Here is a 51,131-nt window from a genome sequence, read left to right on the forward strand (position 1 = left end):
TAAAAATCTCATTTACATTAAAATCGATAAAAAAATAATTAATGAAGACAAATTGCGAAAACGAATTAGACAGGGTAATCTAGACGCAGATTAGTTCCGAACTCTTCGTTACCAACCGCGCCTAGACTACGAATGCACGACACACCAAGAAAATGACGAAGTATGTGTAGGATAAGAAATTAGGAGATTGTAATGGTTAGAGGTGTTAACAAAGTCATTTTGATTGGAAATTTAGGCCAAGATCCAGAAGTACGTTTTACTCCGAATGGAAATGCCGTTGCTAACGTTACATTAGCCACTAGTGCAAGTTGGCGAGACAAACAAACTGGGGAGTCTCAAGAGCGCACAGAATGGCATCGCATCGCCTTCTTCAATCGACTAGCAGAAATTGTAGGTGAGTATTTACGCAAAGGTTCTAAGGTTTATATTGAAGGCAGCCTGCGTACGCGTAAATGGCAAGATAAAAGTGGTATTGATCGTTATACAACAGAAATTATTGCCAATGAAATGCATATGCTCGACAACCGTGGTACCAATAGCGGAAACCATAGTAATCAGCCAAATGAAGCAGACTCGAATAAGCAAAGTGGACTTTCTGCAAATACACCGCAAGCCCTTATGTCCAGCAGAGATGATTCACCACTTTCTGATTTCGATGACGATATTCCATTCTAATAATGAAGATCACTGCCCAACTTCGTCAACGTTTACAATCTAGAACACTAGAAAAATAGCCTTTAGCGTCTGTATAATGTGATAGCTGGTCAATTCCGGCACTTAGTTACTTTTTTAAAGATCGAAAAGCAATTATCGACACTGTGTTTGATTAGCTTAATTTATCGAAGGGATATTGATATCAATATCAACTTCTTTTTTATAATTGACATTGTCCAAATCAAATCCAAATAGCTGATAAAATTCTCTCCGATAACCTGCAATATCAGAAATGGTTTCAATATTGTCGTTTCCAATTGAATGCCATAATCGTTCTACCTCCTGCTGTACGTCGTATCTCATTTCCAAATCATCAATACGAATACGTCCTTCGACATCAGTTGGAATTTCATGATTATTATATAAATATTGACTAAACAATCTCCACATTTGTTCAATACAACCTTCGTGAATATTTTTTGTTTTCATTATCTTATAAAGTAATGAAATATAGAGCGGCACTACCGGAATAGCTGTGCTAGCGTGTGTAACTAATGCCTTATTTACCGAAATTAATGCTCGCCCATCCAATTTTAATTTTAACTGTATATCTAATTCCTTCACTGCTTTCTCTAAATGAAGTTTCGCTCTTCCGATTGTGCCATTACGGTAGATGGCATGCGTTAATTCTGGACCAATGTAAGTAAATGTAACTGCTTTGATGCCCTTTGCTAGACAATTATTTTTTAATAAAGCATCTATCCACAATATCCAATCTTCACCCCCCATCACAGCTTCAGTATCTTTAATTTCTTTTTCATTCGCTGGTTCGATAAAAATCTCACTCACTTTGCCCGTCATCACATTAACGGTTTTGTTACGATACTGTTGGCCAATCGGCTTTAAAACGGAATTAAACACTTCGCCGCTTTTAGGATGTATGCGGCGTGGAGAAGCGATGCTATAAATTACAAGATCAACATCACCTTGCCAATCATTTTGAATTAAATCAATTGTTTTTTGCTTAATTTCCTCTGAAAAAGCATCACCATTAATACTTTTAGCATATAACTCTTCATCACGAGCTACTTTTTCAAATGCAGCCGCATTATACCAACCCGCAGAAGCGGTTCGTTTTCCATTCGCAGGTTTCTCAAAAAACACGCCGACCGTTTTAGCGCCCATACCAAAGGCTGCCACAATCCGACTACCTAAACCAAAACCTGTCGAAGCTCCAATAACCAGTACCTTTTTAGGACCCTCGTTTAAACACGATTGCTTTTTGACATACTCAATCCATTGCATCACATACTTTGTACAACCTTCCGGATGCGCTGTTGTACAAATAAATCCCCGAATTTTCGGTTGGATAATCACGGAATCCTCTCCACAATGAACGAAGGATTTTTACAATACAATGGGCATAAAATAAATATAAAATCACACCACTCAATCGAACGGAAGCTTTCTCTACTTCGTCTTAGCAAAGCAACCAATTAGGATTCTCGCGTCTAAACTGAAATCCTACACAAGAATAAAATTCCATTCATATACCGTTAAATGGAGCTTCTGGGTCTTAACATGAGGAAAATGGTACTTTTTTTATGCCCCTTTAGCTGCTTTCGATTCTTTACGATCAACTAATTCAACTATAGCCGTCGGTGCGTTATCCCCTACACGAAAACCACATTTGAGTACACGACAATAACCACCAAGCCGGTCCCTATGACGGTGTCTAATTTCTTTGAAAAGTTTCACAACAGCAACATTATCACGCAAACGATTAAAAGCAAGACGACGATTGGCAACACTGTCTTCTTTCGCTAATGTAATTAATGGCTCAGTCAGTCGACATAATTCTTTAGCTTTAGGCAATGTCGTTTTAATGAGTTCGTGCTTAATTAACGACGCAGCCATATTCCGCAACATCGCTTTGCGATGCTGGCTCGTACGATTTAAATGTCTGCCACTTTTACGATGGTGCACTACCTATTTCTCCTCTGCTAAACTAGTCGGCGGCCACCCTTTGATATTCATACCTAAACTTAAACCGTTTTGTGCAAGAACGCTCTTAATTTCGATCAATGATTTTCTTCCTAAATTAGGGGTTTTCAGCAGATCATTTTCCGAACGCTCCACTAAGTCTCCGATGTAATAAATACTTTCTGCTTTTAAGCAATTAGCCGCCCGCACCGTTAATTCCAGATCATCAACAGGGCGTAACAATAACGGATCAATTTTATCTTCTTGCCCGCTACTGCTATGATATTCTTCATGTTTTAAATCCACAAAGGCAACTAACTGATGTTGTAGAATAGTCGCTGCACAGCGGATAGCCTCTTCTGGATTTAGAGTACCATTCGTTTCAAGATCAATAAGCAATTTATCTAAATCGGTTCGTTTTTCCACCCGCGCATTTTCCACCGCATAGGTTACACGGCGGACTGGACTATAAGAGGCATCCAACAGCAGAATACCAACAGGACGAGTTTTTTCCCCATCCATACGGGCACTTGCAGGATCATAACCACGACCCATAGCGACTTTGAGGGCTATATTAACTTCGCCTTCTTTTGTCAGGTGAGCAATAACGTGATTAGGATTCATAATCCTGACGTCGTGATCAGCTCTAATATCGGCAGCAGTAACGGTTCCTGCTCCTTTCATATTCAATGTTAATTTAGCTTCATCACGGCCATCGAGCCTAATCGCGACTCCTTTCAAATTCAATAAAATATCAACAACATCTTCACGAATTCCTTCAATGGAACTGTACTCATGCAACACTCCCTCAATCTCTGCTTCAACAATTGCTGCCCCCGGCATTGAAGATAACAAAATTCGGCGCAGTGCGTTTCCCAAAGTATGCCCAAAGCCCCGTTCCAGTGGCTCTAGAACGATACGAAAATGGTTGGGTGAAACAGTTTGAACTTGAATATTTTTCGGTGTCAAAAAAGATTTATAAATAGCTTGCATATCTATTAGCCTCTTATTTAGCTCCTTATTTCGAATAGAGTTCGACAACGAGATTGACTTTAAATTCAGCAGGTAATTCAGTCACATCTGGCTGATCTTTAAAGGTACCAACCATTTTTTTCGCATCGACTTCAATCCACGAGAGCAAAGCGCGTTGTTGTGCTAATTCCAATGCGCCTTTAATGCGAAGTTGATTCTTAGCTCTGTCATGAACTTCAATAACATTTCCCGGTTTTACTTGACACGAAGAAATATTAACAATTGCCCCATTCACCAAAATAGCTTTATGGCTCACTAACTGTCTTGCTTCTGCCCGAGTCGCCGCAAAACCCATACGATAGACTACATTATCGAGGCGACATTCTAATAATCTCAATAAGTTGTCACCGGTAGAACCTTTTAATAGATCAGCTCGTTTATAATAATTGCGGAATTGTTTTTCCAACACATCATAATAGCGTTTGATCATTTGTTTCATTCGTAATTGGACACCGTAATCGGTAGTTCGACCACGTCGTTGCCAATGAATACCTGGAATACGCTCAATATTGCATTTTGAGTCGATTGCACGAATACCGCTTTTTAACTGCAAATCCGTTTTTTCGCGACGTGATAACCGACACTTTGGACCTAAATATCTCGACATTATTGAATACCTCCTACACTCGTCGTTTCTTGCGTGGTCGACAACCGTTATGAGGTAAGCTTGTGCAATCTTGCAAGTTAATAACTTCCAAACCTGCGGAACGTAATCCTCGAATAGCTGAATCACGACCTGCACCAGGACCTTTAACACGCACTGCAATCCGCCGCATATCGAAATTTTCGCGTGCCACTCGACCCACTTCTTCTGAAGCTAACTGTGCTCCATAGGGAGTTCCTTTCCGTGACCCTTTAAAACCAGAGCCGCCTGCAGAACGAAAACACAGGACATTGCCTTGTGGATCAGATACGCTAACCATGGTGTTATTAAATGTCGCTCTAATATGAGCAATGCCTTCAGTGACTTTGCGATAACGTTTCTTTACCATGATGGAACAACCTTAATTATCAAGTTCTTATTATAGGTTTGCGCTTACCTTTACGAATGCGCGCATTGGTACGTGTTCGTTGGCCGCGCACAGGCAATCCGCGGCGGTGGCGAATGCCCTGATATGTGCCTAAATCCATCTTTCTTTTAATATTCATCGAGCGTTCACGACGTAGATCACCTTCGACTGAGAATTTACCCACCTCATTACGCAAAGCTTCCAATTCAGTATCTAAGAATTCATTGATTTTTTTCTTGGATCAACGTTAATAGTCTCACAAATTTTTAAGGCTCTAGAATCACCGATACCGTATATGGCTTGTAACGCTATCCGCGCGTGCTTTTGTACCGGAATATTAACACCTGCGATACGAGCTACCATTCTATTCTTTACTCCAACTTACTAATTTTCATCAAAAAAGCGCCTAAGCATACCCTTTATCACTTGACAAATCAAGTAATAAGAGAAACTATTTCCCACCTTTCTGTCGCTGTTTATGTCTAGCGTTAGTGCAAATCACTCGCACGACACGAACTCGTCGAATCACTTTACAATTTCGACACATTCTTTTTACTGATGCTCTAACTTTCATTCCGCTGCCTCCGTTATCTAATAAGCCCAAATTTTGATCCTTTTGTGCCTGATTTTTTCATTAGGGATTCATATTGATAGCTCATTAAGTGTGCCTGCACTTGAGCCATGAAGTCCATAATGACCACCACAACAATTAACAAAGAAGTTCCGCCGAAATAGAAAGGAAGATTCCATGCCAAGATCAAAAATTGTGGTAAAAGAGAGACTACGATCAGATAGATAGAACCAGAAAAAGTCAGTCTAGTCATTACTTTATTAATGTAATTCACGGTTTGTTCACCTGGACGAATACTAGGAATAAAAGCACCTGATTTTTTCAAATTTTCGGCAGTTTCTTTCGGATTAAATACTAAAGCCGTATAGAAAAAGCTGAAAAACATTACAGTAATAGCAAAAATTATGATATAAGCTGGCTGGCCACTAGAAAGTGCCAAAGAAACATCATTTAACCAGCCCAATCCTTTTACTGAAGACATAAATTTAGCAACTGCGCCAGGAAATAAAATGATACTTTGTGCAAAAATGACAGGAATTACTCCTGCCATATTGATTTTTAGTGGCAAATGACTGCTTTGTGCAGCATATAATTTTCTGCCTTGCTGACGCTTCGCATAGTTAATCGTAATACGCCGTTGAGCACGTTCAAAAAATACTACAACAAAGGTAATTATGATTACTACCATTATTAAAAGTAATAATGTTAATAACGACATTTGGCCTTGCCGAACCTGGATAAATACTTGTCCCACTGATGCCGGAAAACGCGAAGCAATACTTGCAAAAATAATTAAAGAAATACCACTCCCTACACCGTGCTCTGTCATTTGCTCGCCAAGCCACATTAAAAACAGCGTACCAGTAACCAGTGTGACAACCGCGATAAAATAAAAACCTAAGCTCGGATTAATCACTGTGCCACTGCGTACCAGCCACTTGGCCATAAAAATGGACTGTAGTAAGGATAAAATAACGGTCCCATAGCGTGTATATTGGTTAATCTTACGACGCCCAGCGTCCCCTCCTTCCTTTCGGAGTATTTGCATAGTCGGAGAAATTTGGCTGTATATTTGAATGACAATAGAAGAGGAAACATATGGCATTACCCCTAATGCAAAAATTGTCATCCGGCTCAAGGAGCCACCGGAAAACATATTAAACATTCCGAGAAAGCCCATTTCGTGTCGCTGAAAGAGTTGTGCCAGTCGGGCAGGATCAAGGCCAGGAACTGGAATGTAAGCACCAAGTCGATACACTATGATGCTAATCAAAACGAATAACAAGCGACGTTTCAACTCGCTCAGGCCACCTTGCGACAAAGATGCACCGAGTTTTTTAGCCATTTATCTTACCCAGTCCTTAATTAGAGGAGAATCGTGTTTATTATTCGACCTTACCGTCCACTGCTTTAATGGCAGTCTTAACACCTTTTGTGACACACAGACCACGAATGGTCATAGGTTTTTCTAATTTACCAGAAGCGAATATTTTAACGTACTTAATTCGACTACTGATGATATTAGCAGCTCTTAATACCTTCATATCTACCACATCACCCATAATTTTATTTAATTCATGCAACCGCACCTCAGCTGAAAATAAACGTTTTCGCGAAGTAAAACCAAATTTCGGTACCCGACGCTGCAGAGACATCTGCCCGCCTTCGAAACCGACTTTATGATAACCGCCTGAACGCGAATGCTGACCTTTGCAACCGCGGCCGCACGTCTTGCCTTTGCCACTACCGATACCACGGCCTACCCGCATTTTGCATTTTCTAGAACCTTCATCAGGTTTTAAATTATTTAATTGCATCTCAAGCTTCCACAACCTGTAATAAGTAAGCAGCTTTCTTGATTAGACCGCGGTTAGCAGGAGTATCAATGACCTCTACTGATTGCCGAATATGACGTAATCCTAAAGCTTCAACACACTTTCGATGACCTGGCTTCCGACCAAATTTACTTTTTATTAAAGTAACACGTAACCTTTTTTCTACCATGATTATTTACTCCGTAATCTCTTTAATAGTTTTGCCACGTTTTGCAGCCACGAATTCTGGCGTTTCCATTTTGTTTAATCCCTTAAATGTTGCGCGAACTACGTTAATCGGATTTGAGGAACCAATACATTTTGATAATGCATTTTGCACACCCATCACTTCAAAAACAGCGCGCATCACATTACCAGCGATCACCCCTGTACCTTCTGAAGCAGGCAGCATCAATACGGTTGACGATGCGTGCGAAGCTTCGATAGGGTGATGCAAAGTATTGCCTCGCAAATGTACGAAAATCATATTGCGACGTGCGTTTTCTGTCGCTTTTTGGATTGCAACCGGCACTTCTCTAGCTTTACCCAAACCAAAACCGACTTTACCTTCACCATCACCTGCTACGACCAACGCGGAAAAACCAAAAACGCGTCCGCCTTTAACTACTTTCGCTGTTCGTCGCACTTCAATCAGTTTTTCCTGAATCCCGTCTGTTGTTGTATCAGTACCTGCTTCTCGCATATAAATATACCTTTAATTAAAATTCAAGACCACCTTCGCGTGCTGCCTCTGCGAGCGCACGCACACGACCATGGTATTTATAACCACTGCGATCAAAGGCCACTTTTGTAACACCTGCTTTCTTTGCACGCTCCGCAATGAGCTTTCCTATCACAGAAGCTGCCTGAACATTACCACCATATTTCAATTGATTTCTTACTTTTTCTCTACAGTAGATGCAGCAGCTAATACGTTAGCGTCAGTGCCTGAAATCAGTTGCGTATATACGTGATTAAGTGACCGATGAACGCATAAACGCACCATACCCAATTCTCTGATTTTTGCTCGTGTTCGACGTGCACGGCGTAGTTGTTTTTGTCGTTTATCCATTACTTCTTTTTTGCCTCTTTACGAACCACACGTTCATCGTCATATCGTATGCCTTTACCCTTATAAGGTTCTGGCGGTCTTACTGCACGAATATCAGCAGCCATCTGGCAAACCGCATGTCTATCAGTACCTTTGATAATTATTTCAGTTGCACTCGGGGTTTCTACGGAAAGACCCGTCATCATTTCTATCTTAACGGGATGGGAGAAACCAACAGTCAAATGAAGTACCTTATCTTCTGCTTTAGCTCGATAACCCACGCCTACTAAAACCAATTTACGTTTAAATCCTTCGTGCACACCATGCACCATATTGTTCAATATCGCGCGGCTTGTTCCTGCTAGTGCATTGGATTCCGGTAAATCATTTATCGGCATTAATTGAAGTTCGCCTTCTCCTCTTGCAACCTTGACTGCTCCGTGAACGATTTTCCTAAGTTCGCCCAATTTCCCTCTCACGGTCACTTGTTGCCCTTCCACATTCACATCAACACCAGTTGGGATTTTGATCGGATTTTTAGCAATACGACTCACCATATACTTCCCCTAACTGATGTAACAGAGGACTTCACCGCCTTCGCTCTGACGACGTGCTTGACGATCAGACATTATACCTTTTGAAGTCGAAATAATTGAAATCCCCAAACCATTTTTAACTGTCGGCAGTTCGTTTTTACCCTTATAAACGCGTAACGCAGGGCAACTAACTCGCTCAATACACGCAATCACTGGTTCTCCTTCGTGATATTTCAGTTCAATAACCAATAGAGGCTTCTTCGTCAAATCGTCTTCTTTGCGATAGTCGACGATATACCCTTCCTCTTTGAGCACTTTTGCGATGCTTAATTTCAACGTCGACAAAGGTATTGTCACTTCTTTTTTCGCTACTGCTTGCGCATTACGCATACGCGTTAGCATATCTGAAATAGGATCTTGTATCATATTACCAACTCGCCTTTTTTAAACCAGGCACATCACCCCGCATTGCCGCTTCACGTAAATGAATACGACACAATCCAAATTTCCTCAATATGCCGCGAGAACGACCACAATCACGGCACCGGATTCTCACACGAACGGCGCTTTCGTCTCTGTGGCTTTTTTGTAATTTTAACATTGCAATTTCTTGTTCTTCTAGTTTTCCTTTCAAAACGATCCTTCTAAGCTCCAGCCGTTTTTTGCGCGCCGATCGTGATCTTAGGATACGTTTCTTATTTCGTTCAATAACACTTAATTTCGCCATCAATTAATCTACCCTAATCTTTTAACGGAAAACCAAATGCCTTTAACAAGGCATGCGCCTCCATATTGGTTCGCGCTGTTGTAGTAATGGTAATATCCATTCCCCGAATAACATCAATTTTGTCATACTGAATTTCTGGAAAAGCGATTTGCTCACGAATCCCAAAACTATAATTTCCACGTCCATCAAATGATTTTGAGCCAAAGCCACGAAAATCTCGAATACGTGGGATGGTAACTGAAATCAATCGTTTCAAAAACTCATACATACGTTCGCGACGCAAGGTTACTTTACAACCGATCGGCCATCCTGCACGAATCTTAAATCCTGCTTCTGACTTGCGCGCATAGGTCACTATCGGCTTTTGTCCCGAAACTCTCATCATATCCATCACAGCGCACTCAATAATTTTCCTATCCGAGATTGCTTCACCAAGACCCATATTAAGCGTAATTTTCTTAATGCGAGGAACGGCCATCTCTGACTCAAATCCGAACTCCTTTTTGAGAGCTGGCACAATGGTTTTACTGTAAAGCTCTTGTAATTCAACCATAATTCTGTCCTATGCTAATCCTATCTCTGGGGGGGATGATAGGATTACACATCAATCATCTCATTATTCGATCTAAAAGTACGCACCTTCGATCCATCCTCCAAGATTTTTATTTTTACCCGATCCGCTTTTTTGGTCGCCAGATTATATATAGCTACGTTGGAAACATGAATACTTAATGCGCGTTCAAGTATTCCACCTTGTTCATTCTGATTCGGATTGGGTCTCACATGTTTTTTAGCCAGATTGACACCCTCAACTAAGATGCGATTATTAGAACAAACCTTCAACACCTTACCTTGCCGTCCTTTATCTTTCCCTGCAATTAGAATTACAGTGTCATCCTTTTTAATTTTTTTCATCACCACCCCGACTCATACCTATAAAACTTCTAAGGACAGTGAAATTATTTTCATAAATTTTGCCCGTAGCTCACGGGTTACAGGGCCAAAAATACGCGTCCCGATCGGTTGTAACTGGTTATTCAGCAACACAACTGCATTGTTATCAAACCGAATTAAAGAACCATCATCGCGACGAATACCTTTGCGTGTTCGTACTACTACTGCAGTCATCACTTCTCCTTTTTTCACTTTCCCTCGTGGAATTGCTTCTTTAATGCTAACTTTAATTAAATCACCAATACGTGCATAACGGCGTTTAGAACCACCCAATACTTTGATACACATTACACGCCGGGCTCCACTATTATCTGCTACACCAATAACGGATTGTGTCTGAATCATCGCTGTTCCCTCACTTCACTATTTCCGCTCTTTCCTTAATTTTAACTAATACCCAACTTTTCGTTTTTGAGATCGGCCGACATTCACGAATAGTAACTATATCATACTCCTGACATTTATTACCCGGGTCATGTGCGTGTATTTTCATGGAACGTCTAATAAATTTTCCATATTTAGGATGTTGTACGCGACGTTCAATTAACACGACAATGGTGTCCTTCATTTTATTCCTTATCACTACCCCAGTTAGGGTACGTACCATTTTTTCATTCTTACTCACGCTTACATTCCTTTTCTTTCAAAATGGTCTTAACGCGGGCGATATTGCGGCGCACCTGTTTATAAAGATGAGGTCGCGGCACCTCACTCATGCCTTTTTGCATACGCAAGTTAAACCACTCTCTCATTAAATCCAGCAATTCTTTTCTTAGCCCATCCATTGATTTATTACGTAAATCACTAATGTTCATTTACATCACCATTCGCTTCATAAATAAACACTTCAACGGCAATTTCGCTGCTGCGCGGGTAAATGCTTCACGTGCAAGAACTTCATCAATCCCTTCAATTTCAAAAATCATTCGACCTGGTTGTACTAATGCTACCCAATATTCAACACTACCTTTACCTTTGCCTTGTCGCACTTCTAAAGGTTTTTTCGTAATTGGTTTATCCGGAAAAATACGAATAATAATTTTTCCACCACGTTTAACATGGCGTGCCACTGCACGACGTGCCGCTTCCAATTGACGTGACGTAATTCGCGCACACTCTGTCGCTTTAAGACCAAATTCTCCGAAGCTAACCCGATTACCCTGCGAGGCAATCCCTCGATTGCGGCCCTTAAAATCTTTGCGATATTTCCTATTACTCGGTTGTAGCATTTAACAACTCCCGTTATTTCCATACTGCTTCTTCAATCGCCTGCGAAGGAGCTGCTTCTTCAGCGGGCACTCTTGGCATATGCAACTCACCTTTAAAAATCCATACCTTCACTCCAATTACACCATATGTGGTTTTCGCAATAGCCGTACTATAATCAATATCTGCCCGGAAAGTATGCAATGGAACACGTCCTTCTCGATACCATTCTGTTCTTGCAATTTCAGCACCACCTAAACGGCCACTAACACTGATTTTAATACCAAGCGCTCCTTGACGCATTGTATTTTGTACAGCGCGCTTCATGGCACGACGAAACATTACTCGACGTTCCAACTGCTGAGCAATATTTTCTGCTACTAATTTAGCGTCCAATTCCGGTTTTCTAATTTCTTCAATAGTGATATGCACAGGAACTTTCATTACTCTCGACATTTCAGCGCGTAATTCTTCAATTTCGCCGCCCTTTTTACCAATAATGACACCGGGGCGCGCTGAATAAATTGCGATTTTTGCATTTCTCGCAGGCCTCTCAATCTGAATGCGACTAACGAAAGCATTCTTCAAGCGTTCTTCTAACAATTGCCTCACTTTCAGATCGTCATTTAAGAGATCTGCATAATCTTTTTTATCCGCATACCACTTTGACGTCCAGCTTGTTGTGATACCCAGTCGGATCCCTTTTGGATTGACTTTTTGACCCATTAGTTATTCTCCCCGTCCGCGCGTATTCGCTACCTTAACAGTAATGTAGCAGGTACGCTTTAGAATTCGATTTACACGGCCACGGGCACGTGGACAAAACCTTCTTTGCATTGGACCTTTATCAACCATTACTGAGGACACCTTTAACTCATCAATATCTATCCCTGCATTGTGTTCCGCATTGGCGATCGCTGAGTCTAACACTTTTTTCATGATAGCTGCTGATTTTTTATTGCTAAAACGCAATAAATCAACGGCCTGTTCGGCAGATAACCCTCGAATTTGAGCGCCCACCAGCCTCGCTTTCTGGTCAGAAATACGTACGTATTTTGCTATCGCGCTTATTTCCATATCATCATTCACCCTCTTTCTTCGCCTTACGATTACCAGAATGGGCACGGAATGTGCGTGTAATCGCAAATTCACCTAATTTATGACCCACCATATTTTCTGAAACATAAATTGGCATATGTTGACGACCGTTGTGTATTGCGATCGTTAAGCCGACCATTTCAGGGGTTACCATCGAACGCCGCGACCAGGTTTTGATAGGGCGCTTACTACCTTCTTTTTGTGCTTGTTTCACCTTTTTCATCAGGTGATGGTCCACAAATGGCCCTTTTTTAGTCGATCTTGGCACGTTTTATTCCTCTTTATTTCTTACGTCGATCACGAATAATCATATTGCTGGTACGCTTATTGCGACGTGTTTTATAGCCTTTAGTTGGCTTACCCGTTGGTGATACTGGATGGCGGCCACCCGAAGTTTTACCTTCACCACCGCCATGAGGATGATCCACTGGGTTCATTGCAACACCACGAACAGTCGGCCGTCGGCCGCGCCATCGTTTAGCACCTGCTTTTCCGAGTGAGCGCAAACTATGTTCTGAATTCGATACTTCACCGACACAAGCTCGACAGGTCGCCAGTATCTTACGCATTTCTCCTGAACGCATACGAACGATTACATAAATACCCTCTTTAGCGGTCAATTGAGCCGAAGCTCCTGCACTACGAATTAACTGAGCACCCTTACCAGGTTTCAACTCTACATTGTGAATTGTGGCTCCCAAAGAAATATTCTGCAATGGCAAGCAGTTCCCCGGCTTAATTGGCGCCTCCTTCCCGGACATAACTTTAGAGCCTTTATACACACCTTTTGGTGCGATAATGTAACGACGCTCTCCATCAGGATATAAAATTAATGCAATATGAGCACTACGGTTGGGATCATACTCCAATCGCTCCACGGTACCTTCAATGCCTTCTTTATCACGCTTAAAATCAATAATACGATAATGACGCTTATGGCCACCGCCGCGTCGTCTCACCGTAATACGACCTTGATTGTTACGGCAATTAATCCGATTTTTACTTTCGATCAACGGTGCATACGGATCACCTTTATGCAATTCCCGATGTACAACTTTAACAACAAAGCGCCTCCCTGGTGATGTTGGTTTTGTTTTTACTAACACCATTTTTACTCCAACTTTCTCATTTACTTGACGCAATATCAATTTCACTTCCTGGCATTAACATAACGTAAGCTTTTTTCCAATTTTTACGCCGACCGCGTATTTTCCGAAATCTCATGGTTTTCCCTTTCACATTACAAACACGGATAGATTTTACGATAACACCAAATTGGCTCTCTACAGCCCATTTAATTTCCGGTTTTATTGCATCATGCGCTACCTCAAACACATACTGATTTTCTATTAATGTACCTTTTTCCGAAATACGAGGAGAAAGAAGGATTTTCAACAATCTTTCTTCACCCATGACAATCTCTCCTCTAGCTTTTTCATACCATCAACAGTAATAAACACATTTTTTGCAGCTACTAAGCTTACTGGATTTACGCGAAGTACATCGTAAACAGAAACACCTACCATATTTCGCGAAGCCAAATTAACGTTACGATTATCTCCATTAATAATAATTAACGTGTTTTTAACGTCGAACCGCTTCAGCAATTCTTTTAATTCACGTGTTTTAGGTTCATTTAACTTTAAGGCATCTATCACTGTTAGCCGTTTTTGCCGAACTAGTTCCGACAAGATACATACCATTGCTGAGCGATACATCTTCCGATTCACTTTTTGTGAAAAGTCACGCGGTTTAGCAGCAAAAGTAACGCCACCTGTTCGCCACAAGGGACTGCGAATACTGCCCACGCGAGCACGACCGGTTCCCTTTTGTCGCCATGGCTTAACACCACCACCGTTGACTTCGCGACGCGTTTTTTGCGCTTTAGTGCCTGCTCGCCCACCAGCTAAATAGGCAGTAATCACCTGATGCACTAAACCCTCTTTAAATTGAGCACCAAAGGTACTGTCAGAAACATCGACCTTGCTTCTTACCTTTGTATCAACTGAATGTACTGGCAGCTCCATTAGGTACCTCTTTTACGTTTCTTCTTATTGGATTCCGTAACGACAACCACCCCATCCGGGGCGCCAGGTATAGCGCCTTTAATTAATAATAAATGACGATCCATATCGATTTTAACGATTTCCTGATTTTGAGCGGTGCGATATACATCACCCATGTGTCCCGACATTCGCTTCCCTTTCCAAACGCGGCCTGGCATTTGGCATTGACCGATCGACCCTGGTGCCCGATGAGATAAGGAATTACCGTGTGTGGCATCTTGAGTTTGGAAATTATGGCGCTTTACTGTTCCTGCAAATCCCTTACCCCGTGTTAAACCTCTCACGTTTACTTTTTGTCCTTCTTTAAAGAGATCTACCTTCAACTCATCTCCAACTTTTGCATTGGCAAGTTCTTCATTTTCAAGACGAATTTCACAAAGACTTTCACCTGCCTCAACACCTGATTTAGCATAATGGCCAGCTATCGCCTTATTAATGGAGGCGTTTTTTTTGTGCCTCTCGTAATCTGAAGGGCCCGATAACCATCGCTACTCAACGTTTTAAGTTGAACAATCCGATTGGGTATCATTTCAAGTACGGTGATAGGAATAGAGATTCCTGACTCCGTAAACAAACGTGTCATACCACACTTTCGACCAATTAACCCAATAGGCATATCTACCCTCCAGTTTTGTGTAATTTCCATGTCTACCAAAGCAGGGCCTCAGAGCGTACCAGCAAAACGTGCCAAGATCGACTAAAAGTGATTTGCCCGAAATCTACTTTTCGGGGGACAAAATAATTTATTCAACACTTATCTGTACATCAACCCCAGCTGATAAATCTAACTTCATAAGTGCATCCACCGTCTTATCTGTGGGCTGAAGAATATCTACTAATCGCTTATGCGTACGGATCTCATACTGATCTCGCGCGTCCTTATCAACATGCGGTGAGACTAGCACGGTGTAATGCTCAATTTTAGTAGGCATTGGAATAGGCCCACGAATAATTGCCCCTGTCCGTCGAGCTGTCTCGACGATCTCTCTCGTAGAACGATCGATGAGACGATGATCAAACGCCTTCAATCGGATCCGTATACGCTGATTATTGTTAACGACTGCCATAAATTTGTTCCAGATTACCCAATAATTTTCGTTACAACCCCAGCCCCGACGGTTCTACCTCCTTCACGCACTGCAAATCGTAATCCTTCGTCCATCGCTACTGGCGCAATCAACTCCACTGTTACTTTCACATTATCACCCGGCATCACCATCTCGACTGATGACAACGTCAACTCTCCTGTCACGTCCGTCGTGCGGAAGTAAAACTGAGGTCGATATCCCGATAAAAATGGTGTGTGACGGCCTCCTTCTTCTTTCGATAACGCATATATTTCCGCTTCAAACTTTTTATGCGGTGTGATCGTTCCCGGTTTTGCTAATACTTGGCCTCGTTCCACTTCTTCTCGCTTCGTCCCTCTTAACAATATCCCTACGTTATCTCCAGCTTCTCCATGACTCAATAGCTTGCGGAACATCTCTACACCCGTACACGTCGTCTTCGTCGTTGTCTTGATACCTACAACTTCCATGTCATCCCCTACTTTAATCACTCCTCGTTCAATACGACCAGTCACCACCGTGCCCCGTCCAGAAATCGAGAACACATCTTCTATCGGCATCAAAAACGGTTTCTCTATATCTCGTTTCGGCTCTACAAAATATTCATCCATCATATCCACTAACTTCAATACCGACGGTACCCCAAGCTCACTTCTATCCCCCTCTAAGGCCTTTAACGATGAACCCACCACAATTGGAATATCATCTCCTGCAAAGTCATAACTGTTCAAAAGCTCTCGTACTTCCAACTCTACCAACTCTAACAACTCTTTATCATCTACCATATCTGCTTTATTCAAAAACACCACCATGTTTGGCACACCAACTTGTTTCGCCAATAAAATGTGTTCCCGTGTTTGCGGCATTGGACCGTCTGCAGCACTTACTACCAATATCGCTCCATCCATTTGTGCCGCTCCCGTGATCATGTTCTTCACATAATCCGCATGCCCCGGGCAGTCTACATGCGCGTAATGGCGTTTTCCACTTTGATATTCTACATGCGATGTCGCTATTGTTATTCCTCGCGCTCGTTCTTCTGGTGCGCTATCTATCTGGTCAAAAGCTTTTGATTCTCCTCCAAACTTTTCCGCCAGCACCTTCGTCAACGCCGCTGTTAGCGTCGTCTTCCCATGATCTACGTGCCCTATCGTACCTACATTTAAATGCGGCTTCTCTCTTACAAATTTTTCCTTCGACATGAAGATAACCTCTCTTTGAGTTAATTCTATTGATTAATAAGCGCTTCGGCGATGTTAGTCGGTACCTCAGCGTATTTTAAGAACTCCATCGTGTAGGTTGCACGCCCCTGACTTAGTGAACGTAAATTAGTTGCGTAACCAAACATTTCTACCAATGGCACTTCAGCGTCAACAATTTTACCAGTTGAATTCTCATCCATACCTTGAATAATTCCTCGACGACGATGCAGATCACCAACGACATCACCCATGTAATCTTCAGGAGTCACTACTGCTACCTTCATAATAGGCTCAAGTAAGACAGGATTGGCTTTTGTAGCACCTTCTTTAAAGCACATCGAACCCGCGATTTTGAACGCCATTTCACTTGAGTCAACATCATGGTAGGAACCATCAAATATAGCTACCTTAACATCAACAACTGGGTAACCAGCAATGACACCGTTTTTCATCTGATCTCGAACGCCTTTTTCAACCGCTGGAATATACTCTTTTGGAACAACACCACCTGCAATTTCGTTTGAAAATTCAAATCCTGAGCCTAGTTCCTTCGGCTCAATTCGTAACCAAACGTGACCATATTGTCCACGCCCACCGGTTTGTCGAATGTATTTTCCCTCTTGTTCTACTGTTCGACGAATAGTTTCTCGGTAAGCTACGCGTGGCTTACCTACACTAGCTTCGATACCAAATTCGCGCTTCATACGGTCTACAATAATTTCGAGATGTAACTCACCCATTCCTTCAATAATGGTTTGTCCTGATTCCTCATCGGTATGTACCCGAAAAGAAGGATCTTCTTGCGCCAGCTTACCTAAGCCAATACCCATTTTTTCCTGGTCTGCTTTAGTCTTAGGTTCAATGGCTACAGAAATAACGGGTTCTGGAAATTCCATTTTTTCCAGTGTAATCACGTGCTGTTGGTCACACAATGTATCGCCTGTTATCACGTTCTTAAGCCCTACAGCTGCGGCAATATCACCTGCACGCACTTCTTTAATTTCTTCTCGCGAATTAGCATGCATTCGTAATAATCGGCCAATACGTTCTTTTCTACTTTTAATGGGATTATAAACAGAATCACCTGATTTCAACACCCCAGAGTAAACGCGAAAAAAGGTTAATGTACCGACGAATGGATCAGAAGCAATTTTGAAAGCCAACGATGCAAAAGGAGCATCGTCTGAGGCTGGACGATAACCTTCAGAACCATCATCTTCCTCACCTCTAATGGCGGGAACTTCTGTTGGCGAAGGCAGATATTCGATAACAGCATCAAGCAGCGCTTGCACACCTTTATTTTTGAATACGCTACCACATAACATAGGTACAATTTCATTAGCTAAGGTACGTTGACGCAAACCTTTTCGAATTTCATTAGGAGACAATTCACTGTTTCCCAAATATTTTTCCATTAATTCTTCGGAAGCCTCAGCAGCAGCTTCCACCATTTTTTCATGCCATTTTTGGACCCCAACCTTACACTCTATAGGAATATCTGCCAACTCATAGGTACGTCCTTTATCAGCTTCATTCCAATAAATAGCCTTCATTCTAATCAAATCAACGACTCCCTTGAAATTTTCTTCAGCGCCAATGGGAAATTGGATCGGCACTGGAATGGCTTTCAATCTTTCTTTGACTTGGTCAACAACCCACAAGAAATTAGCACCCGCACGATCCATTTTATTGACAAAGCCTAAGCGAGGAACATGATAGCGATTAGCCTGTCGCCATACCGTTTCACTCTGAGGCTCTACACCACCGACAGAACAAAAAATAGCAACAGCACCGTCTAATATACGCAATGAACGTTCCACCTCAATGGTAAAATCAACATGTCCAGGCGTATCAATAATATTGATGCGATGTTTCGGATATTGTTGATCCATTCCCATCCAATAGCATGTCGTTGCTGCAGAGGTGATGGTAATGCCACGTTCCTGTTCTTGTTCCATCCAATCCATCACAGCACTGCCTTCATGTACCTCACCCATTTTGTGGGACACGCCTGTATAATATAAAATCCGTTCAGTTGTGGTCGTCTTGCCTGCGTCGATATGCGCCATAATGCCTATATTACGCATACGATCTAACGGAATCTCTCGATCTGTCATTGTTTCTCTCTTATTTCTCTTACCATCGGTAATGTGCAAATGCCTGGTTGGCTTTCGCCATACGGTGTACGTCTTCTCGCTTCTTCACTGCACCTCCTCGATTTTCTACTGCGTCGAGAATTTCATTTGCCAGACGTAAAGTCATTCTTTTTTCATTGCGTTGATTTGCATATTCCGCCAGCCACCGCATTGCCAATGTCTGACGCCGTACGGCGCGAATTTCCACCGGTATCTGATAGGTAGAACCACCTACACGTCGCGATTTTACTTCGACACTCGGCATAATATTACCTAAAGCCGTCTTAAATGTTTCCAGCGCTACCGTATGTGCTGTTTCATTAACTCGAATATCTGAAGAAAAAAATGTTTTTTCGAACCACCTTCTGCGCATTCTCCGCTTTCCCGGTCATCGTCAAATTTGTGCCGCACCTGCTTCACAACTACATCGAGTGCTCTATAAACAATTTTCTCAGCGATTGATTTTTTCCCATTACGCATAACTATGTTGATAAATTTGGCTAAAAGCTCGCTATGGAAAATTGGATCAGGCAAAATTTCTCGTTTGGGCGCCGCTTTTCTTCGTGTCATTTAAAATTCTCCATACTTAATTCTTATGGTTTCTTTTCCCCGTATTTCGAACGACCACGACGTCGTCCTGAAACACCGGCAGTATCGAGACTGCCACGCACTATATGATAGCGCACACCAGGCAAGTCCTTTACACGTCCACCCCGAATTAATACGACAGAATGTTCTTGTAAATTGTGACCCTCACCACCAATATAAGCGGTCACTTCAGCACCACTAGTAATGCGCACGCGGGCTACTTTTCGTAAAGCGGAGTTAGGCTTCTTAGGGGTAGTGGTATATACACGCGTACATACACCGCGCTTTTGCGGACAACCTTCTAGTGCTGGCACATCACTCTTTTTAGGTTTTGCACGACGTGGCTTCTTCACTAACTGATTTATTCTCGGCATTAAAACTCTCTTAAAACAAAAAACATTCGTTACACAACTTACCGACAAACTCAAGGCAGAGCGGGGATTCTAAATAAAGGTACTTCTTCCTGTCAAGCTAAATCACATAGAAGATTTTAAGACAAACTTCCACATCTACTTTGACACCTCTACACGCAGTCTACGCCCCATATCCCTGCTGGTTTGTGGCGTAATTCCCCTTTCCCCTGTGTTATGGCAACCTCATTGTCGGTTAAGAGCTGTGAGATTCCGGTTTGCACTCATTTATCATCATTACTCTACCCTAATTTACTGCTGTAAAGAATTAAAATTAATCCGCTTAAGTCTTTTTTCTATTTCACTAGTTCTATTTCACTAGCATTTCACCTTCGCTTCTTAGCCCTGTTTCAACCGTCTCCCCACTTTGACGACGTTGTTGATGATAGCTGAAACCTGTTCCCGCCGGTATCAAACGCCCAACGATGACATTTTCTTTTAAGCCCCGTAAATCATCACGTTTTCCACCTATTGAAGCCGCAGTCAAAACGCGAGTAGTCTCCTGGAAGGAAGCTGCCGAAATAAATGATTCGGTCGCTAAAGAAGCTTTGGTAATACCCAGCAATATAGGCTCAAACTCGGCCTTTTTTCCACCTTTCTTAAAAACCTTCTCATTTTCTTTTCGTACCCGAGGCCGTTCGATCTGCTCATTTTGCAAAAATTCGGTGTCACCAGGATAAGTAATTTTCACTTTACGTAACATCTGACGAACAATAACCTCGATATGCTTATCGTTAATTTTCACCCCTTGCAAGCGGTAAACCTCCTGCACTTCATTAACGATATAATTCGACAATGCATTGACACCCAAGAGACGTAGAATATCATGTGGATCCATCGGGCCGTCCGCAATAACCTCCCCTTTCTCTATTATTTCCCCTTCGAAAACACTCACGTGACGCCACTTCGGAATTAACTCTTCGTGAGTCGCCTTCCCATCAGGAGCTGTAATAATAAGACGGCCTTTATGTTTAGTATCTTTTCCAAAGCTCACTACCCCAGAAATCTCAGCCAAAATAGCTGCATCCTTTGGTCGGCGAGCTTCAAACAAGTCGGCTACCCTAGGTAAACCACCGGTAATATCGCGTGTTTTTGACGTTTCTTGTGGGATACGTGCTAAGACATCACCAATGCCGACCATCGTACCATCTTCTTTTGTCAGGATAGTGCCTTCTGGCAGAAAATAATGCGCAGGAACCTTGCCACCTGATAAGAAAAGGTCGTTATCATTTTCGTCAACCAGTTTTACCATCGGACGCAGCTCTTTGCCACTGACGTTCCGTTGTTTGGTTGAAGTCACAACAATACTACTCAAACCAGTCAATTCATCTGTTTGACGATTCATCGTGATACCACCCACTAAATCCATAAAACGTAAAATACCTGCTACCTCAGTAATAATAGGATGGGTATGTGGGTCCCATTGAGCCACCACTTGGCCAGCTCTTACAGCAGCATTATCGCGAATAGTAATCGTGGCACCATAAGGCACCTTATAATGTTCGCGCTCACCCCTTGCGTATCTTGAACCACAAGTTCACCTGAACGTGAAACCGCAACTAAATTACCGTTAGCTTGTTCGACAGTCTTTAAGTTGCGTAATTTTACTTTACCACCCAATTTAACTGCAATGCTATTAGCCGCAGTTGCTCGCGACGCCGCACCACCAATGTGGAAGGTACGCATCGTTAACTGAGTGCCAGGTTCCCCGATGGATTGTGCAGCTACTACACCAATTGCTTCACCTACATTAACCATATGGCCGCGAGCAAGATCACGACCATAACACATTGAACAAATACCATAAGGAGTCTCACAAGTAATGGCGGATCTTACCATCACACGATCAATACTGTGCTCTTCGAGGATGTCAATGAGTTGTTCACCCATTAGTGTGCCTTTGGCAATAAGCTCTTTTTTAGATTTCGAATCAACCACAGAGTCTGCTAGCACACGCCCTAATACGCGCTCACGTAGCGGCTCTACGACATCGCCTCCTTCAATATGAGGCATCATTTCAATGCTGGAATCGGTACCGCAATCATATTCTGTCACCACTAAATCTTGTGCAACATCGACTAAACGTCGCGTTAAATAGCCTGAGTTAGCAGTTTTCAGTGCTGTATCCGCTAAACCTTTTCGTGCACCGTGGGTAGAAATGAAGTATTGCAAGACATTCAGTCCTTCCCGAAAATTAGCAGTAATGGGTGTTTCAATAATAGTGCCATCAGGTCTGGCCATCAAACCTCTCATTCCTGCTAATTGACGTATTTGGGCTGCCGAACCTCTGGCGCCGGAATCAGACATCATATAGATAGAATTAAAGGAACTTTGGGTAACTTCTTTGCCATGAGCATCTTTAACTTTCTCGATCGCAATTTTTTCCATCATTGCTTTAGCTACTTGATCGTTGGTATGTGACCAAATATCGATAACCTTATTGCGACGTTCGCCATAGGTAACTAAACCAGAAGCATATTGCTTTTCGATTTCATGAACTTCTTCTTCTGCCCTCGAAATAATGGTTTCTTTTTGTTCTGGCACGACAAGATCGTTAACCCCAATAGATACTCCAGAATGTGTAGCGTAATGGAAACCCATATACATTAATTTGTCCGCAAAAATAACGGTTTCCTTAAGGCCCAGATTGCGATAACAAATATCAAGTAACCTTGTTACCGCTTTTTTCGTCATAGGTTGATTAATTAACACAAATGGCAATCCTTTGGGAACAATCTGCCAGAGTAAGACACGACCTACAGTGGTATTAATTAACAGCTCACTTTCTTCTACTCGGCCAGTTTCATCTAACATATTCTCTCTAATACGAACGGCGATACGTGCGTGCAAATCTACTTTTTCATTTTCATAAGCACGAACTACCTCATCCACATCCGCAAATTTCATGTCTTCACCTTTTGCATTTACGCGATCACGAGTGATGTAATAAAGTCCCAATACCACATCATGAGTGGGTACAATAATAGGTTCACCGTTGGCAGGATGTAGGACGTTATTAGTGGACATCATTAACGAACGTGCTTCTAGTTGTGCTTCCAGTGTTAACGGTACGTGCACTGCCATTTGGTCTCCATCGAAGTCGGCGTTATAAGCCGTACAAACAAGTGGATGTAATTGAATGGCTTTCCCCTCAACTAAAACGGGTTCAAATGCTTGAATCCCTAAACGGTGCAATGTTGGTGCGCGGTTTAATAATATAGGATGCTCTCGAATCACTTCTTCGAGAATATCCCATACTTCTGGAACTTCGCTTTCCACCATTTTCTTGGCAGCCTTAATTGTGGTCGCTAAACCGCGGTGCTGTAACTTACTAAAAATAAATGGCTTAAATAATTCTAGCGCCATTTTCTTCGGCAGGCCTGCTTGATGTAATTTTAAGGTAGGACCAACCACAATCACTGAACGGCCAGAATAATCTACACGCTTACCCAACAAATTTTGACGGAAACGACCGGATTTCCCTTTGATCATGTCCGAAAGTGATTTCAGTGGGCGGCGATTAGAACCTAAAATCGTTCGTCCTCGACGACCGTTATCCAACAGTGCATCTACTGCTTCTTGCAACATTCGTTTTTCGTTACGCACAATAATGTCTGGGGCCTTTAGATCCAATAAGCGTTTTAATCTATTATTCCGATTAATCACGCGACGATATAAATCGTTTAGATCCGAGGTAGCAAAACGTCCGCCGTCGAGCGGTACTAGCGGTCGAAGATCGGGAGGTAATACAGGCAAGACAGTCAATATCATCCATTCCGGTTTATTTCCTGATTCTAAAAAGGCAATCAGAACCTTAAGTCGCTTGGTGAGTTTCTTCATTTTAGTTTCTGAAGTTGCATCTGGCAATTCCATACGCAGTGCCTCTACTTCTCCTTCAATGTCAATGTCACGCAATAATCGTTGAATCGCTTCGGCGCCAATTGACGCAGTGAATTCGTCACCGTACTCTTCCAATGCATCGAGATAAGCTTCTTCAGAAAGTAATTGCTGCGGTTCTAAATCAGTCATACCAGGATCTACGACCACATAGGCCTCAAAGTAAAGAATACGTTCAATGTCACGCAAGGTCATGTCGAGTAACAATCCGATACGTGAAGGCAATGACTTAAGATACCAGATATGCGCCACTGGTGAAGCCAATTCGATATGGCCCATTCGATCGCGACGTACCTTGGACAACGTCACTTCCACACCGCATTTTTCGCAAACAACACCACGGTGCTTCAAACGTTTATATTTTCCACATAAGCATTCGTAATCCTTAATGGGACCGAAAATTTTTGCGCAAAATAAACCGTCCCGTTCAGGTTTAAATGTACGATAATTAATCGTCTCCGGTTTTTTCACTTCGCCGTACGACCACGAGCGCACTTCCTCAGGAGACGCGAGCTTAATGCGTAATGCATCGAACTCAGCTGCGTACTTATCGTTTTTTAGCTGTTTTAATAAATCTCTCAAGGTAATTCCCCCGAATTATTCATGCTCTAAACTGATATCGATCGCTAAGGAACGAATTTCTTTGATCAGAACGTTAAATGATTCCGGCATACCCGCATCCATTCTGTGATCTCCATCCACAATATTTTTATACATACGCGTACGACCCGTTACATCATCTGATTTGACTGTTAACATTTCTTGTAATGTATATGCAGCACCATAAGCTTCCAACGCCCACACTTCCATTTCACCAAATCGTTGTCCACCGAATTGTGCTTTACCACCCAATGGTTGTTGCGTTACTAAACTATATGAACCTGTTGAGCGCGCATGCATCTTATCATCCACGAGGTGGTTTAGCTTCAGCATATACATATATCCAACCGTCACTGGTCGGTCGAATTTTTTTCCAGTTCGACCATCATGCAATACAGCTTGGCCAGACGTCGGAAGATCCGCCATTTCTAATAGACGTTTGATTTCTTCTTCCGTTGCACCATCAAATACCGGTGATGAAATCGGTACCCCTTTGCGCAAATTCTTCGCTAAGGTAATAACTTCGTTATCATTTAGCATATCTAAGTCAAATTTCTGCGTAGTCGCAAAATCATAAATTAGCTTAAGAGATTTGCGTAACTGTTTAATATCAACACCTTTTTCGAGAAGATCACCGATTTTATTACCCAAACCTTTTGCTGCCCAGCCCAAGTGGGTTTCCAATACTTGCCCAATGTTCATTCGTGAAGGAACCCCCAATGGGTTCAGAACAATATCCACTGGAGTCCCGTCTCCTAAATACGGCATGTCTTCTACCGGCACAATCGTGGAAATAACCCCTTTATTACCGTGACGGCCTGCCATTTTGTCACCTGGTTGAATACGACGTTTCACAGCAAGATATACTTTAACGATCTTAATGACGCCTGGTGATAAATCACCACCTTGCATCAATTTTTCGCGGAAATCTTTTAGTTTTGACTCACGTGCTTTGTGCAGCTCCTTATAATGTTCATATGCTGATTTTAGACGCTTAGTAATGCCGTCATCCGTCAAGCGAATTTCAAAACATTTTTGACGCGATATTTCTGATAAATAATCCTTCGTTATTTTAGTACCCTTCGTCAGTTTAAGCGGTCCACCAACGGCGGCAACACTTCCAACCAATAATTTTTCCACATTTTCAAATAATGCATTTTCACGAACACGAAATTCATCATTAAGATCTTTTTGTACCTTCGCCAATTCAGCTTTTTCAATTTTTAAATCGCGCTGATCTTTCTTAACCCCCTCGCGTGTAAAAATACGAACATCAATGACGGTACCACTGATGCCAGGTGTCACTCTCAATGAAGTATCCTTTACATCTGATGCTTTTTCACTGAAAATAGCGCGTAATAGTTTTTCTTCTGGGGTAAGCTGCGTTTCTCCTTTCGGTGTTACCTTACCGACTAAAATATCGCCAGAATTCACTTGAGCCCCAATATGAACAATACCGGATTCATCCAGTTTTGCTAAGGCGCTTTCACCGACGTTAGGAATATCAGCCGTAATTTCTTCTGGTCCTAGGCGGGTATCACGTGCAATACAGGTAAATTCTTGGATATGAATCGTGGTAAAACGTTCTTCTTCCACTAATCGTTCAGAAATTAAAATCGAATCTTCGAAGTTATAGCCATTCCACGGCATAAAGGCTACTAATAAATTTTGTCCGAGTGCAAGTTCACCAATATCAGTAGATGGACCATCAGCTAACACATCCCCCTTTTTCACCTTATCACCCACTTCTACAATAGGATGTTGATTAATACACGTATTTTGATTAGAACGAGTAAATTTCATTAAATTGTAAATGTCAACACCAATATCATCGTCTTCCGTTTCTTTTAAATCCACGCGAATAACAATCCGTGAAGCATCGACAGAATCTACGATACCACCACGTTTGGCAATAACAGCCACACCAGAATCTACTGCTACAGTACGCTCCATTCCGGTTCCTACTAGCGGTGTTTCTGGACGAATCGTTGGTACGGCCTGCCGTTGCATATTCGATCCCATTAATGCACGGTTGGCATCGTCGTGTTCCAAAAACGGAATTAACGCGGCGGCAACTGATACAATTTGTCGCGGTGATACATCCATATAATTGACTTTATCCGGTGTCGTTAATGTAAATTCACCTTTGTGTCGACAAGAAATTAACTCATTCACAATAAAACCTTTTTCATTAATATTCGTATTGGCTTGCGCGATGTAAAAATCACCTTCCTCAATAGCTGATAAATATTCGGTTTCGTTTGTGACTACACCGTTAATGACTTTTCGGTAAGGTGTTTCCAAGAATCCATATTCATTAGTTCGTGCAAAAACGGCTAATGAATTAATCAAGCCGATATTAGGACCTTCCGGAGTTTCAATTGGACAAACGCGACCGTAATGAGTGGGATGTACATCACGCACCTCAAAGCCAGCACGTTCACGAGTTAACCCACCCGGCCCCAAGGCTGACACCCGACGTTTATGAGTGACTTCTGAAAGCGGATTATTTTGATCCATAAATTGTGATAGCTGACTTGAGCCAAAAAATTCTTTAATAGCTGCTGAAACGGGTTTTGCATTGACTAAATCTTGAGGCATTAAGTTTTCAATATCAGCAAGGCTTAATCGATCTTTTACCGCACGTTCCACGCGAACTAGCCCGACACGGAATTGATTTTCTGCCATTTCACCCACACTTCGGATGCGTCGATTACCCAAGTGATCGATATCGTCAACATCACCTTTCCCATCACGAATATTCACTAACACGCGTAAAACATCGACGATATCTTCTTTAGACAGAACGCTTGGACCGGTTAACTCTTTCCGTCCGACACGATGATTAAATTTCATGCGACCTACTTCCGATAAATCGTAACGTTCAACTGAGAAAAATAAATTTTCAAATAGGGTTTCGGCAGCTTCTTTGGTAGGTGGTTCGCCGGGTCGCATAATACGGTAAATTTCAACTAATGCTTCGAGTTGATTGTTCGTCGTATCAAGACGCAACGTTTCTGAAATATACGGACCGCATTCAATTTCATTAATGTACAACGTATGTAATAAACTAACATTGTTAGCCCGCAATCTTTTTAACAAATCAGCCGTAATCTCCTCATTAGTATGCGCAATGACTTCACCTGTTTCTTTATTGACTAAATTCTTTGCAATAACCTTACCATACAAATATTCATCCGGTAATTCTAATTTATGCAATCCTGCTTTTTCGATAAGATCGACGTGCCGCGCTGAAATCCGCCGATTAGCTTCAACAATCACTTTGCCTTTATCATCTTTGATTTCAATCGCCGCTAATTCTCTGCGTAATCGTTGAGGCACTAACTCCAGTGTGACATTTTCATTATTAATATGAAAAAGATTGATTTGATAAAACATATTGAGCATTTGCTCAGCATCATAACCAAGCGCTCTCAGAATCACCGTCGCGGGTAATTTACGGCGCCGGTCAATACGAACAAACAAGCAATCTTTCGGGTCAAACTCAAAATCAAGCCATGAACCACGATAAGGAATGAGGCGCGCAGAATACAACAATTTTCCAGAAGAGTGCGTTTTTCCTTTATCATGCTCAAAAAATACACCAGGCGAACGATGCAGTTGAGAAACCACCACTCGCTCCGTACCGTTAATTACTAAGCTTCCGGTTTCTGTCATGAGCGGAATTTCACCCATATAAACTTCCTGTTCTTTAATGTCTCTAATGACTTTTTTCCAGCAGACGTGTCTTTATCGTAAACGACCAATCGCATACTGACTTTCAATGGCGCTGCATAAGTCGAGCCGCGTAATTTGCACTCTTCAATACCAAAAATTAATTTTTCATCCAAACTGTAACCGACGTATTCCAAGTGAGCATGTCCAGAATAGCTCGTAATTGGAAAAACTGACTTAAATGCGGCCTGGAGGCCGGTATCTTTACGTTTTTCAGGCGCAATATCTTTCTGTAAGAATTTTCGATAAGATTCTATTTGTGTTTCTAATAAATAAGGTGTTTTTAATACTTCGACTTCGCGTTTTCCTAAATTGACACGCGCACGCTTCTTCTCAGGGTAAGAAATCGCGGCTGGATTCTTGCTTCTAATATTCGCTGCTTGTGCCATGAACACACCTCATTTAAAATGAATAAACAATGCTACACCTTTTAATCTCCACCCTCTCTGCAATGGGGGGCGGAGATAGGGGATGGGGAAGTAATCTATTCAACGAACACTCATACTAGATGAGTCTCTCATTTCCATATCCCAATTTTATTCGAGCTCAACTTTAGCGCCTGCTGCCTCAAGCTCTTTCTTAATTTTTTCAGCGTCTTCTTTGTTAACGCCTTCCTTTACCACACCTGGAATGGATTCTACTAAATCTTTAGCTTCCTTCAATCCGAGACCGGTGATAGTACGAATTGCCTTGATCACTCCTATCTTATTTTCACCGAAGCTGGTCATTTTCACGTTAAACTCAATTTTTTCTTCAGTAGCTGTAGGCTCATTGCTCATTGCGACGGAACTTGTAACGGCAACAGCTGACCGAGCAGAAACACCGAACTTTTCTTCCATCGCTTTAGTCAAGTCGACTACATCCATCACACTCATCTTGGCCACTGCTTCTAAAATGTCATCTTTTGTTATTTGAACCATTTCATTTACTCCAAAGTTTAAAGTTATGACGCTGCTTTTTGATCTCGTATTGCTGCCATAACATGAGTTACTTGCACGACCAACTCATTAAGCACACTAACAAACTTAGTCATCGGTGCTAACATAACAGTAGCTAATTGACTCAGTGTCTCATGATAAGAGCGAAGACGTGCAACAATTTTTAATTCATATGCCGGCAGTAATTTACCGCCTAATGCCAATGCTCTCACTTCAAGATGTTCGTGATCCTTAACAAACTTTTCGATCAAACGAGCAGCAGCTCCCAGTTCTTCTTGTGAGAAAAACAATACAATGGGACCCGTTAGCACTCTTTCGAGACATGCATAGGGCGTCCCCTTAAATGCCCGGCGCGCAAGGGTATTACGGTACACACGCATCGTCACACATTGATCACGCGCTATTTTTCGCAACTCGGACATTTCAGAGACAGTTAAGCCACAATAATCAGCAGCCACTGCAGAAACCGCCTGATTTGCAATACCTGTCAATTCTGCGACAATTGCCTTTTTTCGTTCGAGATTTAAAGCCACCGTCTCTTCTCCCATTTTCTGAAAATAGCTTGCTTGCACTACCTCGGCAAAACCTCAGGCGACCATTTGTCTGAACGAGCTACCCATAAATAGCCTTCTAAACCGAGACACTCACAGCCCCCCATGGTCATTACGGGACATTAATAAATTGCCGTCTCCTGAGAGAATTTACTATGTTCTACCACTCTATCACCCTCAGCCTAGGTGATAGAGTGTATTTATTCTATCGTTGATCGATCCACAATAACTCCAGGACCCATCGTACTCGATAAAGTTAATTTCTTTAAATAAGTTCCCTTAGTAGCATTCGGTTTTAACTTTTTAACATCTGCAAACAAAGCTAACAGATTTTCTTCTAAGGCTTTTTCTTCAAAGCTTACTTTTCCAATCGCGCAGTGGATAATACCATTTTTATCAGTACGATATCGAACTTGACCTTGTTTTGCGTTTTTAACAGCAGCTGCAACATCGCTGGTGACTGTACCTACTTTAGAATTTGGCATCAAACCACGCGGCCCCAATATCTGACCCAGCTTACCCACCACCTGCATAGTGTCTGATGTCGCTATCACCACATCAAAATTAACTTTACCGCTTTGAATCTGTCCCGCCAGATCATCTAATCCAACCACATCAGCACCAGCTTCTTTGGCTTTTTCCACATTATCACCTTGAGCAAAGACTGCTACTCTCACGGTACGGCCCGTGCCATGAGGAAGCATAGTAGTTCCACGAATCATCTGTTCTGATTTATGGGGATCAATACCGAGATTAATAGCCACATCAATGCTTTCATTAAATTTTGCTCTTGCGCAATATTTTATAAGATGAATAGCTTCTGAAAGAGAATATGCTCTACCTTGCTCGATTTTCTCTGAGATCGTTTTTTGTCCTTTTATCATTATATTAACCCTCTAATCCCTCAACGCTAATTCCCATACTACGTGCTGTTCCCGCGATCGTGCGCACAGCAGCTTCTAAGTTAGCAGCCGTGAGATCAGGAGCTTTTATTTTAGCTACTTCCTCTAGTTGTTGTCGGGTCACTTTGCCTACTTTGTCGATATTAGGGCGTGCACTACCGCTTTTACCCTGTAACACCATTTTCTTAAGCAGTACTGAAGCAGGTGGTGTTTTGATCAAAAATGAAAAACTACGATCTGTATAAACAGTAATCACAACAGGAGTAGGCAACCCTTTTTCAATATTTTTGGTCTGTGCATTAAATGCTTTACAAAATTCCATGATATTTACACCATGTTGTCCTAGCGCAGGACCAACGGGCGGACTTGGATTGGCCTCACCTGCTTTAATCTGTAAACGGATATAGCGGTTAATCTTTTTAGCCATTATTTCTTCTCACTAGTGGTAGCGCTTTTCAGCTTCCCATTTCATCTTCTTTAATTTTTTTCAACCTGATCAAATTCTAGTTCTACTGGCGTTGAACGGCCCAAAATAAGTACTAACACACGCAAACGGTTTTTTTCATAATTCACATCTTCTACAACTCCACTAAAGTCAGTAAAAGGCCCCTCAACAACCCGAACCAGTTCTCCCGGTTCAAAAAGTACTTTCGGTTTCGGTTTATTTTCCCCTTCTTCCACCCGTTGCAAGATTTGGGCAGCCTCTTGATCAGTAATAGGAGCCGGTTTTTCTGGTGTACCGCCAATAAAGCGCAACACTTGTGGCATGCTTCGGACTAGATGTGAAGTTTCATCATTTAAAATCATTTGAAGTAGCACATAACCAGGGAAAAATTTCCGCTGACTCTTGCGTTTCTTACCCGAACGCATCTCAATCACTTCTTCAGTAGGAATAATGATGTCACCGAAGCAGTCTTCTAACCCTTTCAATCGGATATGTTCTTTTAACACTTTGACTACATAATTTTCATCGCCGGAATAAGTATGCACGACATACCATCGTTTTTCTCGCTCTGCCATCAATTACCCTCTTTGCCCAGTGATCCAAGCGATAGTCCACATAAAAAAGCTATCAATCCCCCACAAAATAAGTGCTGTAACCAAAACCATAACAACCACAAGTAAAGTAGTTTGGATAGCTTCAGTACGCGTTGGCCAAACGACTTTACGCAACTCCATTCGTGCCCCTTTTATAAATCCCCAGGCTTTCTGCCCCTTCTCAGTTTGCGAAGCAATGACTAATAGTACTGCAATCACACCAACATCAACGGCTGCTCGAATTGGCCAAACGATCAGACTATAAAAGTCTGCAATAACCGTTCCAACAAGAGAGACAACGACTAGTAGCCACTTTAAGCCGTCAAATCGTGTCTTTTTTCCTGATGCCCCCTTTGCTGGGCCATATTCGTCTCGCCATTTTGCCATTTAAACCATTATTCACCTATTTCTTCCTAAGCAGGCCAGGAGGGAATCGAACCCCCAACTTACGGTTTTGGAGACCGCCGCTCTGCCAATTGAGCTACTGGCCTTCATAATTAACCTTTTTCCTTATCAACATGCGGTGAGACTAGCACGGTGTAATGCTCAATTTTAGTAGGCATTGGAATAGGCCCACGAATAATTGCCCCTGTCCGTCGAGCTGTCTCGACGATCTCTCTCGTAGAACGATCGATGAGACGATGATCAAACGCCTTCAATCGGATCCGTATACGCTGATTATTGTTAACGACTGCCATAAATTTGTTCCAGATTACCCAATAATTTTCGTTACAACCCCAGCCCCGACGGTTCTACCTCCTTCACGCACTGCAAATCGTAATCCTTCGTCCATCGCTACTGGCGCAATCAACTCCACTGTTACTTTCACATTATCACCCGGCATCACCATCTCGACTGATGACAACGTCAACTCTCCTGTCACGTCCGTCGTGCGGAAGTAAAACTGAGGTCGATATCCCGATAAAAATGGTGTGTGACGGCCTCCTTCTTCTTTCGATAACGCATATATTTCCGCTTCAAACTTTTTATGCGGTGTGATCGTTCCCGGTTTTGCTAATACTTGGCCTCGTTCCACTTCTTCTCGCTTCGTCCCTCTTAACAATATCCCTACGTTATCTCCAGCTTCTCCATGACTCAATAGCTTGCGGAACATCTCTACACCCGTACACGTCGTCTTCGTCGTTGTCTTGATACCTACAACTTCCATGTCATCCCCTACTTTAATCACTCCTCGTTCAATACGACCAGTCACCACCGTGCCCCGTCCAGAAATCGAGAACACATCTTCTATCGGCATCAAAAACGGTTTCTCTATATCTCGTTTCGGCTCTACAAAATATTCATCCATCATATCCACTAACTTCAATACCGACGGTACCCCAAGCTCACTTCTATCCCCCTCTAAGGCCTTTAACGATGAACCCACCACAATTGGAATATCATCTCCTGCAAAGTCATAACTGTTCAAAAGCTCTCGTACTTCCAACTCTACCAACTCTAACAACTCTTTATCATCTACCATATCTGCTTTATTCAAAAACACCACCATGTTTGGCACACCAACTTGTTTCGCCAATAAAATGTGTTCCCGTGTTTGCGGCATTGGACCGTCTGCAGCACTTACTACCAATATCGCTCCATCCATTTGTGCCGCTCCCGTGATCATGTTCTTCACATAATCCGCATGCCCCGGGCAGTCTACATGCGCGTAATGGCGTTTTCCACTTTGATATTCTACATGCGATGTCGCTATTGTTATTCCTCGCGCTCGTTCTTCTGGTGCGCTATCTATCTGGTCAAAAGCTTTTGATTCTCCTCCAAACTTTTCCGCCAGCACCTTCGTCAACGCCGCTGTTAGCGTCGTCTTCCCATGATCTACGTGCCCTATCGTACCTACATTTAAATGCGGCTTCTCTCTTACAAATTTTTCCTTCGACATGAAGATAACCTCTCTTTTTTAAACCCCAAGCTCTAGGTCTAATCTCTAGGTCTAATCTGGAGCCCACAACCGGACTTGAACCAGTGACCTCTTCCTTACCAAGGAAGTGCTCTACCGACTGAGCTATGTGGGCCGAGCGGGTGATGGGAATCGAACCCACGTTATCAGCTTGGAAGGCTGAAGTTCTGCCATTGAACTACACCCGCTTTCAGAAGACAGGAGACGGCGAGTTATCACTAAAACCCTTCTCCTCTGTTCTCTACCTGGCATGGAGGGGGTAGGATTCGAACCTACGAAGGCATAGCCGTCAGATTTACAGTCTGATCCCTTTAACCACTCGGGAACCCCTCCGTTCTAGAAACAAAATACTAAGTGAAAAGCTACCTCCCAGCTTGCCATACAATCTCTAGAACACAAATCGTGTCAAAAATCAAGCGTGGTATTGTGCGTAACAATATGGCAGATGTCAACCCAGAATAAGAAGAAAAATTTAATTCACAGTAGCGAAGCAGTCCAGTCAAAGTAATGCACTATTTTAAGAGGCCTTTCCACTGCTAGAGCAGCCTTATAATCTTCATAATTTTCCCCAACCAGAACAGGGCATAAGGCCCAGCTTGTGGCCTGTTCACAATTGCCGTCCACGCTGATTAGCCCATCCATCCGAATAGCCTTAACATTGGTTGTAAATCGATTGAGCGGAAAAGACAAGCCATACCCAATGGCTTTAATATATGCTTCTTTCAATGTCCAAATACGGTAAAATCCTGCTAACCGCTCCTCGACAGGCAATTTTTGAAGTGCAGCATTTTCTTCCGGAGAAAAAATCGTTCAGCAATTCCATTAACATGAGTATCTTTTTGCATATACTCAACATCAATTCCTACTTTTTGATCCCTCGCAACAGCATAAAGGGCCATTGAATGTGAGTTGGAGAGATTAAATTGCAATGGGAAATGATACGCTAAATAAGGTTTTCCGTATTCATTATAGCGAAACTGCAAAGGAGGTGTCCGCCACAATTCTGGTAAGTACCTCATTAAAATAGCATGTAAAATAGCATGTGAAGTGATGAAGCGTTTTCGATGTTTCATCTGTAAAAAACGATCTGCCCGCACTTTTTCTTCGGAAGATAAAATATTCAATCCTCTTTTAATTTCACCAGCAAGCCATCCTCTTAAAGAAGCGCGCCAAATATGGACTTCGTCTTTTTGTAAAGGAGGCACCTGGCTAACCGTTTTCCAAATTTTCATCTACAAGAATAAAGAACAGAGAATAGAGAACAACTTTCGATACCATAAAACTAGAACGACTAGCGAGACTTTAACATAACTAAACCAAAAGAAACAGTTACTCAATTGAAAAGCGTTTTAAACTCCTATACAATCTAGTTATCCTATGTCAAGAGCGAGGCACTATGAATAATTCCTTGAACACTTATCAGTCTCAACAAAGCACCATCCAAAGCCTCACCGTCACTCAGTTCATGAGCAAGGTTTATTTATGGATGATGTTAGGATTAGCTCTTTCAGCTAGTGTGTCCTATTATCTTTTTTCACATGGTAAGTTATTTCATAAAGTAATTTACACGCCCAGCTTATTTTTGGATTAATCATCGCCCAACTTGTCACAGTTATCAGCTTAACATGGCTCAATCAGCGCCTTTCCGCTAGAACAGCTACCTCTATTTATGTATTTTACACTCTATTGACTGGTATTACTCTCAGTGTCGTTTTGTTTGCATATACAAAACAAAGTGTCTTCGATGCGTTGGCAGTGACGAGTATTGCCTTTTTAGGTTTAAGCACCTTCGGATATACAGTCAAACGCGATTTAGGCCCTATCGGCACTTTTTGCATTATGGGGTTATTTGGTATGCTCGGCATGATTCTATTCTTCTTTTTCATTCCTGGTTTTCATTCTAATACGATACAGCTTACAATCTCAGCTATCGGCGTCATTGTTTTCTCAGGTCTAACCGCCTACGACACACAACGCATCAAACTCACCTATTTCCGCGCTGATCGATTGACAGAAAGTCAGCGACGAAAAGCCGCAATCAATGGCGCATTGATGCTATACCTGGATTTTATTAATCTATTCCTAAACCTACTACGTTTATTTGCACGCCGATAATAGCCTTCTCTAACGGTGCTTTAGAAAGAAAATTTTGAAAAGTGATTGGTTATTGATTAGCAATATCGCGACCAGTGAATAACGACACGAAATCCTTAATAAATTTTTAATAACAAAGATAAAATTACAGACCTTTTCTTTCCGAAAAGGTTTAGCTAACATCTTTAAGAACTAGATCAGAATATCCTGATGCGACTGCTAGCGTTTACTTAAATCACTGAGACAACCCAAACTCTTTGGAAATATCCGTACTCTCTGCTCTAAGGTCTGGCTCGCCTTTTTTCTTGCTGACAAAGAAGCGACTTAACTGCCTCCAATTAAATTAATTAGGAAATGGCCCTTAATTAACCGCGACCTATAATTTAGAGAGTTATCTAGGAGATAAATTGTCAATTTGTCATTCTCCAAGAAAGCTCTATTCTTCAATATCTCGTCTCCTTGCTACCATAAGCGAATAGAAGATACTATCCCTAAATTCATAAGGAAATACAAACAACCAATAAGCAAATGAATCAGGATACCATTTGCTTATGAACTTCGATCACATCCATAGGGGAAATTGGCATAGGTTTTACTTTCGTAGGATGATTCTAGCTCATTATAACTCGAATAAATTTTCTTCCAGAAACTGAAGTTATCAAAAAAATATCGATGCAAACTGATTACCAATTTTAGAGACACCATTTTCCGGATCAGTTACAGGAATATTTTCAGAGATAGGAATGCCTAATGCCTAAACTTCTATAACGAAAATAAACGATTGAAAAATCCCAAATTGCATTTAGGAGACACCGATCTCTGATTTGGGTAACGAAATATCCGCAGTGAATTTCTATTCAATCGTCGACAAACAATTCAGTTTTTTACTTAAATCTTTTGTGATCGCACTCACTAATTAAATTGAGATCTTTCTTTTAGCACTATCCTAAATAAAGACAAAAAAAGAGACGAAGATCGTTACTATATTTATTTTGACTTTATTTTCCGTACCTTTTAATTACATAATCCAGTACTCGCTTCAATCAATTCCCTCTGCAACCCCCTTTTCCAATCTCGGCTCATTCCTTTTTAGTTAAAAACACTACTAATATTTATATTCATAATCTATGTGTTCAATACAAACCCTTGATCTAAAATAAAGCTGGCGATAGGAATCGAACCTACGACCGGCTGATTACAAATCAGCTGCTCTTACCTAACTGAGCTACGCCAGCCCATTACTTCGACTTTTCAGACACCGTAATATTTTCTTTGCACCGACCTTTCCTTAAACTTCCAGCAGGCAGTTTATTGGACTCATATTATATATCACCATCTTAAGACCAAGATTGCGAACTATTTTGATCCACTCAACAGATTCGAGTGAATCTTGAGTTCTTAATCTCCGCTGAAAATAAGTGGTTAATTGATACCAAATATAAGCAATTTACGATCATAAACACTGCATCACCTAAAACGATATCCTATTGTTGTGATATGATTCACGATTCAGCTTAGAGTTTTCTCAATCTTTTAATTTCTTCTTACTATTTTCGGTATCATTCGACAATCTTACCTTAATTACACGCTACAACAACACTACACTCACAACAAGCCATTAAAAGATTGACTAAATATGAGTGGGAGAACCTTGATCGGTATTTTGGTACGTAATACAAGACTGCAGCCTGCTTATCACTATAAACATATTGCTTTCTGCATTCTCTTGCTTAGATGCTTTTTATACTATGCAATAGCTTTCCATATTTCTTGAAAATTAAATTGTGATACGTCTTTTGTTTCCTTTTCGTTAAAAAAAGATATTGTATACTCAACTGTTGGAATTCGCTATCAGGCCAGTACTACCTCTATAAAACAGAGGATAATGAGGCCGAAATAAACATGATTCCCAAAAAATTTGGACAAATAAGCATGAAGAGACAATGACAGTGAATAAAAGCCTATGACTTTGTGCAAAAATAATGAGACTTTCAATAAATGATTTTCCCTGCGCTTTTAGTGCGCTTACCCTTTTAATAAGTAATACCTAAAGCGGAGAAATCTAATGCCTAGATTATTCGATGAAATGGGTAGCGCGATCAAGACGAGCTAATACTAAATCTTGACCAATCAAATATAAAGTAGCATCAATCGGCGGTGACACAGTACCACCTACTACAGCTATCCGAATAGATTGAGACAACTTGCTTAATTTTATCTTGGCTGTTTCAGCTATCTCTAAAATTACCTGATGAATAGGCTCTTTTTCCCAATTTGACAAATTAGCTAATCCATCACGTACTTTCTGTAGCAGCGAAATTATTTCTGGTTGTAACTGATTTTGTGTTACTTTTTCGTCATAATAAATAACATCTTCAAAGAAATAGCGACTACGTTCAGCCATTTCTTTTAAAGTTTTTGTCCGCCCCGCTTGCAAAACAATCACCTGGTCCAAAGCAGGGCCGTGGAGATAATTGATTCCTGCCATCTTTAATTGTTCTGCAAACGCATCGACTATTAAAACAGGACTGAGGGTTTTCAAATAATACTGATTTAACCACAGTAATTTTTCAGGATTAAAGGTAGCTGCAGAAGAGCTGACTGCCTGAATATCAAACCATTGAATCATTTCATCGCGTGAGAATATTTCCTGATCACCACGCGACCAACCTAAACGAACTAAATAATTGATCAACGCCTCTGGTAAATAACCCTGCTCACGATATTGTAAGACGTTGACCGCCCCTTGTCGTTTCGACAAGCGCCCCCCGTCAGGCCCTAAAATCATAGGAACATGGGCATATTTCGGTAATTCTGCACCTAAGGCGCGTAAAATGTTTATTTGGCGAGGCGTATTATTAATATGATCATCACCGCGAATAATATGCGTAATCCCCATGTCCCAATCATCCACGACTACCGTTAAATTATAAGTCGGCGTTCCATCAGTACGTGAAATGATTAAATCATCTAACTCTCCATTCTCTACCATAATAGTACCACGAATCAAATCGTTGAAAACGATTTTACCTTCAGTTGAGTTGCGAAAGCGAATAACAAAAGGGTCGTTTGTTTTGTGTTGCGCTGTATCTCGACAAAAACCATCATAGCGCGGTTTCTGTTTGGTTTTCAATTGTGTATTTCGTAATTCAATTAGGCGCTCTCTCGAGCAATAACAACGATAAGCATACCCCTTATCTAGCAATTGTTGGACAGCTTCGCGATAACGATCCATTCGTTGCGACTGATAATAAGGGCCCTCATCCCAATTAATTCGCAACCATCCCAATCCTTCCAAAATGGCTTTTACTGACGCCTGAGTGGAACGCTCTACATCGGTGTCTTCAATGCGCAAAATAAAAGTTCCATCTCGTTGCTTAGCAAATAACCAACTAAATAATGCTGTACGCACTCCACCGATATGAAGAAAACCGGTGGGGCTCGGCGCAAAACGCGTTCGTATGGGCCTCCTCCTATCTGACTGTTTCATAGGCTTTAGCGTAGCCGATCCTAAATAGAAAAGATAGAGCAGATACGATACCGACAAGGATATGCTTGATTTGCTAAAATTTGATTTCGATAAGGAGCCAAAAAGTCCGTATGGATGGTATATTCAACAAATCGAGCCCGTCATTATTAATTATTTCCACACCCCATATGGTAGATTTTACACCGAAACGACTGAATATGACAATATACTTGGTGATGGCAACGTCATAAGTACAGATAACTTATTGAATTTTAACGTTAATTTTACAGAATGAAAGCTAATTATAAAACCAAATGAAATCATCAGAAGAAACTTCGGGTAAACGTCTATGATTTAATCCAAACACAATATCAATGCATCCTTCTCACTTTTATCAGGAGCTAACTACTGTGGGTGGAAACACGTGTATGCTGTTCGCATTTAAAAAACTATCTAATACTCAACAAAGCAATAAAGGTTTTTCAAAAATTGTTATCTGAGTACACGAAAAAAGTTCGGGTTATCCATCCCTTCAGTACACGAAGGGATTCGACTAAAATTTTGATAAATCTGATAACAGATTAATGATCTCGATGTAATTTTGATAACATACTCTCGATTCAAAATAAAAAGTATAAAGCGTAATCTTTAAGCATATTTAGAGTCGGCACAATAATAGTCCTCTCTTTATAAACACCATAATTGTTCCCCTGCCGCTCCAGGTGTAAAAGCAGGGAAACAAAAAGGCGCCGATCAGTCAAATGAATTCGAAACCACGAACAGGAACAAAAGTTGCTTCTTCAGAATCATCTGGTAAAACGCTAGTTATTGCTTCCAAGTTTTTATGATAGTGTGTTTATCCATGCTGCAAACCTAAATTTTTCGTAAATAAACCCTTTGAACTGAATGATCCATCCCTTTTTCTAAAATTAATTGCGCTCTATTTTTGTAAGGTAGAATATTTTCTTTTAAATTGACTTCATTAATTTCACGCCATATGTGCACAGCAAACTCTGTAACTTCAGCCTCACTTAGCAGAGTTAAATAGTGAAAATACGAATCTGGATCCAAAAATACACTCTTCCAGAAATTCAATACGCGATCAATGTACCATTTTTTGATAATCTCCATTTCAGCATCCACAAATAGAGAAAAATCAAAAAAATCTGAAACGAATACGTTGTTCGGTTGCTGAATGTTTTTTTTATATCAGTCTGCAAGATATTTAATCCTTCCAAAATGACAATATCTGGCTGATCAATAAATTCTTGTTGATTAGGAACAATATCATAGTAATGATGAGAATAAGTAGGAACGGCTATGTGGCGTTTGCCTGATTTAATAGCATGAAGTACCCACAATAAATGCGCCGTATCATAACTTTCAGGGAAACCTTTACGTTTCATCAAGCCCTGGCTTTCCAGTTTAGCATTAGGATATAAAAAGCCATCACTTGTGATGACTTCGACATTAGGGTGGTTCGTCCATCGCGACAATAGCGCTTGCAGTACTCGAGATGTTGTACTTTTCCCTACTGCCACGCTGCCTGCGACTCCAATAACATAGGGTACTTTTGGTTCTGGTTTCCCAAGAAACTGCCCTGTCGCCTGACATAATGATTGCCTTGCAGTAACATAAAAATTCAACAAACGCGATAAAGGCAAGTAAATTTCTTCGACTTCCTTCAAAGAAACAACCTCCGTTTGTCCATGAAGTCTTTCCAGATCCTTTTCTGTTAAGGTCAACGGTGTATCCTGGCGAAAATTACACCATTCTTCCCGAGTAAACTCTAAATAGGGTGTTAACTCAGGTTGGATTGAAGTATTCATAGTGAATCTAACCTCTGTATACTGTTCTCAAACAGAGCATGATATTTCAGTTAGAATACCAATTTTACCCACGCCTTTCTTCATCAAATTTTTTAGAGATTTCTGTATAATCAATTAAATGAAGAATCACCTCGTTATTATTACCGCTTCTCTCATTGTCTGTTACTTTCCAAGTCTTATGTGGGGAGCTTTTCTTCAGACACCCACCAACAATACACTCGAGATTCAAATTGTAGGATTGCCTCAAAAACTATTAAAAAATATTTTCGAGCGGTTGGCGGAAAAACAGGCAATAATTAAAGACGAGTTTACGCCTGGAGCCATCATGAAATTCTACTACGACATTCCTCAAGACATCAAAGAGGGAATAAAACCTTATGGTTATTTCAAGCCACATATTAACTCCTACATTCATAATCGCCAACCCCATTTTTGGTTCAGTCATTTCAGCATCAATCCCGGTCCTCATATGCGCTTTACTCATGTGGAGCTGCGAATTGTTGGTCAAGGAAGTTCAGACATCGTTTTTCAACGAGTTTCCCAACATTTTCCTATAAAATCAGGCGATTTTTTTGACTCGAAAAAATATGAAGAATCCAAAAGTGATTTATTTAACATAGCAGCTACCCGCGGTTTTTTTAAGGCGAAAATGCTCACCAGCCAAATAAAAGTGAATTTGAGTTCTTATCAGGCTAATATTATTATTGTCTTTGATACAGGTTCACGTTTCCGTTTTAACACCACCTGTTTTTCTCCAACGCCTTTTGACAATAGATTCATGCAGCGTTTCTTACAATATCGCCAAGGATATTATTTTAACCAAGAAAAAATAAAACAAACGCGCGAAGGACTAACTAATAGTAATTATTTTTCTACCGCTATCATCACACCAGAGCCCCAAAAAGCAAAAGGCCTGTACATTCCTGTTAGAATTCATCTCCAGATAGAACCTAAAAAACAATATGGGTTTGGGTTAGGTTATGGTACAGATACAGGGCCACGCGCCTTAGTAAGCACAAATTTCCGATGGATTAACCGGTATGGCCACCGCTTTAATGCTTATTTACGTGCTTCTCATGTTAATAGCGCGTTAGTTGCCAGATACTCTATTCCTGGTAGAAACCCTGCTATAGACCAATATACGTTCACTTCTGCTTTTTTAAACCGGGATCAGGAAACAAGAAAAGGAACCAGCGGACGACTCAGTGTCGGTTATCAAACCATTGTAGGAGGATGGCAACAAATTATTTCTTTAACTGAGTTGAGAGAGCGCTATAATTTAACGGGGCTACCGCGTACTAACTCTAATGTCCTTTATCTTTCTACACCTTGGCAACGTATTCACGCCGATAATCTAATTAATCCCAAACATGGTTATAGCTTAGTAGTAACAATCAGTGGTGGGATCAGAAATTTTCTTTCAAAAACTAGTTTTTTCCAAACACGAGTTGACGGTAGGTTTCTTTTTACCTTGCGGAACCAAACCCGTTTTTTGATACGAAGTTCTTTAGGATATACCTCTATCAAGAATATCGACAATTTACCTTTATCATTGCAGTTTTTTGCCGGTGGCGCTCAAAGTGTGCGAGGTTTTAGTTATAATTCCATTGCCTCCGGGCGCTGTTTAATCGTGGGTAGTTTTGAAATCCAACAAAAAATTATGAAAAGTTTTTATTTAGCTGGTTTTATTGATACAGGGAATGTTAGTAATCAATTATCAAAACGAAAACTCAAGATCGGTTTAGGGCCGGGGTTTGTGTTATTAACACCGGTTGGCATGTGTGAACTTACAATCGCCAATGCGATTAATGAACTCAGAAAGCCGTGGGTCATTCAATTTTCCATAGGATCTCCGTTATGATAAAACGGGTTTTTGGAGTTATTATCACTATTTTCATTCTGATGGTAGTAGCCTTCTCGATATTAGTGAGTACGTCTGCTGGTTTAAGCATGAGTTTGCAGCTAGCAAAAAATTCATTCCAGGGAAGTTGAATTATTCCACCGTTTATGGGACTTCAAAAGGAGCTGTTACGGTAGTGCAGTTTGACTATTACTACCAGGGAGTCGAAATTAGTATTGATAAATTACATCTAAATTGGCACCCAATTGCCTTACTAAGAGGCACATTATATATTACTCACCTAAATGCGGAAAATATAAAAATTATATTGCTTCCTTCTCCGGAAAAGAAAAATAAAAAAGAAAAAATTAATCCTCTTCTTCATCAGAGATTTCCCTTATCTCTGGAGATTGAAGAAGGTTATTTAGAAAATATAAGAATAGATCAAAAAACAGAAACACATCCGGTGCTTGTCAGAAATCTTCGGCTAAAACAAATCAATATCAGCTACTCATTGGCCAGTACTATTGACGCCAAAATTATCCAACCTTTTATTATCAATCTTCACCTCTCATCAACAGGCACGCGCGATAATTACCACTTCTTTCTTACTGCAAAGAAGAACGCTGATCTTCATTGGCTGATCGACGGCAAAGGGACACGTCAATGGATTGAACTTAAGATGCATGAAGCTCATACATTGGATGGCCATCTCAACGCTTTTATGAAAATCAATTTTGAACCCCTATTGAAATGGCAAATCAACACAGATGTCGCCCATTTAAATTTGCGTCGTTTCTATAAAAAGTGGCCACGAAAATTAACTTTTCAACTTAATACCACAGGGTGTTGCAAGATAAATCAATTCTTTAATTTTACTATATCGGGACTGCTACAAACTCCAAAAACTTACTTCCATATCACCGGACAACATACGCAAGCCTGGGATTTGAATTGGAGTGTTGATATCGGTGATTTTTCTAGACTGCTTACCACTGCGAGCGGAACTTTGAAGGGTTTCGGCTCTATTACAGGGCCGACACAATCTCCTCTGATAACAGGAGATTTGTCAGGAAAGAATATCAAGTTATTTAACTGTTATGTTGCCGCGTTAAAAAGCCATTGGTGTTTTGATACCAGTTTTAATCAAGATTCTAAAGCCAAGTTTAATTTCCACCACCTTACAATACCTTTTTTCAACTTTCCAGACTAGAAATTAACGCGAGCGGAGAATCTCATGCGCATCAAATCAGCATAAAGATGCTCATTGATGACACAAAATCAGGAAAAATAGCTCTTAATTCATTATTCCATGAAAATTTTGAAGATAAAATCTGGTGCGGCACATTTACGCGCTTTAGTATCTATTCAGAAAAATTTGGGAAATGGAACATCGATCAGCCGGCAACGGTCATTATTGACTCCAATCACACAACTCTTTTTCCACTTTGCTTGCACTCACGAAATGGTCACTTATGTTTATGCGGTGAATGGGGTAAACGATCTTTTTCTGTTGCTGATATAAAAATTACCATTAATTCTGCTGATCTTGCTTTTCTTAGAACAATTCTTCCTGAAATTATTCAACCTCATAGATGCTTGAAAAGTAATCTTAACATCAGAGGAGCCCTCAAAAAACCTGCTCCAACTGACATATTGGAGCTAAAGCAAGATCATGTAGAATGCCCTGTAGTTAAAACAGCGTCGATACGCATTCAGGCTTTCGTAAATGTAACCACTTCGAGAATAAATTATCGATTTTATGGTTACTCTCAGAACCAACCTGTTCAAATCATCGGTCAAACGCGACTCGATTTGCCTGGCTATCCTACGACATTCACCTTGCAAGGCAAGAACATTTTACTAATGAATACTCGTCAGTATGTTATTTATGGAACAGCGAATTTAAGAATTGATATTCTGGGTCGAAGTATCAATATTACAGGTATACTCACAATTCCTAAAGCTATTCTTAAACCTACTACTTTCAATCGTTCTACAGCTATAACTCAGGATGTGGTATATGTCGGTCCAGAAGCTCAAAAACGCTCCCCATGGCAAACGCATATGAATATAAAAATTATGCTCGGCGACCAAATATTTTTAGAGTCTCTAGGGATAAAAGGCCGTTTTACAGGTGAGCTTACGTTACTTAAAATCCCGACTCAGCCATTAATTGCCAATGGCCGTATTATTATTGTAGATGGAACATTTACCACGCATGGGCGTACTTTAGATATCACTCCACATTCATCAGTCAGCTTTATTCGAAATCCTGTCAATAATCCTCTACTGAATGTTCGTGCGATTCGTACCTTAAAGTCTTTACCTGTCTCTCCTGAAATTAGTAATCAAATTATCACCGTAGGGCTTGATATCGAAGGAACTCTTCACAATCCTGAAATAGGGTTGTATGCCTCAGATCCCAATCTCACTCAAGCTGACATCTCGTCCTATTTGATTTTTGGACACCCTGTAAATGCAAATACTCTAGATAACGTTAATCTTCTCGTCGATGCTATAGATACTTTAAACATCTTTGGCAATCAAAAATCGATGAGAAGCATCATTGATGAAATCACCCAAGGCTTAGGCCTTACTGAATTAGGAATCGAATCCCGAACCACCGCATTAGTACTGAGTACCCCAAATAACCATACCCAAAGCGCTTTTGTTATAGGTCGCTATTTATCGCCGCACATTTACATCCGCTATAGCCGAGGCATTACTATTCCCATTAATATTGTTCAACTTCGCTATTTAATCAACAAAAACTGGTCAATTCAAACCGAAGTCAGCTCCGAAGGAAGTGGAGGAGACGTTTTATACACTCTTTAAGGAAATGAAAGATTATAAGTCACCTATAAGTTTTTCATTCTAGCATTTGATTGAGAGTCTGCGCTATATATTGCGATTGCTTTATCTAATCGTCGTATCGGTGATTCAAATGATCCATGTACAGTACTCTCATCGAAATCAACTCGTTCACGCAAGTAGCGTAAGAGAAACAGCGCCGGTAAACCTGCAAAAAAAGTAACCAAATAAAAAGGAGCCCATCCTATATGCTTAACTAAATACGCAGCAACCGGCCCAATAAACACCCTAGTGACTGCCGTGAATCCTGACAGAATAGCATATTGCGTAGCTGAATACTCTTGGCGACAAAGTGCGATTAAAAACGCCACAAAAGCAACCGTCGATAATCCTCCACAAAAATAATCGAAAAAAATAGCGCCAATCATGAGAGGGAAACTCTTACCTACTATAGCAAGTACCATAAAAGAAAGATTAGTAACTGTTTGCAAAAACCCAAAAATCATCAGAGAACGATAGAGCCCTAATCGCGGTGTTAAAAATCCCCCCAAAAGCGCCAAAAAGTGCAGCAATGACGCTAACTAGTTTGTAGGTATAACCCAATTCCAATAAAGTAAAACCTATACCACGCATCAAAAATGCAGTATTTAATGACAGCGCTAAAGCATCATCAAATTTATATGTTAAAATCAACAACAAGATCACCATAATATATTTTCGATCAAGTAATTCTCGAAAGGGAACTATTACGGAGTTCTGAAGCAGCAAGGGCAGACTCACAGCTTTTTCAAGATTAGTGGCTGATAAAGTAACGATGATTTGAGCAAGCATTAGTAAAGACATCAAGAGATAGGTAACCCGCCATCCGTAATTCGCTGCCATAATTAAAGCAAGCCCCCCCAACCAACATCGCTATACGCCCACCTACAGTGGTTACTGCAGCACCTAATCCTCGTTCCCCTTGACGTAATACATCCACGCGATATCCATCGATTGCAATATCTTGCGATGCTGAAATAAAGGCAGCTATCACAGCTACACAAAACATTTCCCACGGTTGTCTGGCGGGGTTCATAAAAGCAATAATTGCAAACGTCAGCGCAAGCCCAACTTGAGCAATCAAAACCCAAGCTCGCCGTCTCCCTACTAATACCATTGGTGTATAACGATCTATTAAAGGTGCCCAGAGAAATTTAACGAGATAGGCATACTGTAGCAGACTCAAACTGCCAATCACCATCAAGCTTACGCCGGAATCTGTATACCATGCCTGCAACGTTCCGCTAAGTAACACTAAAGGCAAAGCAGAAGAAAAGCTCAAAAACAAAACCGCCATAACTCGGCGGCTAAAAAAAAGACAAACTGGAAACTCCTGGTTTAGCTTGTTTCATCTAGAATGATATGAAAATTTTCTACCTCTGTCAAGGTGTATCTTCCATTCAACTAGGCTGCTAGCATTTAGGAGGATGATAGGATTTAGGATATGCAAGATGTATTATTGTTACTGGCTATCACGTTACTCTGACTTTTAGAACGTGTTAACACGACTCGGGTTTTCTTTTGACTTTGATTGAATTCGATAATGATGATTAGTGTCTTTGAATTATTTTCCATTGGAATTGGACCTTCAAGCTCTCATACAGTCGGACCTATGCGCGCTGCTAACGAATTTATTTGTGAGCTTCAAGGCGAACAACAACTTACCTCTATCCATCGATTAGCCATCACTTTATACGGATCGTTAGCTTTTACTGGAAAAGGTCACGGAACAGATAAAGCAGTGGTGATGGGATTAATTGGAGAAGCCCCTGAAACTATTGACCCTGATTCCATCAATAGACGAATAAAGAACATTGAAGAGAAAGGACAACTTATTCTACCCAATCAATATTGCATTGATTTTTCAATTCAAAATGACATCATTTTCGATTACAAACAGATTTTTGATTTTCACCCAAATGGCATTGAATTCACAGCCTATAATAAACAAGGTGATCTTATCCGAAGATCACTTTATTTTTCTATTGGTGGAGGATTTATTATTAAAAATGGAAAAAAAATTTATCCGTTTCAAACGATAGCACAGAAAACATTCCCTTTCCTTTTAATTCGGCTGCTGAACTTATCGCGCACTGCCAAAAAAGTCGTTTTCAATTGCCGATATCATGCTAGCAAATGAAAAAACATGGCGCGATGGAAAAGTCATCATACAAAAATTACAGGGCATTGCAAATATGATGGAAAATTGCATTAAAAAAGGATGTAAAGCTGACGGATTTCTCGAAGGACCACTACATGTTCGACGCCGAGCACCCTTACTTCATCGCAAATTGTTAGCTCTTGGACCACCAAGTTCAGCACATCCTCAAACGATGAATTGGTTAAATGTTTATGCAATGGCAGTTAACGAAGAAAATGCGTCGGGTGGCCGTGTAGTTACAGCACCGACAAACGGGGCCGCAGGAATTATTCCGGCAGTTTTGAACTATTACAAATATCTTTGTGAAGAAGCGACGGAGCAAGGCATCATAGATTTTTTACTGACAGCGGGAGCAATTGGAATTTTGTATAAGAAAAACGCATCTATTTCTGGGGCTGAAATGGGCTGTCAGGGTGAAGTGGGTGTGGCTTGTTCGATGGCCGCCGGTGCGCTAGCTGCTGCATTAGGGGGAACAATTTTACAAGTTGAAACCGCAGCAGAAATGGCTATGGAACATAATTTAGGTCTTACTTGTGACCCGGTTGGCGGTCTCGTACAAATCCCTTGTATTGAACGCAATGCAATGGGCGCTGTCGAAGCCGTTAACGCAGCACGATTAGCACTAGCTGAAGATGGAGAGCATAAAATCTCATTAGACATGGTGATAAGCACCATGCGAGAAATCGGCCTGAATATGAATACGATTTATAAAGAAACTTCGAAAGGTGGTTTAGCAGTCGCTGTTAATATCACGGAATGTTGAGGTCTTTTTCTAAAATCTTTTGTCTGCAATAGCCACTAAGATACATAGGATGATCTTTGCTTTGAAATAAAAACCTGGCGGTGACCTACTTTCACATGGAAACCCACACTATCATCGGCGCAGAGCGTTTTCACTTCTGAGTTCGGAATGGAATCAGGTGGATCCCCGCTCGCTATGGCCGCCAGGAAAACTAAGTATAAGTATAAGTATAAGTATAAGTATAAGTAAAGGCTTTCAAAAACCATTTAGGGTTGTATGGTCAAGTCGCACGATTAATTAGTACAGGTTAGCTCAAAACTCATTACTGAGCTTCCACACCCTGCCTATCAACGTTGTAGTCTTCAACGAATCTTTAGGGACCTTTTAAGGTCCGGGAGATCTCATCTTGAGGGAGGCTTCCCGCTTAGATGCTTTCAGCGGTTATCCCGTCCGCACTTAGCTACCCGGCAGTGCCACTGGCGTGACAACCGGAACACCAGAGGTGCGTCCACTCCGGTCCTCTCGTACTAGGAGCAGCTCCTCTCAAATCTCCAACGCCCACGGTAGATAGGGACCGAACTGTCTCACGACGTTCTAAACCCAGCTCACGTACCACTTTAAATGGCGAACAGCCATACCCTTGGGACCGGCTACAGCCCCAGGATGTGATGAGCCGACATCGTACATGATTCCATATTTTCATATGGCGTAGACTATATCTTCATCCTGCATTGACCTTAAACTTTTGCGAGTCATAGTCTAATTAAGACAAACAGGAGTCGGCGTATTACCCATTTCAATTGCCTCGAATGGATCTCCCCTTTCAGGTCAGTCGTTACAGGGTCATAATGCTAATTCATATCGAGCACACAGCTTCTACGTGGCACAATCGATATAAAACCCACCATCAGTGCCTTGTCTGATTTTTAGTGGAGTTAAGAGAAGAGCATATCATTAACTTAACTTCCTACCAAAACGGCGTGTTGTTTAGACATTAGACTTCCCACGGTATTGCCGGGTAATAAATTTGAGATATAAGAGATGCCATCACTAAATTTACACTGACGGTTTTACCGTTATAAGCCGAATTTTTGGTACAGAATTACTTCTGTAGCACCCCGATTAAGTTAAGGTGCCAAACACCACCGTCGATATGAACTCTTGGGTGGTATCAGCCTGTTATCCCCGGAGTACCTTTTATCCGTTGAGCGATGGCCCTTCCATAAAGAACCACCGGATCACTAAGACCTACTTTCGTACCTGCTCGACTTGTCAGTCTCGCAGTCAAGCACCCTTATGCCTTTGCACGCATTGCACGATTTCCGACCGTGCTGAGGGTACCTTTGTACTCCTCCGTTACTCTTTAGGAGGAGACCGCCCCAGTCAAACTACCCACCATACACTGTTCCTAACCCGGATGACGGGTCAAGGTTAGAACCTCAAATACACAAGGGTGGTATTTCAAGATTGGCTCCACCGGAGCTAGCGCTCCGACTTCAAAGCCTCCCACCTATCCTACACAGGCATATTCAAAGTTCAGTATAAAGCTATAGTAAAGGTTCACGGGGTCTTTCCGTCTAGCCGCGGGTACACTGCATCTTCACAGCGATTTCAATTTCACTGAGTCTTGGGTGGAGACAGCGTGGCCATCGTTACGCCATTCGTGCAGGTCGGAACTTACCCGACAAGGAATTTCGCTCATAATCTTAACTTAATTCAATAAAAAAATTGAATAAGCTGAAAAGTATCCTACTTTTCCTGCATGTCGCCATGCAGAGGGGACTATATCTTCACCAACGAAAATTAGTGTTTGGCATGTAGTCTCTGAGGATTCTGATATTTCAGTCTTTCCTGCTGATTGTCCGCACCTGTTAGATTTTTACTGTTTCATACAAAATTATCCTATCCTAAATAATCTAAGATAGTCATATAAAACAAGTACTCCAGGATACTCGGAGTTTCCAGCATATAGCCAAATTTTACTAAAGCAGCGATATTAATTCTACCTTAGGCAATTTGTTACTTCCCTACCTTCCCTTTAACAAAAAGTTGAAAAGATCTGGTCATTTCTGCCAGATTCTCTATGTCGCCACAGAGGTCGGACTATATCTTCACCAACGAAAATTAGTGTTTGGCATGTAGTCTCTGAGGATTCTGATATTTCAGTCTTTCCTGCTGATTGTCCGCACCTGTTAGATTTTTACTGTTTCATACAAAATTATCCTATCCTAAATAATCTAAGATAGTCATATAAAACAAGTACTCCAGGATACTCGGAGTTTCCAGCATATAGCCAAATTTTATAACAGCCACTAAGCGGTAGAATAATTGATTTAATTAATATCAATAAATTAAGCTTATTTAACCGTTATAGTTACGGCCGCCGTTTACCGGGGCTTCAATCCAGAGCTTCGTCCGAGGACTAACTCCATCATTTAACCTTCCGGCACCGGGCAGGCG

General features: G+C 41.2%; 48 protein-coding genes, 5 tRNA genes, 2 rRNA genes and 9 pseudogenes (2 of these 64 cut by a window edge). 7 read left to right on the forward strand and 57 right to left on the reverse strand.

All coding sequences use genetic code 11. The annotated features are described in order from the left end of the window. On the forward strand, positions 1 to 94 hold the 3' end of the coding sequence (locus tag LG660_RS01950; protein WP_258267663.1) for an MFS transporter. Its footprint begins 1,280 nt before the window's first position; 94 of the gene's 1,374 nt are visible here — the last part of the coding sequence; its start codon lies off the left edge, out of view; its stop codon occupies positions 92 to 94. Between the two features lie 98 nt (positions 95 to 192). Further along, positions 193 to 675: a single-stranded DNA-binding protein gene (ssb, locus tag LG660_RS01955; RefSeq protein ID WP_258267664.1), complete on the forward strand. Its 483-nt coding sequence runs from the start codon at positions 193 to 195 to the stop codon at positions 673 to 675. Positions 676 to 831: 156 nt separating this feature from the next. Here ssb and fabV read toward each other — a convergent pair whose 3' ends face one another. The 49 genes and pseudogenes from fabV to LG660_RS02200 form a co-directional block, all read right to left on the reverse strand. Further along, positions 832 to 2,031 carry an enoyl-ACP reductase FabV gene (gene fabV / locus LG660_RS01960; protein ID WP_258267665.1) on the reverse strand — a complete coding sequence of 400 codons (1,200 nt, stop codon included), beginning with the start codon at positions 2,029 to 2,031 and terminating at the stop codon, positions 832 to 834. 225 nt (positions 2,032 to 2,256) lie between these two features. Beyond that, entirely contained in the window at positions 2,257 to 2,640 is a 384-nt protein-coding gene (rplQ, locus tag LG660_RS01965; protein WP_258267666.1) for a 50S ribosomal protein L17, read from the reverse strand. A 3-nt stretch (positions 2,641 to 2,643) separates the two neighbouring features. Continuing rightward, a complete protein-coding gene (locus LG660_RS01970) occupies positions 2,644 to 3,630 on the reverse strand; it encodes a DNA-directed RNA polymerase subunit alpha (protein WP_258267667.1) in 987 nt (328 codons plus the stop codon). A gap of 25 nt (positions 3,631 to 3,655) precedes the next feature. Next, a complete protein-coding gene (rpsD, locus tag LG660_RS01975) occupies positions 3,656 to 4,276 on the reverse strand; it encodes a 30S ribosomal protein S4 (protein WP_258267668.1) in 621 nt (206 codons plus the stop codon). A 13-nt stretch (positions 4,277 to 4,289) separates the two neighbouring features. Continuing rightward, complete coding sequence (gene rpsK, locus LG660_RS01980) at positions 4,290 to 4,661, reverse strand: 30S ribosomal protein S11 (RefSeq protein WP_258267669.1); 372 nt, start codon at positions 4,659 to 4,661, stop codon at positions 4,290 to 4,292. A gap of 19 nt (positions 4,662 to 4,680) precedes the next feature. After that, a pseudogene (gene rpsM, locus LG660_RS01985) lies at positions 4,681 to 5,042 on the reverse strand (30S ribosomal protein S13). Between the two features lie 88 nt (positions 5,043 to 5,130). After that, positions 5,131 to 5,253 (reverse strand): 50S ribosomal protein L36, encoded by a 123-nt coding sequence (rpmJ, locus tag LG660_RS01990; protein WP_258267670.1) that lies wholly within the window; start codon positions 5,251 to 5,253, stop codon positions 5,131 to 5,133. 13 nt (positions 5,254 to 5,266) lie between these two features. Then, positions 5,267 to 6,595, reverse strand: a complete 1,329-nt coding sequence (secY, locus tag LG660_RS01995) for a preprotein translocase subunit SecY (RefSeq protein WP_258267671.1) — start codon at positions 6,593 to 6,595, stop codon at positions 5,267 to 5,269. Positions 6,596 to 6,635: 40 nt separating this feature from the next. Next, entirely contained in the window at positions 6,636 to 7,067 is a 432-nt protein-coding gene (gene rplO / locus LG660_RS02000; RefSeq protein ID WP_258267672.1) for a 50S ribosomal protein L15, read from the reverse strand. Between the two features lies 1 nt (position 7,068). Further along, the gene (gene rpmD, locus LG660_RS02005) at positions 7,069 to 7,257 is read right to left on the reverse strand and encodes a 50S ribosomal protein L30 (RefSeq protein WP_373566704.1); all 189 of its coding nucleotides are present in this window, start codon (positions 7,255 to 7,257) and stop codon (positions 7,069 to 7,071) included. 3 nt (positions 7,258 to 7,260) lie between these two features. After that, positions 7,261 to 7,767, reverse strand: a complete 507-nt coding sequence (gene rpsE / locus LG660_RS02010) for a 30S ribosomal protein S5 (RefSeq protein WP_258267674.1) — start codon at positions 7,765 to 7,767, stop codon at positions 7,261 to 7,263. Between the two features lie 16 nt (positions 7,768 to 7,783). Next, positions 7,784 to 8,136 (reverse strand): annotated as a pseudogene (gene rplR / locus LG660_RS02015) (50S ribosomal protein L18). After that, positions 8,136 to 8,672: a 50S ribosomal protein L6 gene (gene rplF, locus LG660_RS02020; RefSeq protein ID WP_444861386.1), complete on the reverse strand. Its 537-nt coding sequence runs from the start codon at positions 8,670 to 8,672 to the stop codon at positions 8,136 to 8,138. The pseudogene rplR and the gene rplF overlap by 1 nt, the downstream one beginning before the upstream one ends. A 9-nt stretch (positions 8,673 to 8,681) precedes the next feature. Then, entirely contained in the window at positions 8,682 to 9,074 is a 393-nt protein-coding gene (gene rpsH, locus LG660_RS02025) for a 30S ribosomal protein S8 (RefSeq protein WP_444861388.1), read from the reverse strand. A gap of 4 nt (positions 9,075 to 9,078) precedes the next feature. Beyond that, positions 9,079 to 9,378 carry a 30S ribosomal protein S14 gene (rpsN, locus tag LG660_RS02030; protein WP_258267676.1) on the reverse strand — a complete coding sequence of 100 codons (300 nt, stop codon included), beginning with the start codon at positions 9,376 to 9,378 and terminating at the stop codon, positions 9,079 to 9,081. Between the two features lie 13 nt (positions 9,379 to 9,391). Further along, complete coding sequence (rplE, locus tag LG660_RS02035) at positions 9,392 to 9,931, reverse strand: 50S ribosomal protein L5 (protein ID WP_258267677.1); 540 nt, start codon at positions 9,929 to 9,931, stop codon at positions 9,392 to 9,394. A gap of 44 nt (positions 9,932 to 9,975) precedes the next feature. Further along, positions 9,976 to 10,299, reverse strand: a complete 324-nt coding sequence (rplX, locus tag LG660_RS02040; RefSeq protein ID WP_373566699.1) for a 50S ribosomal protein L24 — start codon at positions 10,297 to 10,299, stop codon at positions 9,976 to 9,978. A gap of 12 nt (positions 10,300 to 10,311) precedes the next feature. Next, the gene (gene rplN, locus LG660_RS02045; RefSeq protein WP_258267679.1) at positions 10,312 to 10,677 is read right to left on the reverse strand and encodes a 50S ribosomal protein L14; all 366 of its coding nucleotides are present in this window, start codon (positions 10,675 to 10,677) and stop codon (positions 10,312 to 10,314) included. A 10-nt stretch (positions 10,678 to 10,687) separates the two neighbouring features. Beyond that, positions 10,688 to 10,957, reverse strand: coding sequence for a 30S ribosomal protein S17 (gene rpsQ, locus LG660_RS02050; RefSeq protein WP_444861387.1), 270 nt, complete (start codon positions 10,955 to 10,957; stop codon positions 10,688 to 10,690). Further along, the gene (gene rpmC, locus LG660_RS02055) at positions 10,950 to 11,147 is read right to left on the reverse strand and encodes a 50S ribosomal protein L29 (protein WP_258267680.1); all 198 of its coding nucleotides are present in this window, start codon (positions 11,145 to 11,147) and stop codon (positions 10,950 to 10,952) included. The genes rpsQ and rpmC overlap by 8 nt, the downstream gene beginning before the upstream one ends. Continuing rightward, positions 11,148 to 11,561, reverse strand: a complete 414-nt coding sequence (rplP, locus tag LG660_RS02060) for a 50S ribosomal protein L16 (RefSeq protein WP_258267681.1) — start codon at positions 11,559 to 11,561, stop codon at positions 11,148 to 11,150. Between the two features lie 13 nt (positions 11,562 to 11,574). After that, entirely contained in the window at positions 11,575 to 12,264 is a 690-nt protein-coding gene (gene rpsC, locus LG660_RS02065; protein ID WP_258267682.1) for a 30S ribosomal protein S3, read from the reverse strand. Between the two features lie 3 nt (positions 12,265 to 12,267). Further along, on the reverse strand, positions 12,268 to 12,615 hold the full coding sequence (rplV, locus tag LG660_RS02070) for a 50S ribosomal protein L22 (protein ID WP_258267718.1): 348 nt from the start codon (positions 12,613 to 12,615) through the stop codon (positions 12,268 to 12,270). A 4-nt stretch (positions 12,616 to 12,619) separates the two neighbouring features. Further along, positions 12,620 to 12,904, reverse strand: a complete 285-nt coding sequence (rpsS, locus tag LG660_RS02075) for a 30S ribosomal protein S19 (RefSeq protein WP_258267683.1) — start codon at positions 12,902 to 12,904, stop codon at positions 12,620 to 12,622. A 13-nt stretch (positions 12,905 to 12,917) separates the two neighbouring features. Continuing rightward, entirely contained in the window at positions 12,918 to 13,745 is an 828-nt protein-coding gene (gene rplB / locus LG660_RS02080; RefSeq protein ID WP_258267719.1) for a 50S ribosomal protein L2, read from the reverse strand. A 16-nt stretch (positions 13,746 to 13,761) separates the two neighbouring features. After that, positions 13,762 to 14,049, reverse strand: coding sequence for a 50S ribosomal protein L23 (gene rplW, locus LG660_RS02085; RefSeq protein ID WP_258267684.1), 288 nt, complete (start codon positions 14,047 to 14,049; stop codon positions 13,762 to 13,764). Then, positions 14,028 to 14,663 carry a 50S ribosomal protein L4 gene (gene rplD / locus LG660_RS02090; protein WP_258267685.1) on the reverse strand — a complete coding sequence of 212 codons (636 nt, stop codon included), beginning with the start codon at positions 14,661 to 14,663 and terminating at the stop codon, positions 14,028 to 14,030. Before rplD ends, rplW begins: the two co-directional genes overlap by 22 nt. Further along, positions 14,663 to 15,318, reverse strand: a pseudogene (gene rplC / locus LG660_RS02095) (50S ribosomal protein L3). Before rplC ends, rplD begins: the two are co-directional and overlap by 1 nt. A 127-nt stretch (positions 15,319 to 15,445) precedes the next feature. Next, positions 15,446 to 15,769 (reverse strand): 30S ribosomal protein S10, encoded by a 324-nt coding sequence (gene rpsJ, locus LG660_RS02100; protein ID WP_258267686.1) that lies wholly within the window; start codon positions 15,767 to 15,769, stop codon positions 15,446 to 15,448. A 14-nt stretch (positions 15,770 to 15,783) separates the two neighbouring features. Then, positions 15,784 to 16,971, reverse strand: coding sequence for an elongation factor Tu (gene tuf, locus LG660_RS02105; protein WP_258267687.1), 1,188 nt, complete (start codon positions 16,969 to 16,971; stop codon positions 15,784 to 15,786). A 26-nt stretch (positions 16,972 to 16,997) separates the two neighbouring features. Further along, positions 16,998 to 19,088 carry an elongation factor G gene (gene fusA / locus LG660_RS02110; RefSeq protein WP_258267688.1) on the reverse strand — a complete coding sequence of 697 codons (2,091 nt, stop codon included), beginning with the start codon at positions 19,086 to 19,088 and terminating at the stop codon, positions 16,998 to 17,000. 19 nt (positions 19,089 to 19,107) lie between these two features. Beyond that, positions 19,108 to 19,676, reverse strand: a pseudogene (gene rpsG, locus LG660_RS02115) (30S ribosomal protein S7). Positions 19,677 to 19,699: 23 nt separating this feature from the next. Next, a complete protein-coding gene (rpsL, locus tag LG660_RS02120; RefSeq protein WP_258267689.1) occupies positions 19,700 to 20,068 on the reverse strand; it encodes a 30S ribosomal protein S12 in 369 nt (122 codons plus the stop codon). A 385-nt stretch (positions 20,069 to 20,453) separates the two neighbouring features. Continuing rightward, positions 20,454 to 24,583, reverse strand: a pseudogene (gene rpoC, locus LG660_RS02125) (DNA-directed RNA polymerase subunit beta'); the annotation flags it as partial. Positions 24,584 to 24,598: 15 nt separating this feature from the next. Further along, positions 24,599 to 28,731 (reverse strand): annotated as a pseudogene (rpoB, locus tag LG660_RS02130) (DNA-directed RNA polymerase subunit beta). 141 nt (positions 28,732 to 28,872) lie between these two features. Continuing rightward, positions 28,873 to 29,256: a 50S ribosomal protein L7/L12 gene (gene rplL, locus LG660_RS02135; RefSeq protein WP_258267690.1), complete on the reverse strand. Its 384-nt coding sequence runs from the start codon at positions 29,254 to 29,256 to the stop codon at positions 28,873 to 28,875. 23 nt (positions 29,257 to 29,279) lie between these two features. After that, positions 29,280 to 29,807 carry a 50S ribosomal protein L10 gene (gene rplJ, locus LG660_RS02140; RefSeq protein ID WP_258267720.1) on the reverse strand — a complete coding sequence of 176 codons (528 nt, stop codon included), beginning with the start codon at positions 29,805 to 29,807 and terminating at the stop codon, positions 29,280 to 29,282. Positions 29,808 to 30,025: 218 nt separating this feature from the next. Next, positions 30,026 to 30,709 (reverse strand): 50S ribosomal protein L1, encoded by a 684-nt coding sequence (rplA, locus tag LG660_RS02145; protein WP_258267691.1) that lies wholly within the window; start codon positions 30,707 to 30,709, stop codon positions 30,026 to 30,028. 4 nt (positions 30,710 to 30,713) lie between these two features. Then, entirely contained in the window at positions 30,714 to 31,154 is a 441-nt protein-coding gene (rplK, locus tag LG660_RS02150; protein ID WP_258267692.1) for a 50S ribosomal protein L11, read from the reverse strand. Between the two features lie 50 nt (positions 31,155 to 31,204). Then, entirely contained in the window at positions 31,205 to 31,747 is a 543-nt protein-coding gene (gene nusG, locus LG660_RS02155) for a transcription termination/antitermination protein NusG (protein WP_258267693.1), read from the reverse strand. Between the two features lie 3 nt (positions 31,748 to 31,750). Then, positions 31,751 to 32,152 carry a preprotein translocase subunit SecE gene (gene secE, locus LG660_RS02160; protein WP_258267694.1) on the reverse strand — a complete coding sequence of 134 codons (402 nt, stop codon included), beginning with the start codon at positions 32,150 to 32,152 and terminating at the stop codon, positions 31,751 to 31,753. Positions 32,153 to 32,183: 31 nt separating this feature from the next. Further along, positions 32,184 to 32,256, reverse strand: a tRNA-Trp gene (locus LG660_RS02165). Positions 32,257 to 32,271: 15 nt separating this feature from the next. Continuing rightward, positions 32,272 to 32,463: pseudogene (rpsJ, locus tag LG660_RS02170) on the reverse strand (30S ribosomal protein S10); the annotation flags it as partial. A gap of 14 nt (positions 32,464 to 32,477) precedes the next feature. Next, positions 32,478 to 33,665 (reverse strand): elongation factor Tu, encoded by a 1,188-nt coding sequence (gene tuf, locus LG660_RS02175; RefSeq protein ID WP_258267687.1) that lies wholly within the window; start codon positions 33,663 to 33,665, stop codon positions 32,478 to 32,480. A 57-nt stretch (positions 33,666 to 33,722) separates the two neighbouring features. Then, a tRNA-Thr gene (locus LG660_RS02180) sits at positions 33,723 to 33,798 on the reverse strand. A 2-nt stretch (positions 33,799 to 33,800) separates the two neighbouring features. Continuing rightward, positions 33,801 to 33,871 (reverse strand) — tRNA-Gly (locus LG660_RS02185). Positions 33,872 to 33,934: 63 nt separating this feature from the next. Beyond that, positions 33,935 to 34,016: transfer RNA gene (locus tag LG660_RS02190), tRNA-Tyr, on the reverse strand. Positions 34,017 to 34,160: 144 nt separating this feature from the next. Beyond that, positions 34,161 to 34,454: a 4'-phosphopantetheinyl transferase family protein gene (locus LG660_RS02195; RefSeq protein WP_258267695.1), complete on the reverse strand. Its 294-nt coding sequence runs from the start codon at positions 34,452 to 34,454 to the stop codon at positions 34,161 to 34,163. Next, positions 34,433 to 34,915, reverse strand: a complete 483-nt coding sequence (locus LG660_RS02200; RefSeq protein WP_258267696.1) for a 4'-phosphopantetheinyl transferase family protein — start codon at positions 34,913 to 34,915, stop codon at positions 34,433 to 34,435. Before LG660_RS02200 ends, LG660_RS02195 begins: the two co-directional genes overlap by 22 nt. Positions 34,916 to 35,297: 382 nt before the next feature. On the opposite strand from LG660_RS02200, the gene LG660_RS02205 reads away from it, so the two are divergent. Further along, on the forward strand, positions 35,298 to 35,798 hold the full coding sequence (locus LG660_RS02205; protein WP_258267721.1) for a Bax inhibitor-1/YccA family protein: 501 nt from the start codon (positions 35,298 to 35,300) through the stop codon (positions 35,796 to 35,798). 1,139 nt (positions 35,799 to 36,937) lie between these two features. Here LG660_RS02205 and LG660_RS02210 read toward each other — a convergent pair. The 3 genes and pseudogenes from LG660_RS02210 to coaA form a co-directional block, all read right to left on the reverse strand. Next, positions 36,938 to 37,012, reverse strand: a tRNA-Thr gene (locus tag LG660_RS02210). Between the two features lie 839 nt (positions 37,013 to 37,851). Continuing rightward, positions 37,852 to 39,267, reverse strand: a complete 1,416-nt coding sequence (gene gltX / locus LG660_RS02215) for a glutamate--tRNA ligase (protein ID WP_258267143.1) — start codon at positions 39,265 to 39,267, stop codon at positions 37,852 to 37,854. Positions 39,268 to 40,119: 852 nt separating this feature from the next. Then, positions 40,120 to 41,075: pseudogene (coaA, locus tag LG660_RS02220) on the reverse strand (type I pantothenate kinase). 118 nt (positions 41,076 to 41,193) lie between these two features. On the opposite strand from coaA, the gene LG660_RS02225 reads away from it, so the two are divergent. The 3 genes from LG660_RS02225 to LG660_RS02235 all read left to right on the forward strand — a co-directional run bounded on the left by LG660_RS02225 (position 41,194) and on the right by LG660_RS02235 (position 45,753). Continuing rightward, positions 41,194 to 42,936: an autotransporter assembly complex protein TamA gene (locus LG660_RS02225; RefSeq protein ID WP_258267144.1), complete on the forward strand. Its 1,743-nt coding sequence runs from the start codon at positions 41,194 to 41,196 to the stop codon at positions 42,934 to 42,936. 127 nt (positions 42,937 to 43,063) lie between these two features. Then, a complete protein-coding gene (locus LG660_RS02230) occupies positions 43,064 to 44,128 on the forward strand; it encodes a translocation/assembly module TamB domain-containing protein (RefSeq protein ID WP_258267145.1) in 1,065 nt (354 codons plus the stop codon). A 41-nt stretch (positions 44,129 to 44,169) separates the two neighbouring features. After that, entirely contained in the window at positions 44,170 to 45,753 is a 1,584-nt protein-coding gene (locus LG660_RS02235) for a translocation/assembly module TamB domain-containing protein (protein WP_507136698.1), read from the forward strand. 23 nt (positions 45,754 to 45,776) lie between these two features. Here the strand turns inward: LG660_RS02235 and LG660_RS02240 are convergent, their stop codons facing one another. From LG660_RS02240 to LG660_RS02250, 3 genes are read right to left on the reverse strand one after another with little or no spacing between them, the layout of a single operon-like run. After that, positions 45,777 to 46,235: an MFS transporter gene (locus LG660_RS02240; RefSeq protein ID WP_258267147.1), complete on the reverse strand. Its 459-nt coding sequence runs from the start codon at positions 46,233 to 46,235 to the stop codon at positions 45,777 to 45,779. Beyond that, positions 46,204 to 46,560 carry a hypothetical protein gene (locus tag LG660_RS02245; RefSeq protein WP_258267148.1) on the reverse strand — a complete coding sequence of 119 codons (357 nt, stop codon included), beginning with the start codon at positions 46,558 to 46,560 and terminating at the stop codon, positions 46,204 to 46,206. Before LG660_RS02245 ends, LG660_RS02240 begins: the two co-directional genes overlap by 32 nt. Next, positions 46,523 to 47,065 carry an MFS transporter gene (locus LG660_RS02250; protein WP_258267149.1) on the reverse strand — a complete coding sequence of 181 codons (543 nt, stop codon included), beginning with the start codon at positions 47,063 to 47,065 and terminating at the stop codon, positions 46,523 to 46,525. Before LG660_RS02250 ends, LG660_RS02245 begins: the two co-directional genes overlap by 38 nt. Before the next feature lie 249 nt (positions 47,066 to 47,314). Between LG660_RS02250 and LG660_RS02255 the strand changes: the two are divergent. Then, positions 47,315 to 48,692 (forward strand): annotated as a pseudogene (locus LG660_RS02255) (L-serine ammonia-lyase). Positions 48,693 to 48,764: 72 nt separating this feature from the next. Here the strand turns inward: LG660_RS02255 and rrf are convergent. Further along, positions 48,765 to 48,878 (reverse strand): 5S ribosomal RNA (gene rrf, locus LG660_RS02260). Positions 48,879 to 48,947: 69 nt separating this feature from the next. After that, a 23S ribosomal RNA gene (locus LG660_RS02265) occupies positions 48,948 to 51,131 on the reverse strand; it runs 1,829 nt beyond the window's last position.

Origin of the sequence: Coxiella-like endosymbiont, from assembly GCF_024730665.1 — a bacterium.
GTDB lineage: Bacteria > Pseudomonadota > Gammaproteobacteria > Coxiellales > Coxiellaceae > Coxiella.

Coding starts and splice junctions, on each gene's coding strand:
- ssb (WP_258267664.1), top strand. CDS start 193: ATGGTTAGAGGTGTTAACAAAGTCATTTTGATTGGAAATTTAGGCCAA.
- LG660_RS01970 (WP_258267667.1), bottom strand. CDS start 3,630: ATGCAAGCTATTTATAAATCTTTTTTGACACCGAAAAATATTCAAGTT.
- rpsD (WP_258267668.1), bottom strand. CDS start 4,276: ATGTCGAGATATTTAGGTCCAAAGTGTCGGTTATCACGTCGCGAAAAA.
- rpsK (WP_258267669.1), bottom strand. CDS start 4,661: ATGGTAAAGAAACGTTATCGCAAAGTCACTGAAGGCATTGCTCATATT.
- rpmJ (WP_258267670.1), bottom strand. CDS start 5,253: ATGAAAGTTAGAGCATCAGTAAAAAGAATGTGTCGAAATTGTAAAGTG.
- secY (WP_258267671.1), bottom strand. CDS start 6,595: ATGGCTAAAAAACTCGGTGCATCTTTGTCGCAAGGTGGCCTGAGCGAG.
- rplO (WP_258267672.1), bottom strand. CDS start 7,067: ATGCAATTAAATAATTTAAAACCTGATGAAGGTTCTAGAAAATGCAAA.
- rpsE (WP_258267674.1), bottom strand. CDS start 7,767: ATGCGAGAAGCAGGTACTGATACAACAACAGACGGGATTCAGGAAAAA.
- rplF (WP_444861386.1), bottom strand. CDS start 8,672: ATGGTGAGTCGTATTGCTAAAAATCCGATCAAAATCCCAACTGGTGTT.
- rpsN (WP_258267676.1), bottom strand. CDS start 9,378: ATGGCGAAATTAAGTGTTATTGAACGAAATAAGAAACGTATCCTAAGA.
- rplE (WP_258267677.1), bottom strand. CDS start 9,931: ATGGTTGAATTACAAGAGCTTTACAGTAAAACCATTGTGCCAGCTCTC.
- rplN (WP_258267679.1), bottom strand. CDS start 10,677: ATGATTCAGACACAATCCGTTATTGGTGTAGCAGATAATAGTGGAGCC.
- rpmC (WP_258267680.1), bottom strand. CDS start 11,147: ATGAACATTAGTGATTTACGTAATAAATCAATGGATGGGCTAAGAAAA.
- rplP (WP_258267681.1), bottom strand. CDS start 11,561: ATGCTACAACCGAGTAATAGGAAATATCGCAAAGATTTTAAGGGCCGC.
- rpsC (WP_258267682.1), bottom strand. CDS start 12,264: ATGGGTCAAAAAGTCAATCCAAAAGGGATCCGACTGGGTATCACAACA.
- rplV (WP_258267718.1), bottom strand. CDS start 12,615: ATGGAAATAAGCGCGATAGCAAAATACGTACGTATTTCTGACCAGAAA.
- rplB (WP_258267719.1), bottom strand. CDS start 13,745: ATGGTGTTAGTAAAAACAAAACCAACATCACCAGGGAGGCGCTTTGTT.
- rplW (WP_258267684.1), bottom strand. CDS start 14,049: ATGGGTGAAGAAAGATTGTTGAAAATCCTTCTTTCTCCTCGTATTTCG.
- rplD (WP_258267685.1), bottom strand. CDS start 14,663: ATGGAGCTGCCAGTACATTCAGTTGATACAAAGGTAAGAAGCAAGGTC.
- rpsJ (WP_258267686.1), bottom strand. CDS start 15,769: ATGGCAGTCGTTAACAATAATCAGCGTATACGGATCCGATTGAAGGCG.
- tuf (WP_258267687.1), bottom strand. CDS start 16,971: ATGTCGAAGGAAAAATTTGTAAGAGAGAAGCCGCATTTAAATGTAGGT.
- fusA (WP_258267688.1), bottom strand. CDS start 19,088: ATGACAGATCGAGAGATTCCGTTAGATCGTATGCGTAATATAGGCATT.
- rpsL (WP_258267689.1), bottom strand. CDS start 20,068: ATGCCGAGAATAAATCAGTTAGTGAAGAAGCCACGTCGTGCAAAACCT.
- rplL (WP_258267690.1), bottom strand. CDS start 29,256: ATGGTTCAAATAACAAAAGATGACATTTTAGAAGCAGTGGCCAAGATG.
- rplA (WP_258267691.1), bottom strand. CDS start 30,709: ATGATAAAAGGACAAAAAACGATCTCAGAGAAAATCGAGCAAGGTAGA.
- rplK (WP_258267692.1), bottom strand. CDS start 31,154: ATGGCTAAAAAGATTAACCGCTATATCCGTTTACAGATTAAAGCAGGT.
- nusG (WP_258267693.1), bottom strand. CDS start 31,747: ATGGCAGAGCGAGAAAAACGATGGTATGTCGTGCATACTTATTCCGGC.
- secE (WP_258267694.1), bottom strand. CDS start 32,152: ATGGCAAAATGGCGAGACGAATATGGCCCAGCAAAGGGGGCATCAGGA.
- tuf (WP_258267687.1), bottom strand. CDS start 33,665: ATGTCGAAGGAAAAATTTGTAAGAGAGAAGCCGCATTTAAATGTAGGT.
- LG660_RS02200 (WP_258267696.1), bottom strand. CDS start 34,915: ATGAAAATTTGGAAAACGGTTAGCCAGGTGCCTCCTTTACAAAAAGAC.
- gltX (WP_258267143.1), bottom strand. CDS start 39,267: ATGAAACAGTCAGATAGGAGGAGGCCCATACGAACGCGTTTTGCGCCG.
- LG660_RS02225 (WP_258267144.1), top strand. CDS start 41,194: ATGAAGAATCACCTCGTTATTATTACCGCTTCTCTCATTGTCTGTTAC.
- LG660_RS02240 (WP_258267147.1), bottom strand. CDS start 46,235: ATGATTTTTGGGTTTTTGCAAACAGTTACTAATCTTTCTTTTATGGTA.
- LG660_RS02245 (WP_258267148.1), bottom strand. CDS start 46,560: ATGCTTGCTCAAATCATCGTTACTTTATCAGCCACTAATCTTGAAAAA.
- LG660_RS02250 (WP_258267149.1), bottom strand. CDS start 47,065: ATGGCGGTTTTGTTTTTGAGCTTTTCTTCTGCTTTGCCTTTAGTGTTA.